This window comes from Cobetia sp. 4B (assembly GCF_018831605.1).
Lineage (GTDB): Bacteria > Pseudomonadota > Gammaproteobacteria > Pseudomonadales > Halomonadaceae > Cobetia > Cobetia amphilecti.
Genome location: NZ_CP059843.1, coordinates 630,488 through 688,158, shown reverse-complemented (window position 1 = coordinate 688,158; position 57,671 = coordinate 630,488). Strand labels below are relative to the sequence as shown.

Genomic DNA, 57,671 nt, shown 5'->3' with positions numbered 1-57,671 from the left:
CAGTCGGCATGATGTGGTCTATTTCTTCCAGCGCGCCATCGCCAATCAGATTCGCGAGCAGGATCCGGCGACGCTGGAGGCTCTCGCGCTGATGATGACCGGCGAGAGCGAGCAGGTCTGCGTCGAGGTCCATGACCGCGAAGCCTGAGGGCCAGTCATGGCCAGCGACTCAGAGGATGCGGATGGCGCTCAACTGATGCGGATGTAATACAGGAACTGTTCCGGCGTCTCGTGGCTCAGTTCCAGGGTGTGGCCGAGAAAGGCGCAGAACTTGGGCACATCACGGGTAGTGGCAGGGTCGGTCGCCACCACCCGCAACAGATCACCCGAGGCAAGCTCACGCACCTTGTTGTGCAGCATCATGATGGGTTCCGGGCAATACAGGCCACTGGTTTCCAGTTCGGCATCGGCCTCGGGCAATGTGATATCGGTCATCGAAGACTCCTGACAATCCTGCCGCCCTGGCTGGCGGCACGTACAAAAAAGGGGAGACAGGCATGATCAAGGTTCTGATCGAACGGCATATCATGCCGGGACTGGAACAGGATTACGAACAGGCCTCGCGTGAAGTCGTACGCGAGGCCACGCATGTCCCGGGCTTCATCTCGGGCGAGAATCTGATGGAAACCGGCCGCGCGGGTCACCGCATCCTGATCACCTCATGGCGCGATGCACGAGCATGGCAGGAATGGTCGGTCAGTCCGGCCAGAGATCGCATGATGGCGCGCCTGGCGCCCATGCTATCCCAACCGGAGCGGATAATCCTGCTGGAGCATACCTGAGCGCATCTCTCCGGCGAGCGAAGGCATCAGGCGCCCCATACAAGAACCCCACGACCTGGGCAGGCCGTGGGGTTCTTGTATGGGGCGTGTGCCACTCGCGCATGCTGATTGAGCAACAGCCAATCAGTGCGTGATGCGCACGTGCACAGTGACCTCTTCACGGTCGTGATACAGATGACGACAGCGAATCTCGGCACCGACGTTGGAGCGCTCGAGACTGGCGGCCAGATAGTCGAGGCAGCGAGAGACTTCCTTCCAGCGCTGCTTCATCGGCAGCTTGAGGTTGAAGACGGCCTCGTTGCACCAGCGCTTCTTCAGCCAGCGCTCGACCATCTCGGTCACGCGAATCGGCTTGTCGACGATATCGCAGACCAGCCAATCCAGGCGCAGCGGCGGCTCCCAGGTGAAGCCATCTTCCTTGAGATGCTCGACCTGCCCTGTCGCCATCAGGTCCTTGTTCATCGGGCCATTGTCGATCGCGAACACGAACATGCCCTTCTCGACAAGCTGGAAGGTCCAGCCACCCGGGGCGGCACCGAGGTCCGCTGCCTGCATGCCAGTGGCGATGCGACGCTCCCACTGATCGCGCGGCACGAATTCGTGCCACGCCTCTTCCAGCTTGAGCGTGGAGCGGCTGGGCGCACGACTCGGCGAACGCAGATGACGAATGCCATTGGCATACTCGCTGCGGTTGCCCGGGAAGCTCATGCCCAGCTGGACTTCATCGCCATCCGTCCAGAAGACATGCAACGCTCGGCCACCGGCCTTGCGACGCAGGGCGCCCCGCTTCTTGAGCGCGGACTCCAGCGGGCGACCGACGGCCTTGCCCAGCCCCGACAGCGCCTTGCCATCATTGGTATCCGGCATCTCGTGGCGGATCTCCTCGAAGCTCCAGCCGGCGTCGACCACCTGCTGCAGAATCGGCGAGACACGATTCTCCCGCGACATGCCGACCAGCGGCTCCAGTGCCACCAGTGTCTGACGAGCGAAGACCAACGCCTGTAGCGGCATGTCACGATGCAGGGCGTTGGCGGGCTCCTCACCCGTCACCACATAACGCACGAAGCCACTGTCGCGTGCCGCAATCGGATAACCCGGCGTGCCGATATACGCCGCTTTCTCGCTGACTTCTGCGGCCAGGTCGGCCTCGAAGCCAGGGCGGCAATACAGCAACAGTTCTTGAGGTTGCATCATCATCTCCAATACAGAAGGCTGGGGAGTCTAGCTTCTCGCCGCTGCCTTCTACAAGCGTGCATGTACGTGATGGGGCTGTGACAACGCTCAGGCCGTCGTCATGGGCGCAACAGACGCCTCACGAAGCGCGTACGTCTCTTGCTTTGCGCAACTTTTCTCACCACAAAGAGAACCGCCCCTGCAGCAAGGCTACAGGGGCGGTTCGGTATAAGTGCCTGACGATGACCTACTCTCACATGGAGAAACTCCACACTACCATCGGCGCTAAGCGGTTTCACTTCCGAGTTCGGCATGGGATCGGGTGGTTCACGCTCGCTATGGTCGTCAGGCGAAACGGTGGCATCTTGCGATGCCTGAGTCTCGAGGCTTTTGGCCTCGCGACTCGCAATATGAATCATGCTGACCGATATGTCTCGATCCTGTCGCAATCCCGGCGTTTGCCGAAGCAAACCCCTTGGGTGTTATATGGTCAAGCCTCACGGGCAATTAGTACTGGTTAGCTCAACACATTGCTGTGCTTCCACACCCAGCCTATCAACCTTGTAGTCTTCAAGGGCCCTTCAGGAGGCGCAAGGCCTCAGGGAAGTCTCATCTTGAAGGGGGCTTCCCGCTTAGATGCTTTCAGCGGTTATCCCGTCCGAACGTAGCTACCGGGCAATGCCATTGGCATGACAACCCGAACACCAGAGGTTCGTCCACTCCGGTCCTCTCGTACTAGGAGCAGCTCTTCTCAAACTTCCGACGCCCACGGCAGATAGGGACCGAACTGTCTCACGACGTTCTAAACCCAGCTCGCGTACCACTTTAAATGGCGAACAGCCATACCCTTGGGACCGACTTCAGCCCCAGGATGTGATGAGCCGACATCGAGGTGCCAAACACCGCCGTCGATGTGAACTCTTGGGCGGTATCAGCCTGTTATCCCCGGAGTACCTTTTATCCGTTGAGCGATGGCCCTTCCATACAGAACCACCGGATCACTAGAACCTACTTTCGTACCTGCTCGACGTGTCTGTCTCGCAGTCAAGCACCCTTATGCTCTTGCACTCAATGCACGATTTCCAACCGTGCTGAGGGTACCTTCGTGCTCCTCCGTTACTCTTTAGGAGGAGACCGCCCCAGTCAAACTACCCACCATACACTGTCCTCGATCCGGATAACGGACCTGAGTTAGAACGCCAATGATGTCAGGCTGGTATTTCAAGGTTGGCTCCACCGCATCTGGCGACGTGGTTTCAAAGCCTCCCAGCTATCCTACACAGACAACATCAGCATCCAGTGTAAAGCTATAGTAAAGGTTCACGGGGTCTTTCCGTCTAGCCGCGGGTACACAGCATCTTCACTGCGATTTCAATTTCACTGAGTCTCGGGTGGAGACAGCGTGGCCATCATTACGCCATTCGTGCAGGTCGGAACTTACCCGACAAGGAATTTCGCTACCTTAGGACCGTTATAGTTACGGCCGCCGTTTACCGGGGCTTCGATCAAGAGCTTCGCGTGAGCTAACCCCATCAATTAACCTTCCGGCACCGGGCAGGCGTCACACCCTATACGTCCGCTTGCGCGTTTGCAGAGTGCTGTGTTTTTAATAAACAGTTGCAGCCACCTGGTATCTTCGACCGGTAAGAGCTTACGGAGCAAGTCCTTCACTCGAACCGGTGCACCTTCTCCCGAAGTTACGGTGCCATTTTGCCTAGTTCCTTCACCCGAGTTCTCTCAAGCGCCTTGGTATTCTCTACCTGACCACCTGTGTCGGTTTGGGGTACGGTCGCATGTGATCTGAAGCTTAGAGGCTTTTCCTGGAAGCGTGGCATCGATGACTTCCTGACCGTGGTCAGTTCGTCTCGCATCTCGACCTCAGAGGAACCGGATTTGCCTGATTCCTCGGCCTACATGCTTTCACCAGGACAACCAACGCCTGGCTCACCTAGCCTTCTTCGTCCCCCCATCGCAACCACATCCGGTACGGGAATATTAACCCGTTTCCCATCGACTACGCGTTTCCGCCTCGCCTTAGGGGCCGACTCACTCTGCTCCGATTAACGTAGAACAGAAAACCTTGGTCTTCCGGCGGGGGAGTTTTTCACTCCCCTTATCGTTACTCATGTCAGCATTCGCACTCGTGATACCTCCAGCAGACTTCTCAATCCACCTTCATTGGCTTACACGACGCTCCTCTACCGCTCATCCATAAGGATGAACCCGTAGCTTCGGTACCTGATTTAGCCCCGTTATATCTTCCGCGCAGGCCGACTCGACTAGTGAGCTATTACGCTTTCTTTAAAGGATGGCTGCTTCTAAGCCAACCTCCTAGCTGTCTGAGCCTTCCCACATCGTTTCCCACTTAATCAGGATTTTGGGACCTTAGCTGACGGTCTGGGTTGTTTCCCTTTTCACAACGGACGTTAGCACCCGCTGTGTGTCTCCCACGCTGCACTCACTGGTATTCGGAGTTTGCCTCGGGTTGGTAAGTCGGGATGACCCCCTAGCCGAAACAGTGCTCTACCCCCAGCGGTGATACGTGAGGCGCTACCTAAATAGCTTTCGAGGAGAACCAGCTATCTCCGGGCTTGATTAGCCTTTCACTCCGATCCACAGCTCATCCCAGCATTTTTCAACATACTTGGGTTCGGGCCTCCAATTGATGTTACTCAATCTTCACCCTGGCCATGGATAGATCGCCCGGTTTCGGGTCTATACCCTGCGACTGGTCGCCCAGTTAAGACTCGGTTTCCCTACGCCTCCCCTATACGGTTAAGCTCGCCACAGAATATAAGTCGCTGACCCATTATACAAAAGGTACGCGGTCACACCACGAAGGTGCTCCCACTGCTTGTACGCATACGGTTTCAGGATCTATTTCACTCCCCTCGCCGGGGTTCTTTTCGCCTTTCCCTCACGGTACTGGTTCACTATCGGTCAGCCAGGAGTATTTAGCCTTGGAGGATGGTCCCCCCATGTTCAGTCAAGGTTTCTCGTGCCCCGACCTACTCGATTTCACGTGACTCAGACTTCGACTACGGGACTATCACCCTGTATCGTCAAGCTTCCCAGCTTGTTCGTCTGTCAGTTGTCACGCTTAAGGGCTGGTCCCCGTTCGCTCGCCGCTACTTGGGGAATCTCGGTTGATTTCTTTTCCTCCGGGTACTTAGATGTTTCAGTTCCCCGGGTTTGCCTCTATAGGTTATGTATTGGCCTATAGATACTCACCTGATGGTGAGTGGGTTTCCCCATTCGGAAATCGTTGGGTCGCAGGGTATTTGCCACCTCGCCAACGCTTATCGCAGGCTATCACGTCCTTCATCGCCTCTGGCTGCCAAGGCATCCACCGTATGCGCTTAATCGCTTGACCATATAACCCCAAGGGGTCTGTCAAGGATTACGAATCTGTCGGACCTCTCCGACATATCGTTTTGATAGACATGCGCTTGGCGCACACATCTATCGTCAGCATGATTCACATTGTTAAAGAGCGGCTGTTCAGAGAACAGTGAGAAGTCACACAACCTTCACGAGGAAGGCGATATGCTTGTCACTGTGGACTGTGCAGCGTTATCAGGCAGTAGAAGCTGAACCGGACTTTCATGGTGGAGCCAAGCGGGATCGAACCGCTGACCTCCTGCGTGCAAGGCAGGCGCTCTCCCAGCTGAGCTATGGCCCCAAAGTCGGCAAAACCGTGTCGACAAAAGCATGAAGCTTTTGGTGGGTCTGGGCAGATTTGAACTGCCGACCTCACCCTTATCAGGGGTGCGCTCTAACCAACTGAGCTACAGACCCGACACTACTACTCGATAAACTAACTTGATCAGGTAATTCGTTGTGAGCACTTGCCGCGAGCGATAGACAGTGTCGATAAGGAGGTGATCCAGCCCCAGGTTCCCCTAGGGCTACCTTGTTACGACTTCACCCCAGTCATGAACCACACCGTGGTGATCGCCCTCCCGAAGGTTAGGCTAACCACTTCTGGTGCAGTCCACTCCCATGGTGTGACGGGCGGTGTGTACAAGGCCCGGGAACGTATTCACCGTGGCATTCTGATCCACGATTACTAGCGATTCCGACTTCATGGAGTCGAGTTGCAGACTCCAATCCGGACTGAGGCAAGCTTTATGGGATTGGCTCCACTTCGCAGTATTGCAACCCTTTGTACTTGCCATTGTAGCACGTGTGTAGCCCTACCCGTAAGGGCCATGATGACTTGACGTCGTCCCCACCTTCCTCCGGTTTGTCACCGGCAGTCTCCTTAGAGTTCCCGACATTACTCGCTGGCAAATAAGGATAGGGGTTGCGCTCGTTACGGGACTTAACCCAACATTTCACAACACGAGCTGACGACAGCCATGCAGCACCTGTCTCAGAGTTCCCGAAGGCACCAATCCATCTCTGGAAAGTCCTCTGGATGTCAAGGGTAGGTAAGGTTCTTCGCGTTGCATCGAATTAAACCACATGCTCCACCGCTTGTGCGGGCCCCCGTCAATTCATTTGAGTTTTAACCTTGCGGCCGTACTCCCCAGGCGGTCAACTTATTGCGTTAGCTGCGCCACTAAGTCCTCAAGGGACCCAACGGCTAGTTGACATCGTTTACGGCGTGGACTACCAGGGTATCTAATCCTGTTTGCTACCCACGCTTTCGCACCTCAGTGTCAGTGTCAGTCCAGAAGGCCGCCTTCGCCACTGGTATTCCTCCCGATCTCTACGCATTTCACCGCTACACCGGGAATTCTACCTTCCTCTCCTGCACTCTAGCCAAGCAGTTCCAGATGCCGTTCCCAGGTTGAGCCCGGGGCTTTCACACCTGGCTGACTTAGCCACCTACGCGCGCTTTACGCCCAGTAATTCCGATTAACGCTTGCACCCTCCGTATTACCGCGGCTGCTGGCACGGAGTTAGCCGGTGCTTCTTCTGCGAGTGATGTCTTTCCTCGGGAGTATTAGTCCCAAGGCGTTCTTCCTCGCTGAAAGTGCTTTACAACCCGAAGGCCTTCTTCACACACGCGGCATGGCTGGATCAGGCTTTCGCCCATTGTCCAATATTCCCCACTGCTGCCTCCCGTAGGAGTCTGGGCCGTGTCTCAGTCCCAGTGTGGCTGATCATCCTCTCAGACCAGCTACGGATCGTCGCCTTGGTGAGCCATTACCTCACCAACAAGCTAATCCGACATGGGCTCATCCGATAGCGCAAGGTCCGAAGATCCCCTGCTTTCTCCCGTAGGACGTATGCGGTATTAGCCTGAGTTTCCCCAGGTTGTCCCCCACTATCGGGCAGATTCCCATGCATTACTCACCCGTCCGCCGCTCGACGCCTCCTAGCAAGCTAGGATCGTTTCCGCTCGACTTGCATGTGTTAAGCCTGCCGCCAGCGTTCAATCTGAGCCATGATCAAACTCTTCAGTTGAAAGCTTGATAGTCTGTTAAGCAGACCAAACTTGGTTCAGAGTCAAACTTCTCGTGAGAGGCTTGCTCCGATATTTGGTGACCTTGTCACCACTCATCGGCAAGCGCTCACACGAATTACCTGATCAAATTTTTAAAGAGCGTCGCTGTGAAGCGAGGAGGCATATTCTACCCGGAACGCTTGATAAGTCAAGCACTTGATGATGAGTCAGTCGACTGCCTCTAAGCATCATCAAGCGATGAGGAGCATTGCTCGATCACCTGTTCCGTAAGGAGTGCGGCGTATTCTAGCGAATCGCCCGGGATTGTCAATCGATGGTTTAGAAGCGGACTTCAAAAACACCAAGCAAAACAATCACCTGCAAACCTCTTTCACCGCTGGTAACGCCATGCGTCCCCGGCAGCGGATGCGTACTTTACGCACGAATCGGCTTGATGGCAAGGGCTTTGACGCAGAAAACAGCCACTCGCCTGGTCGATACTCAGACCGCCTTGCCGTCCGCGGGCCGAGATACCGGGCGCGCCTGCCAGCCACCACGCGAATGCGACTGTGTCTCAAGCGCCGCTTCCAGGCGCGCCTCCGGCAGCTGCATGACGCGCGCCAGCAGTGTCAGCAGGGCCACCTCTTCATCGGCCAGCGTCTGGTCGGCATGCACCACCTGGGCAAGCGCCGTGAACCAGCGCTGCTTGTCCATCGGGCGCAGATGAGCCAGCTGCGTGAGATGACGGCAGCGCAGCGCAGGGTTATCCCCATCCGGCTGCGACTGTGGATACGCAAGCGCCAGACCAAGTTCTGCACTGGCGTCCAGGAAGATGTCCTCGCGCAGCGTTTCATCGTCGATGAGTCCGACCATCAGCAAGAGCCAATGCTGACAGGCCGGCTGGCATTGCTGCAGGGCCAGCGAGTCACTCTTGCGATCGATCCGCGGGTCCAGTGACTCCAGCAGCAACTGCCACAGACACCAGATGAACATGTCCTGCGGAGGTGTCTGCGCCTTGAGCATGCGATGCGCGCGCTCATCCGCTTCCCGCCAGCGCGGTATCAACCGGTTGAGCAAGGAGATCCACTCGACCCGCGGCAAGGACTCGAGCTTGCGCCGCGCCTCGCGCACGCGCTTGCCATCCAGCCAGTCATGCTGACGCTCAAGCTCGGTGAGCCAGACCCCACGCCGGGTGAGCTCCGAAGGCGCGATCATCGCCACCACCAGCTGCGGGCAGAGAAAGCGCGACAGCGTCAGGTTCTCGAGCTCACCCCGGGAACGCGACAGCTCGCCCATGACGGCCGCGCCGGCAATACCCGCCATGACCCCGCCAAGCACTTCTGCCCCGATGGGCCCCTGCTGCTCGAAGGTATGCACCGGTTGCTGGCGCGCGCTCAGATATTGCCTGTTCCAACGGGGTTCTAGGCGCTTGATGCGTTCATCCAGCGGCGGATGCGAGTCGAACCAGCCCGTCAGCCATGGCGGACGCGCTTCGACGAAGAAGAGATGGTTGTAGGTCATGGCGCGCGGATGCTGGATACGCCCCTGCCAGCCCATGCCACCGATACGCTTGAGGGCCGAGGCGATGCCATCCGGGAAACGCGTCAGGCGCACTGCACTGGCATCGGCGAGATATTCGCGTGAGCGCGCGACCCCACGCTGCAACAGCCTGCCGCCCAGCCCGCCGAGACTGCCGAGCAACCACAGCGCCACACCGACCAGCATCAGCTGTGGCATGCCGCCTTTCCTGTCGGAACCGGAGGAGCGCGCCCTGCCCAACACGAAGCCGATGCGCCCCGCGCCCATCAGGAAGCGCCCCGCCTCGGAGAGAAACACCAGGCCGTGGACCGCACTCGCCAGACGCAGGTTGAGGCGAATATCGCCATTGGCGATATGGGCGAACTCGTGAGCGACCACACCCTGCAGCTCGTTGCGATCCAGCTGCTCCAACGCCCCGCGACTCAGCGCGATCACCGCATCATGTGGCCGATAGCCCGCCGCGAAGGCATTGATCATCGCCTCATGCGGCAGCAGGAACAGCTGCGGCGTGGGCAGATTGGCGGCGATCGCCATCTCTTCCACGACATTCAGTGCCCGCCGCTCATTCGAGTCCTGGGTCTCGACATCCACCAGCTTGCCACCCAGGCGTGCGGCCACGACCGCACCGCCCTGCTGCAGACGCCGCAGCTCACGCGCCGCGACCAGGGCATTGCACAGGAAGATGATGCTCGCCACTGGCCAGACATATTCAAACGTCGTGGTGGCCGGACGCCCCAGGAAACTGCTGATCGCGACATGCACCACGGCGCCGGCGGCAAGAGACACCACCAGCGACATGGCCGTGAAGGCCAGCAGCAATAGCCGCGTACGACGCCGCGCACTGTCCTGCTCGTGATAGAAATTCATTCGCGCTCGCCATCTACCCAGTCAGGATCACAGCGCAAGGCCGCTGCAAGAGAAGCATCAGCCGGTCGACTCACGAGAAGCTGACATCCGGGGCCTGGCGGATCTTCACGCTGTCATCGAAGGCCAGCAGGCCTGCATCACTGCGATGACCGAAGGTCGGCGCGAACACCACCTGCGGGAAGCTCTGGCGATAGACGTTGTAGTCGGTGACGGCATCGTTGTAGGCCTGACGCGCGAAGGCGACGCGGTTCTCGGTGGCGGTGAGCTCTTCCATCAGGTCGCTCATGGTCTGGTCCGCCTTGAGCTCCGGATAGGCCTCGACCACCACATCCAGCTTGCCCAGACTCGCTGCCAGCCCCTGCTCGGCACCGGCCAGGCTAGCCAGCTTGTCCATGCTGCCGGGATGCGCCGCTGCGGCATTCAAGGCGGCCATCGCCTTGTTGCGGGCATTGATCACTTCTTCCAGGGTGCCACGCTCATGACTCAGATAGCCCTTGGCCGTCTCGACCAGATTGGGAATCAGGTCATAGCGCCGCTTGAGCTGCACCTCTATCTGCGCGAAGGCATTCTCGAAGCGCGCCTTGAGACTGACCAGCTTGTTGTAGATCGAGATCACGTAGATGACGATCAGCGCGATGGCGCCCAGCAGCAGAAATGTTTTCATGATGAGTCCCTTGTGATGATGCCTTTGCAATGAAGGCCCGGCAGGCGTTGTCCCGCTCTCCGGCGAGTCTTTGCAAGCGCCCCTGTCGATCTTCCTGTGCAATCCGCTTCCAGTTTACCCATACCGGATGACGGCACCAGTCAATTGGATGACTGATTGCCAACGGGGCATCATGCGGCCGGCGACCTCACGGCACCCAATGCGCCATGAACTCGTGCACCGGCAGTGCTTCGAGTCGCTCGCGATCGCCCAGCAACGCCATCAAGGTGTCGCAACGCGAGGGCGGGAAGCAGGTGGCCAGATTGGCCCGACACTTGTCCTCGAGCGGAACGAGCGACTCTTCACGCCGCCGACGATGTCCCAGCGGGTATTCCACCGTCACCTGCTCAGTGGCACTGCCATCGCAAAAGACCACCCGCAGGGCATTGGCGATCGAGCGCTTGTCGGCTTCCAGATACTCGCGGGTGAAGCGCGCCTCTTCCGTGACGACCATCCTGTCACGCAGCTGGTCGATCTCCGGATGAGCGGCATGGAAGCCATCTTCATAGTGGTCCGCGTTCAACTCGCCGAAGATCAGCGGCACCGCGACCATGTATTGCAGGCAGTGATCGCGGTCCGCCGCATTGGCGAGCGCGCCCTGCTTGGAGATGATGCGGATCGCCGATTCGTGGGTGGTGATCTCGATGCGCTCGATCTCCTCGAGCCGGTCGCGCACCTCGAAGTGGAGCTGGACGGCGGCCTCGGCGGCGGTCTGGGCATGGAATTCAGCCGGGAAGGAGACCTTGAAGAGCACGTTCTCCATCACATAGCTGCCCAGAGGGCGCGCCAGCGTCAGGTGCCGTTCGTCTTCAGGCTTGAGCGCGAGGTCGCTATTGCCGTGACTGAAGGAAACATCATTGAAGCCCCACTGCGGCGCGCTGAGAACACTTGGGACGCCCATCTCGCCACGCAGGGCGATGTCCGCCAGCCGCACGCCGCGTGAAGTGGCGTCCCCCGCCGCCCAGCTCTTGCGCGAGCCCGCATTGGGCGCATGGCGATAGGTGCGCAGACTCTGGCCATCGACGAAGGCGTGCGACAGCGCCGACAGCAACTGCTCGCGATTCGCTCCCATCAAGCGCGCCGTCACGGCGGTGGTCGCCACCTTGACCAGCATGACATGGTCGAGCCCGACGCGATTGAAGCTGTTGTCCAACGCCAGCACGCCCTGGATCTCATGCGCCATCACCATGCTCTCCAGCACATCACGCATCACCAGGGGCGGCTTGCCCTGTGCGACACGCTGGCGCGAGAGGTGATCCGCCACCGCCAGAATGCCGCCGAGATTGTCCGAGGGATGCCCCCACTCCGCCGCCAGCCAGGTGTCGTTGTAATCCAGCCAGCGGATGGTGCAGCCGATATCCCACGCCGCCTTGACGGGATCGAGACTGAAGGCAGTGCCGGGCACCCGCGCACCATGCGGCACCACGGTCTCGGCCACCAGCGGGCCGAGATGCTTGGTGCATTCAGGGAAGCGCAGCGCCAGGATGCCGCAGCCGAGGGTATCCATCAGACACAGGCGAGCGGTGTCCATCGCCTCTGCCGAGGGACCTGAGCGCACGCTCTTGCCGGCCAGGCCATCCACATCCGTATCCGTATCCGCATCCGCATCCGCATCCGTATCCGTATTCGCGATAGAGATATCGTCGCAATACCCCAGCACATAGTCGGCGATCTGCTGCAGCTCCGGGTCATAGTCCGGGCGCTGGTTGGCGCTGGCCTGATTGGTGCTGGCCTGACTTGTACTGGCCTGGTTGGTACTGACCTTGTTGGCGCTGAGACGGCTGTCGCCCGTCTGATCAGAGGATGGCGTGCTCATGTGTGATCTCCTGTCGTGGATCCTCTTTGCTCGCATGCATCTCCCGCGATACCGGCACATCCCCCGAAATACCCGAGTCCGCACCACAGACACGCGAAAGCCGGCCCTCTGCACATGCATGCCAGGCCGGCTTTCATCGGGATGCCGCAGGTGAGGGCCTTGGCTGTCGAACATGACAATAGACCATCGCCTGCCAATACCGGCGCTAGCGCATCAAGGTCTCCGCCGGCACCCGCACCCAGCCTTCCATCAGGATACGCGCGCTGCGACTCATCACGGCCTCACTGACGGTCCATTCGCCCTCGCCTTGCTGGCCGTCACTGACCTGACCCGAGGGTGACTGACGATGGGCACTCGCGCCGACCCTGAGCGTGCCGGAGGGATGTCCGAAGCACACCGAGTCACGCGCGGTGCCAGTCTGTCCGGCCCCAGACTCAGCATCGGCCCCGCCAGCGGCGGCAAGATTGACCAGCGTGCCGGGTACCGCGGCCGCCGCGGCGATGGCGACGGCCGCGGTGCCCATCATGGCGTGATGCAGCTTGCCCATCGACACGGCGCGAATCAGCACGTCGATCTCGTCGGCCTTGATCTCGCGACCACTGGAGACGACGTGATTCACCGGCGGTGCCACGAAGGCGACCTTGGGGGTGTGCTGACGTCTGGCGGCCTCGCCCAGCTCCTGGATCAGCCCCATGCGCAGTGCGCCGTGGGCGCGCAATGTCTCGAGGCGCGCGAGGGCCTCGCCATCTGCATTGATCGCTTCCTGCAGTTCGGTGCCCTGATAGCCCAGATCGCGGGCAGCGACGAAGATGGTCGGGATGCCGGCATTGATCAGGGTCGCCTGGATTCGCCCGCCCGCGACCACCGATGCCGGCACTTCCAGCGTATCGACCACATTTCCGGTGGGGAACATGCTGCCCTCGCCAGCGGCGGGGTCGCGGAAGGCGACCGCCACTTCGGCGGCCGGGAAGGTCACGCCATCGAGGGCGAAGTCACCGCTTTCCTGGACGCGCCCTTCGCACATCGGCACCCGCGCGATGATGGTCTTGGCGATGTTGGCCTGCCAGATACGCACCTCGGCGATGCCATCACGCGGCAGGCGCTCGGCCGGCACCAGGCCCTTCTCGATGGCGAAGGGCCCGACCGCCGCCGAGAGATTGCCGCAGTTGCCGCTCCAATCGACGAAGGGCGAGTCGATGGAGACCTGACCGAACAGATAGTCGACGTCGTGGTCCGGCTGTTCGCTGCGACTGATGATCACCGTCTTGCTGGTGCTGGAGGTCGCGCCCCCCATGCCATCGATCTGCTTGGCGTAGGGGTCGGGGCTGCCGATCACGCGCAACAGCAAGGCATCACGCGCCGGGCCCGGCATCTGCGCCGCTTCCGGCAGCTCATCACGCAGGAAGAACACGCCCTTGCTGGTGCCGCCACGCAGATAGGTGGCGGGAATCCTGAGCTGTGCCTGCTGGCTCATGCCGTCACCTCCGCCGCCGGCTCGCCCGGTGCCTGGGAGCTCAAGAAATCTTCGGCGAAGCGCTGCAGCACGCCGCCCGCCGAGTAGATGGAGACTTCCTCACGGGTATCGAGACGGCAGGTGACCGGCACGCGCTCGAGCTGGCCAGCCTTGTCACCGGCGGTACGCTCGATCACCAGCGTGAGCTCTGCCCCCGGCGCCGGCTCGCCTTCGACGGCGTAGATCTCGCTGCCATCCAGCGCCAGCGTCTTGCGCGTGGTACCGGCGGCGAACTGCAGCGGCATCACGCCCATGCCGACCAGATTGGTGCGGTGGATACGCTCGAAACCTTCCGCGACGATGGCCTCGACGCCCGCCAGCCGCACACCCTTGGCCGCCCAGTCACGCGACGAGCCCTGGCCGTAATCCGCGCCCGCGATGATGATCAACGGCTGCTTGCGCTGCATGTAGGCCTCGATGGCCTCCCACATGCGTACCACCTTGCCTTCCGGCTCCAGGCGCGTGAGCGAGCCCTGCTTTATCTCGCGCTTGCCGTCCGCCCCTTCCACCACGGCCATCTCGTTGATCAGCTTGGGATTGGCGAAGGTGGCCCGCTGCGCGGTGAGGTGATCACCACGGTGAGTGGCGTAGGAATTGAAGTCCTCCTCCGGCAGGCCCATCGCGGCCAGATACTCGCCCGCCGCACTGCTGGCCATGATGGCATTGGAGGGCGACAGGTGATCGGTGGTGATGTTGTCCCCCAGCACCGCCAGTGCCCGCATGCCCTTGAGCGTCGGTGCGCTGGCCAGGCCGCCTTCCCAGTACGGCGGACGACGGATGTAGGTGCTCATCTCGCGCCAGTCGTAGAGCGGACTGGTCGTGTCGTCGCGATCCTGACGGGCCTCGAACATCGGGATGTAGACCTGACGGAAGTGGTCCGGCTTGACGCTGGAGCCGACGATGGCGTCGATTTCCTCGTCGCTCGGCCACAGGTCCTTGAGCATGATCGGCGAGCCATCCGGCGCATGCCCGAGAACATCCTTCTCGATGTCGAAGCGGATGGTGCCGGCGATGGCATAGGCGACCACCAGCGGCGGCGAGGCCAAGAAGGCCTGCTTGGCATAGGGGTGGATACGGCCATCGAAGTTGCGGTTGCCGGACAGCACCGCGGTGGAATAGAGATCACGCTCGACGATTTCCTGCTGGATCGCCGGGTCCAGCGCACCGCTCATGCCATTGCAGGTGGTGCAGGCGAAGCCGACGATGCCGAAGCCGAGCTGTTCGAGTTCCGGCAGCAGTTCCGCCTCTTCCAGATACAGCTGCACGGCCTTGGAGCCCGGCGCCAGCGAGGTCTTGACCCACGGCTTGCGCGTCAGCCCCAGCGCATTGGCGCGTCTGGCCAGCAGGCCGGCGGCGATGACATTGCGCGGATTCGAGGTGTTGGTGCAGCTGGTGATGGCGGCGATGATCACCGCGCCATCCGGCATCAGGTCGCGCCCGTCCTCGTCCTGCTCATGCTCGATCACCCCGGAGATGCCGCGTGCGGCCAGTTCACTGGTCGGCACGCGACTATGCGGATTGGAGGGGCCCGCCAGGGTGCGCACCACCGAGGACAGGTCGAAGGTCAGCTCGCGCTCATATTCCACCGCGCCTTCGATATGGCCGCTCTCGTCGGCCCAAAGCCCGGTCTCACGCGCGTAGCGCTCGACCAGCGCGATGTTCTCCGGCTCACGCCCGGTCAGCGTCAGGTAGTCCAGCGTCTGCTGGTCGATGTAGAACATCGCCGCCGTGGCGCCGTACTCCGGCGTCATGTTGGAGATGGTGGCGCGATCGCCCAGGGTCAGGCTGGCCGCGCCTTCGCCGAAGAATTCCAGATAGGAGGAGACGACCTTCTCGGCGCGCAGGAATTCGGTCAGCGCCAGCACGATGTCGGTGGCGGTGATGCCCGGCTGCGGACGCCCGGTGAGGCGCACGCCGATGATGTCCGGCAGGCGCATGTAGGAGGCACGCCCCAGCATCACGCTCTCGGCCTCGAGCCCGCCGACGCCGACGGCGATCACGCCCAGCGCATCGACATGCGGCGTGTGACTGTCGGTGCCCACCAGGGTATCCGGGAAGGCGACCTGATGGCCCTTCTCATCGGCGCGCGACTCGATCACCGGCGACATCCGCTCCAGATTGATCTGGTGCATGATGCCGTTGCCCGGCGGAATCACGTCGATGTTCTCGAAGGCCTGACGCGTCCAGTCGATGAAGTGGAAGCGGTCTTCGTTGCGCCGCTCCTCGATGGCGCGATTCTTGGCGAAGGCGTCCTTGTCGAAGCCGGCGTGCTCCACCGCCAGCGAGTGGTCGACGATCAACTGGGTCGGCACCACCGGATTGACCTTGGCCGGGTCTCCGCCGCGCTCGGCGATGGCATCGCGCAGACCGGCCAGGTCGACCAGCGCGGTCTGACCGAGGATGTCATGGCACACGACGCGCGCGGGGTACCAGGGGAAATCGAGATCACGCCGACGTTCGATCAATTGCACGAGGCTGTCACGCAGCTGATCCGGCGGGCAGCGACGCACCAGGTTCTCGGCCAGTACGCGTGAGGTATAGGGCAGACCGGCGTAGGCGCCGGGGGCGATGTCTTCCACGGCGGCACGCGCATCGAAGTAGTCGACCGGGGTACCCGGTGACGCCGTGCCAGGCAGGGGTTTGCGATACTCGGTATTCATGGGCATCCGGACTCATCAGGCGGTCAAGAAAACGATCGGCCAGCACGCTGACTGGCCGAGGAAAGGGTCAGTCGCGCTGCTCGATGGGCAGCCAGTCGCAATGCTCCGGGCCGGTGTAATCGGCGCTCGGGCGGATGATGCGATTGTTGGCGCGTTGCTCGAAGACATGCGCCGCCCAGCCGGTCAGGCGTGAACAGACGAAGATCGGCGTGAACAACTTGGTGGGAATGCCCATGAAGTGATAGGCGCTGGCGTGGAAGAAGTCGGCATTGCAGAACAGCTTCTTCTCGCGCCACATCACGGCTTCGACGCGCTCGGAAACGGCGTAGAGCTGAGTGTCGCCCACATCCTCGGACAGCTTGCGTGACCACTCCTTGATGATGGCGTTGCGCGGGTCACGTTCACGGTAGATGGCGTGGCCGAAGCCCATGATCTTCTCGCGACGTTCCAGCATGCCGAGAATCTCGCGCTCGGCTTCCTCCGGTGAGCGCCAGTGCTCGATCATCGCCATCGCCGCCTCGTTGGCACCGCCATGCAGCGGTCCGCGCAGCGAGCCGATGGCCCCGGTCACGCAGGAATGCAGATCGGAGAGCGTCGAGGCGCAGACACGCGCGGTGAAGGTCGAGGCATTGAACTCGTGCTCGGTATAGAGGATCAGCGAGGTATTCATCACCGCGGCATGCAGATCGCTGGGGGCCTCGCCGTGCAACAGGTGCAGGAAGTGCGCGCCGATGGAGTCGTCATCGGTCTCGGTGTCGATGCGCACGCCATCATGGCTGAAGCGATACCAGTAATTGATGATCGACGGGAACACCGCCAGCATGCGGTCGGCCTGGTCGGACTGCTCATCGAAGCTCTCTTCGGTCTCCAGATTGCCGAGCATCGAGCAACCGGTGCGCATCACGTCCATCGGGTGAGCGCTGGCCGGAATCTGCTCCAGTACCGCCTTCAGGGCATCCGGCAGACCACGCAACCCCTTGAGGCGCGTGATGTAGGCGTCCAGCTCAGAGCGATTGGGCAGCTTGCCCTTGAGCAGCAGATAGGCGACTTCTTCAAAGCTTGCGTGGGCGGCGAGATCCTCCAGATCGTAGCCGCGATAGCGCAGGCCGGAGCCGGTCTGGCCGACGGTGCACAGGGCGGTCTCGCCGGCACTCTGGCCGCGCAGGCCGCTGGAGGCACTAGGGCTCGGGGTAGCGGTGGTATCTGACATGGCGCGATCTCCTTGGCAGTGACGTCATTGAGTTGTTCTTTTTCTTGTAGGGCATAAAGCGTCAAGCCCCTCGCCGGCCAGGCGTTTGCCAGCGAGGGAGAAACGGTCGGGCCGGAAGTGCCGGCCCGTGAAGCCAGTGGCCTCCTGATGCGAGACATGGCGTCCGTCTCGAGCGTCTGGCATCAATCCTTGCGGCTTTCGGCCTCGAACAGGGTGTCCAGCTTCTGCTCGAAGGTGTGGTAATCGAGGAAGTCGTAGAGCTCCATGCGGGTCTGCATGTCGTCGACCACATCCTTCTGGTCACCCTTGTCGTGGATGTTCTGGTAGACCTTGAGGGCGGCGGCGTTCATGGCGCGGAAGGCGGACAGCGGATAGAGCACCATCCGACAGCCGACGTCGCCCAGCTCGCGCTGATTGAACAGCGGCGTGGCGCCGAATTCGGTGATGTTGGCCAGAATCGGCGCGTCGACGCCCTCGCAGAAGGCGCGGTAGTCCTCGAGGGTATGCACCGCCTCGGCAAAGATAGCGTCCGCCCCGGCCTCGACACAGGCATTGGCACGCGCCACGGCGGCCTCGAGCCCTTCCTTCTGGAAGGCATCGGTACGCGCGATCAGATAGAAGTCGTCATCACGGCGGGCATCGGCGGCCGCCTTGATGCGGTCGACCATTTCCTGACTGGAGACGATGGCCTTGTTGGGGCGATGTCCGCAGCGCTTCTGGGCGACCTGGTCTTCCAGATGCACGGCCGCCACGCCGGCGCGCTCCATCTCCTGAATGGTGCGTGCGATGTTGAAGGCGCCGCCCCAACCGGTATCGATGTCCACCAGCAACGGCAGCTCGCTGGCGGCGGTGATGCGGCGCGCATCTTCCAGCACGTCATTCATGCTGGTCATGCCCAGGTCCGGCAGGCCGTAGGAGGCGTTGGCCACGCCGCCACCGGACAGATAGATCGCCTGATGCCCGACGCGCTCGGCCATGATGGCGGTATAGGCATTGATGGTGCCGACGATGGGCAGCGGACGATTGGCTTCCAGCGCCGCGCGGAAGCGGGCGCCGGGGCTTGGCAAGGCGGTGGAACTCAGATGGCGTGACATGACATCTCCCGGGCTGGGCCCATGACGGGGTTGGAATTGTTGGTGGTGATCCGGTCGCAAGCGGTGTGGCAGCTCACTCCTCTCCCTGCTCTTCCTTGAGCGTGGCGGCATAGCGGCGGGCGACGTTCTCCCGTGAGGCGCTGACGTGGCGGCGCATCAGCAGCTCCGCCAGCTCCTCGTCGCCGGCCTCGATGGCATCGACGATACGATGGTGCTCGACGAAGGCCTTCTGCGGACGTGAGCCACTGGCGCTGAACTGGGTGCGATACATGCGCACCAGGTAATAGAGGTCGTCGCATAGAATCGTCATCAGCATGTGGTTATGGCTGCCGAGGACGATCTGATAGTGGAAGTCGAGATCGCCTTCCTTCTGGAAGTAGGCGGTGCCGGTCTTGAGGTCCGACTGCTGCTCGTGGGTCTTGAGCACGCTGCGCAGCCGCGTGACCTCCTCCTGCGTCATGTGCCGCGCCGCCAGACGCGCGGCCATGCTCTCCAGCGCCTCACGTACGTCGAACAGCTCCAGCAGCTCGGTCATCGAGAGCTTGACCACCCGCGCGCCGACGTGGGGCACGCGCTCGATCAGGCGATGGACCTCGAGACGACGCATCGCCTCACGCAGCGGGCCGCGCGAGATGCCATAGGCCTGCGCCAGCCCCGGCTCGGTGATCTTGCTGCCCGGTGCCAGCTCGCCGCGCACGATGGCGTCCTGCAGCTGGTGGAAGACGCGCTCGGCCAGGGTGCGCACCTCAGGCGTCGGAGCACTCGCGGAGGCGGTGTGGCCTGCCTGCTCGGCAGTGGCGCCGCGCGCGAGGCTTCGAGCGGTGGTGGCATTGTGAAAGGCATCGGTGGTCATGGCGGTCAGGCAATCCGGCTGGACAAGGGGCTGAGACAGGACAATGGCGATGAGGGACTTTCAGCACCATTGTCGACAATTATTCAATGACTGCCAGACTAGCCAGCGAGCCTGAGTGGGTCAAGATGCAATCCGCCAAATCCTCTACACCTTTGGCGTAAGAGAGCTGGCATGCGCTGGACAAAAGGCTGCCAGAACAAGGACGAACCGCCTGAGACGCCGCCATGCCAGTCTTCCCACGCCGCCAGGCCAGAGGCACTCCAGCCGCTAGCGGCCGAGACGAAAGACGCCCCGCCAGCACAGGCTGACGGGGCGTCTTGAGTCTCAATGCCAGACCGTTCATCGGTCGGCTTGTCGACAATCACGCGTTTTATACGAAGCTGAGCTCCGCGCCGATGCGGCGGGGTTTCTGGAAAGGCAGCGAGTGATCGGTGCCGGGGATTTCCAGCGACTGCCAACCCGCATGACGCTCGGCCAGCAGGCTGTGATAGTCGCGCAGGGTCTGTGGACTCTTGCCGCCGACCAGACTGCGCACCTCGCTGCCGGAGGCCAGCACGTCGGCCAGCAGTGCCTCACGGTCGATCTCGCGCACGGCATGCGTGACACAGTCCAGCGCATTGGCGAAGCCTAGGTGGCGATGCGCCAGTCGCGCCACCATCATGCGCTCGGCGCGCGGGTTGCGCGTACGATGCGGCGAGATGAGGTCGAGGAAGGCGGTGATGCCCGCCTCGGGGCTTGAGGCTTCACGCATGGCGCGCGCCGCTTCGGCATAGCCGTCACGCACCTTGAGCATGGTGGCGTGGCATTCGCGCTCCAGCAGTGCCGGCTCCAGCAGACTGATGTCGCCGACCTTCACCTCCGGGCGCTCGGCGCGCAGACGCTGGACGAGGCGCATGGCGACCAGCCCGCCGAAGCTGTAGCCGATCAGGTCGAAATGCGTGATGCGCTGGGTCTCGATCAGCGCCATCACGTCCTCGACCACCTGCTCGAGAGTGAAAGGAGGCTCGACACCCTGCGGCGCCAGCGTCTGCCCCATGCCACGCAGGTCCGGGATGATCAGCTCATCATGGGCCGTGAGATGCCCGACCAGCGGTGCCCAGGTCAGCGTGCCGGCCACGCCCGCGCCGTGCAGCATCAGCAGTCGACGTCCGCCCTGTGCGTCATGCCGCTTGAGACGCTGCCAGAAGATGTTCTGATCGGGACGTGACAGCAGATGTTGGCCATGTTCGAACTCGGGATGCATGCAGGGGCTCCGGTGGGGTGCCAGGGGCTGGGCAAGAGACTGGGCAAGAGGGCTGGGCGAACGTCAGCACGTGCGTCAGGGCAGTCATCGATGACGGCGCAGGGCGTTCAGAGGCAGGCACCTTAATCAGCGCACGGGAGAACGGCAAGCCGACAAGCCAGCCCCTCACCGGAATCCGCACGCATGGGCGGACAAAACGCCTTCGGATGCCTAGAATGCCCTGTCCGCCAACGGAAGCTGTCATGACCATCTCGCTCGAAATCAACGCCCTGCCCTACGCCCTCGCCGCCGAGGATGAAGCCTCCACGCTGTCGCGCTTCGCACGCCTGCGCTCACGTCCCGACGCCGTGCTGCTCGACAGCGGCCAGCCGTCGCTGGCCGGTGGCCGCTTCGACATCATCAGCAGCGACCCGCTGGCCGTACTGGAGCAAGGTCCACACGGCGGCACGCTCACTGGCCCGCTGCCGGAGTCGATGCGTGACCTGAGCCAGTTCAGTGAAGCGCTGGAGCGCCTCGCCCGCCTGCCGGTGATCGAGGCCCAGCGCCAGCTGCTGACCCTGCTGCCGCAGACGCTGGCAGGCGAAGAGCTCGCCCGGCACGACCTGACAGCCGAAGACCTGCCATTCATCGCCGGCCTGCTGGGCTACTGGAGCTACGACTTCGGGCGCGCGCTGGAAGACCTGCCCGCCACGACCGAGGACGATATCGCGCTGCCCTGGGCGCGTCTGGGTCTCTATGACTGGGCATTGATCAGTGACCATCAGCGCCAGCAGAGCTGGCTGATCGCCTCGCCCCAACGGCGCCGGCAGGTGCTTGAGTGGCTGGAGCAACCGGCACCGCGCAGCGCCGACTTCGCCCTCGACACCCCCTTCGCGCCACTGCTGGACCGCGCGGGCTACGGCGCACGCTTCCGTCAGGTGATGGAGTATCTGCACGCCGGTGACTGCTATCAGATCAACCTGACCCAGCGCTTCTCCGCCGACTGCAGTGGCGACAGCTGGGATGCCTACCAGCGCCTGCGTCAGGCCACGCCGACACCTTACGCCGGCTATCTGAGCTGGCAGGACGCCAAGGGCGAGGAGATGGCGATCGTCTCCGTCTCGCCGGAGCGCTTCGTCGAGGTCAATCACCGCGCGGTCGAGACCAAGCCGATCAAGGGCACCCGCGCACGCGGTGCGACGCCGGAAGAGGACGCGCGGCTGGCCGCCGAGCTGCTGGAAAGCTCCAAGGACCGCGCCGAGAACGTGATGATCGTCGACCTGCTGCGCAATGACCTGGGCCGCGTCTCCGCGCCCGGCAGCGTCAAGGTGCCCTCACTGTGCGCGCTGGAGAGCTACGCCAACGTGCACCATTCCGTCAGTACCATCACCAGCACCCTGGATGAAGGGCGCGATGCGCTGGACCTGCTCGGCGCCGCCTTCCCCGGCGGCTCCATCACCGGCGCGCCCAAGATCCGCGCCATGCAGATCATCGAGGAGCTGGAGCCGGTGCGCCGCAGCGCCTATTGCGGCAGCCTCGGCTATCTGGATATCCGCGGCCACATGGATACCTCCATCGCGATCCGCACGGCGGTGATCGCTGAGGGCCAGGTGCATCTGTGGGGCGGCGGCGGTCTGGTCGCCGACTCCGAGGAAGAGGCCGAATACCGCGAGAGCCTGGCCAAGATCCAGCGCCTGATGGAAGCGCTTGGCTGACAGGCGGCGTTATAAGGCGTCATGAGCGCCATAACTCGATGGCATATAACGTTCGAACGAATTCGTATTGGGGAAGCAGTGCCTGCCTTTGATAGGGTAGGCGCATTCCTGCACGTCTCCTTGAGCGCTACCCGCCTCTGCTGATGACCTTTCCTGGCCATTGATCAGCCCTGCGCCCCGCTCCATCGGACGTGCCCTCGTTCTGGAGACTCCTCATGTCCGATACCTTCGATCTCGCCCGCATCAATGCCGAATTCGGCAACGACCCGGAAGCCCTGACCCGCTGGGCTCTGTCGCTGGACAAGCACGCCATCTGCACCACCAACTTCCGTCCCTTCGAGGCGGTGATTCTGCATATGGTGACGCGCTTCCGTCCTGAGATCCCGATCGTGTGGATGGACAACGGCTACAACACCGATGCCACCTATCGCTTCGCCGATGAAGTGACGCGCAAGCTGAACCTGAACCGCATCATCTATCTGCCGCAGCGCACGCGCGCCCACCGTGAAGCCGTCGATGGCCTCACGCCGCATATCGATGACCCGCGCCACGAAGCCTTCACCCGTGAAGTGAAGCTCGAACCCTTCGAGCGTGCGCTGCGCGAACTGAACCCCGAGATGTGGTTCACCGCCGTGCGCGCCAGTGACACCGCCTTCCGTGCCGGCATGCAGCCGGTCTCGCTGAACGGCGATGGCCTGATCAAGGTCGCCCCGGTGCTCAACTGGTCATCCAAGCAGATGCACGAGTATCTGGTCGCCCACGACCTGCCCAACGAGTTCGACTACGTCGACCCGACCAAGGCGGAAGACAACCGCGAGTGTGGCCTGCACCTGGCACACTGAGCCCTGTGGTTGACGCTGTGCGCTCGAGCCGCCCAGCCAGCAAAAAGCCCGCCTCTCAGGAGGCGGGCTTTTTCATCTGCGCTGTGACAGATCTGGCGAGCGGCACTCAGTCCACCGACACTGTCCACCGACACTCAGTCCACCGACACTCAGTCCACCGACACTCAGCCCACCGGGACTCAGCGCACCGGCAGCTCGATGTCGTGGAAGATCTCGTGCTCGTGGCGCGGGCCGGCGGCCAGTGCCGCTTCAACACGCTCGCGCGTCAGGTGCGGTGCGAAGCGCTCGACGAATTCGAACATGTAGCTGCGCATGAAGGTGCCGCGACGGATGCCGATCTTGGTCGTGGAGCTCTCGAACAGATGCGTGGCGTCCAGCGCGACCAGGTCCTCGTCGGCCACCTCGTCCACCGCCATGTGCGCGACGATGCCGATGCCCATGCCGAGACGCACATAGGTCTTGATGACATCGGCGTCCGAGGCGGTCAGCACCACGTTGGGCGCCAGGCCATGGGACTTGAAGGCATCATCCAGCTGGCTGCGCCCGGTGAAGCCATAGGTGTAGGTGACCAGCGCATAACTGGCCAGCGACTCGAGGGTCAGTTCCTCGCCATTGGCCAGCGGATGATCCTTGGGCACCAGCACGCAGCGGTTCCAGCGATAGCACGGCAGCAGGATGAGGTCGTTGAACAGCTCCAGCGACTCGGTGCAGATGGCGAAATCGGCCTGACCTTCACTGACCATGTTGGCGATCTGCTTCGGCGTGCCCTGCTGCATGTGCAGCGCGACATCCGGGTACTTGCGCGTGAAATCGGCGATCACCGGCGGCAAGGCATAACGCGCCTGGGTGTGCGTGGTGGCGATCGACAGGCTGCCGCGACGGTCGTCACTATGCTCCTGGGCGACGTGCTTGATGTTCTCCACCGTGCGCAGCACCTGACTTGCCAGCTCGACGATGGACTCGCCGGCCGGGGTCACCCGCGTCAGGTGCTTGCCACTGCGTGCGAAAATTTCGACGCCAAGCTCATCTTCCAGCAGACGAATCTGCTTGGAAATGCCCGGCTGGGAGGTATACAGACTTTGCGCGGTGGCGGACACGTTCAGGTTGTGGCGGGTGACTTCCCAGATATAACGCAACTGCTGGAGTTTCATGCGGCTTCACTCTCCTGAGAAGCACCATCGACGCGACGCGGCGTGACAGTGGCCCGGACATGGCCGGTCACCTTGCTAAGATGATCGGGCGATAAAATCATGAATAATGATTCCTTTCGGGAATATACGCTCAAGAGTAGATTGGCGACAGTAACCTGACAAGGGGGTAGGTAGGGATGGAAGTCACACAACTGCTGCTATACGTGCTGGCAGGCGCCGGAGTGGGTTTCGCGGTCGGTGTCACTGGCGTGGGCGGCGGCTCGCTGATGACGCCCCTATTGTTGATGTTCGGCTTCCCGCCGCACATCGCCGTGGGCACCGACCTGCTCTATGCCTCCATTACCAAGGCGGGCGGCGCCTTCGCGCACCATCGTCAGGGCCATGTGGACTGGACCATCGCCCGGCGCCTGGCCATCGGCTCGCTGCCGGCGGCGCTGTTGACGATTGCGGTCCTGCATACCTTCTTCACTGACCCCACCGCCTACGCGGGCCTGATAAAGGGCATGCTGGGCGTGATGTTGATCCTCACCGCCGGCGTGCTGCTGTTCAAGAAGCGCCTGCTGGGGCTGATCAGCCCGGAAAGCTTCATCGTACGCCACGCGGCACCGCTGACCGTGCTGTCAGGCATCGTGCTCGGCGTGTGCGTCACCCTGTCCTCCGTGGGTGCCGGCGCCTTCGGTGCTGCCGTGTTGATCATGCTGTTCCCGCTGTTGAGCACCGCGCGCATCGTCGGCACCGATATCGCTCACGCGGTCCCGCTGACACTGGTCGCGGGGCTGGGTCACCTGTGGTTGGGCAATGTCGACTTCCTGTTGCTCGGCGCGTTGCTGGTCGGCTCACTGCCCGCCATCAGCCTGGGCGCACGCCTGACACGCCACATGCCCAGCGGCCTGCTGCAGGGCCTGCTGACGACACTGCTGCTGGGGCTGGGCATCCGTTACGCCTTCTTCTGAGCTCTCCTTGCTGCGGGATCCTTCGCACAGGCAATACCAAAGTCGGGGCAGGCAATCCACATTGCCTGCCCCGTTGCTATTCCCTCAAACCAATAAAACAGCTATAAAAACACTAGCGATCATAACCCCGTGCTATTGAGCCGATGGACAATGCCCATTTGTCAGTGATGCAAAGTGGCGCTACCATCGGACGCAGCCTGCATGTCCGGCAATGCCGCAGACAGCGAAACGAATCCCCTGGAGAAACAAGATGTCCAATCACGTCGATGTCACCGGCGCCAACTTCGAACAGGAAGTTCTCAACGCTGAAGCCCCGGTCCTGCTGAAGTTCTGGGCCCCGTGGTGCGGTCCGTGCAAGATGATGGCGCCGGTCGTCGAAGAAGTCGCCAACGAGAAAGGCGAAGGCCTGAAGATCGTCAACGTCAATGTCGATGACGCGCCGGAAATCGCTGCCGAGCAAGGCGTGCGTGGCGTGCCGACCGTGATCCTGTTCAAGTCCGGCGCCAAGGTCGCCTCTCTGGTCGGTGCCCAGTCCAAGGGTCAGCTGAGCCAGTTCATCGAGCAGAACCTCTGAGTCGACTTGCTGACAGGTGACTGCCCCGCCAGTCACCGCGCACTGATTCGATAACCAAAGGCCCCGTCACGCACAGCGTGACGGGGCCTTTGGCATTCTGACAGCGGGTCATCCACGCAGAGCTGGCCCGTAGGTCACTCCTCCGCCAAGCGTCGGCGACGGCGTATCCTGCGCACGGAGGGGCCCAGCAGGCGCGCCGCCCAGCGCGTGCCCGGGTGCGAGTCGAAGGCGATCTTGAGCGTCATGGTGATCGGCACCGACAACAGCATGCCCACCGGCCCGAACACCCAGCCCCACACCACCAGCGACAGGAAGGCGGCCAGCGTCGACAGCCCCAGGGTGCGCCCCATCACGCGCGGCTCGATCAAGTTGCCGAGAATGAAGTTGATCGCCAGATAACAGCCGCCCAGCATCAGCGCCTTGACCGCGCCGCCTTCCGGCATCACCAGCGTCAGCAACACCGCAGGCACCGCGGCCAGCGCCGAGCCGATGTTGGGGATGTAGTTGAGGCAGAAGGCCAGCGTGGCCCACAGGAAGGCGAACTCCACATCGAGCACCAGACAGCTGATCGCGACCAGTCCCCCGGTCACGAGGCTGATCAAGGTCTTGACCGCCAGATAGCGGCGCAGCGTCAGCGAGAACAGCGTGAAGCGGCGCAGACTGACATGCGGGCTGCGCAGCGTGCTGATCAGTTTGTCGCGCAGTGACAATGCCTCATAGAGCAGGAAGGTGGCCGTCAGCACGATGATGACGCTCGAGGACAGAAGCCCCCCCAGCCCGGTCAGCAGGTTCGGCACCCACTGGGTCAACGAGGCCGGATCGACCAGCTCGCTGAAACGGGCCGGCGCGATGGATACGCCACTGTCCGCCAGCCATTCCAGCATGCTCTGATACTGTTCGCGCAGGCTCTCCTCAAGCTTGGGCATCTCATCGCTGAACAGGGTGAAGCGCGAGACCAGCAGCGCCGTCAGCGACGAGAACAGCACGCAGACCGTCAGGATGACGATCGGCACCCCGAAGCGTTGCCCGATGCCGTGACGGGCCAGCCAGCGCACCGGCGCATCGCAGACCGCAGCGACGAACACCGCCAGCAGCAGCGGCACCACCAGGTCCGCCGCCAGCTTGAGGCCGCCGATGATGATGACCACTGCGGCCATGCCGACCAGCAAGGGGTGAATCTCCAGCGCGCGGCGCACATTGGGCGCATGGCGAGAACGTCCGGAGCGTTCGAGCGCCTCCTGCTGACGCTCGTCGCGTGGCACCTGCATGCGTGTCACGGCCTCCTCGATGGAAGTGCCCTCACTGACGCTGCGTGGCTCGCCAACGCTATCGTCGGGCGCTTGCGCATCGGCCATCTGCGCCTCGGGCGGCACTTCCTCGTGTCGCGATCTTTCGTCAGGCGTATCGTTCGCGTGCATCTTGCGCCACCTATCCTGTCAGTGCTTGCCATCAGTACTTGCCATCAGTACATGCGCGTCGCTGCCCCGCGGGTTGCTCGGGACAGCCTTCGATGCGCCTATCTTGGGCGCATGCCTGTCACAAGCCAAGACTGAAACGAGATTGATTGCTCGTGTCGGGGAAAACCCGCGCCTCCCTCAAGACGCACAAAAAAATGGGGAGACCGAAGTCTCCCCAAGGGTACCGAGTCAGAGCGCACTGACTGGAGGCATAAGACACGACTGTTGCCGATACATCGAACTGCTGAGCCTTGAAGCTGCTGTAAGGCTTGAAACTGCTGTCAGGCTTGAAACCGTCATCAGATCTCGAAGCCGCTGCCGAAGCCTTCCACCGTCGGCGCCATCAGCGTCTCGCCACCGGCACGAATCATCGCGGCATGGCCTTGCGTGCGCGGCAGGATGCGCTGGAAGTAGAAGCGCGCGGTATCCAGCTTGGCCTGATAGAAGGCAGCGTCCCCTTCGCCGGCCGCCAGCGCGGCCCTGGCCGTCTCGCCGGCCCGCGCCCACAGGTAGCCCAGCGTGACGTAGCCGGCATACATCAGGTAATCGACACTGGCCGCGCCGACCGCCTCGCGGTCCTGCATCGCGCCCATGCCCACCGCCATGGTCAGCTCGCCCCATTCGCGGTTGAGCTCGGCGAGCGGATTGGCAAACTCGCTGCCTTCGCTGGCCTGACAGAACTTGTGGATCTCCTTGGTGAAGACCTTGAGCGATTCGCCCTGGCTCATCAGGATCTTGCGGCCCAGCAGGTCCAGCGCCTGGATACCGGTGGTGCCTTCATAGAGCAGAGTGATGCGCGCATCGCGCACGAACTGCTCCATGCCCCACTCCTGAATGAAGCCGTGGCCGCCATAGACCTGCACGCCGTGATTGGTCGCCTCGAAGCCGGTCTCGGTCAGGAAGGCCTTGACGATGGGCGTCAGCAGGCCGAGCAAGGTATCGGCACGCGCCTTGTCTTCGCTGTCCGGGGCGTTCTCGACGATGTCATTGAACTGGGCGGCGTACATCACCAGCATGCGCCCACCCTCGGCGATGGCTTTCTGGGTCAGCAGCATGCGGCGCACGTCCGGATGCACGATGATCGGGTCGGCTGCCTTCTCCGGCGCCTTGGCGCCAGACAGGGCACGCATCTGCAGACGGTCACGCGCATAGCTCAGCGCATTCTGGAAGCTGGCCTCGGCCAGCGCCACGCCCTGGATCCCCACGCCGAGACGCGCGGCATTCATCATGGTGAACATGCAGGCCAGTCCCTTGTGAGGCGGACCGACCAGATAGCCTGTGGCGGAGTCAAAGTTCATCACGCAGGTCGCGTTGCCGTGAATGCCCATCTTGTGCTCGATGGAGCCACAGCTGACGCCGTTGCGCTCACCGGCCTCGCCATTGGCGTCGGGCAGGAACTTGGGCACCACGAACAGCGAGATGCCACGCGAGCCTTCCGGAGCATCCGGCAGCTTGGCCAGCACCAGATGCACGATGTTCTCGGAAAGGTCGTGCTCACCGGCCGAGATGAAGATCTTGGTGCCGCTGATGCGGTAGCCCTTGCTGCCATCGCTGTCATCCAGCGGCACGGCGCGGGTCTTGATCAGCCCCAGGTCCGTGCCGCAATGCGGCTCGGTCAGGCACATGGTGCCGGTCCAGCTGCCTTCGACCAGCTTGGTCAGATAGGTCTGCTTGAGCACCTCGCTGCCGTGATGCTCGAGTGCATTCATCGCGCCATGCGAGAGGCCCGGATACATGCCCCACGACAGGTTGGCGGAGGCGACCATTTCCGAGAGCACCATCGCCAGTGACGGCGGCAGACCCTGACCGCCATGCTCCGGTGAGGCAGCCAGACTCGGCCAGCCGCCCTCGACATACTGCTGGTAGGCAGCCTTGAAGCCGCTCGGCGCCTTGACCTCGCCGCCCTCGAAGGTACAGCCCTCGCGATCGCCCGACTGGTTCAGCGGCGTCAGCACCTCGTGCGCGAAGCGTGCGCCCTCCTCCAGGATGGCGGTCACGATATCGTCGCTGGCCTCATCGCCACCCGGCAGGCTGGCATAGTGCGCGGGATAGTCGAGCAGCTCATTCATCACGAAGCGGATGTCGCGCAACGGCGCCTGATAGTCCGGCATGCTTTACTCCTTGAGCCGTCGCGACGCGGCGGCGCTGACCTGAACAACGACAGGTGGCGGCAGGACGCTTGTCAGGCGGCGCAGCACTCACTCGAGCAATGAAGAAGCGAGTCGCTGGCGGCGAACAGGTCTGACGCAACACTATCAAACATGTGTTTGAAATTAACGCCTCCTTCGCCATACCGTCAAGCGGTCGTTTGATTTCTGACCTGCGACATTGGTGGCAAGCCCTGTCTCATCAGTGGCAAGCCCTGCCTCCAGGCCGCGCCGCGCGCACGGCAGGCACAAAAAGACACACACTAAAAAACAGACACAAAAAAGCCCGACCGCAGCCGCGATCGAGCAATATCTCCCCCAGAGATAACCTGTCCTGCAAGATTCCTTGTGTACCGTGCTCTCTCCCCATAGCCGTTCCAGAGAGCCCGATCCAGACGATAAAGGCCTGACCCACCAGCCTCAGGCCATGCGAATGCTGCCATCGAGGCGGATCACCTCCCCGTTGAGCATGCTGTTGGTGATGATGTGCTCGGCCAGACGCGCGAACTCATCGGGCTTGCCCAGACGCTTGGGAAACGGCACCGCCTCGCACAGCGCTTCACGGGCCGGCTCCGGAATGCCGGCCATCATCGGTGTCTCGAACACGCCGGGCGCAATCGCCATCACGCGAATGCCATGGCGTGCCAGCTCGCGCGCCATCGGCAGCGTCATGCCGGCGACCCCGGCCTTGGAGGCGCTATAGGCACACTGCCCCACCTGGCCATCGAAGGCCGCGACCGAGGCGGTATTGAGAATGATCCCCCGCTCGCCGTCCTCGCCTTCGGCGGCATTGCGCGCCATGCGTGCCGCCGTCAGGCGCGCCACGTTGAAGGTGCCGCTCAGATTGATCGCCAGCGTCTTCTCGAAGCCCTCAAGCGGAGCAGGCTCGCCGTCACGGTCCACCAGCTTGGCGACGCTCACCACGCCGGCACAGTGGATCACCCCATGAATGGCACCGAAGGTCTGCTCCGCGACATCCAGCGCAGCCTCGACACTGGCGCTGTCGGTGATATCGCAATGACAGAATCGAGCCGCCTCCCCCAGCGCATCGGCCTGTTCACGTGCGGCCTCGGCAAGGTCCGCCAGCACCACCTGGCCGCCGGCCGCGACGATACGTGAGGCCGTGGCGGCCCCGAGGCCGGATGCTGCGCCGGTGATCAGAAAGCAGTGGTCGGCGATCTTCATGAAACGAGTCTCCCGAAAGGTGATGGCAGGAAAGGTGATGAGAGCCAGGTGATGACAGACCTGTGGTGACAGGCGCGTGGTAACAGGCGCGTGGTAACAGACAAGCCCCGTCGGATAGCCGGCCGTGCCTGAAAGCCAGGTATATGGCTCGGTGTTCAGCTCTCGCGCGCCTGTGCCCGCAGCAGGAAACGCTGGATCTTGCCCGACGGCGTCTTGGGCAGGCTGTCGACGAAGTCGATCTCGCGAGGATAGCTGTGCGCCGAGAGTCGCTGACGTACGCTGGCGCGAATTTCCTCCGCCAGCTCGTCACTGCCGACATGACCATCGCGCAGCACCACATAGGCCTTGATGATCTCGCCACGCAGCGCATCCGGCTTGCCGACCGCCGCCGATTCCGCCACCGCCGGATGTACCAGCACAGCGTTCTCGACATCCGCCGGGCCGACGCGATAGCCCGCAGTGGTGATGATGTCGTCATCACGCCCAGCGAAGGTGAAGCGGCCATCGGGCTCTGCCACCACCACGTCTCCGGTCAGGTAATAGCCCTCGACGCAGGGCTGTTTCTCCTGCCAGGTGTAGCCGGCGAAGAAGTGCGCGGGAGAGCGGGCGATATCCACCGCCAGCACACCCGGCTCGCCCGGCGGCAGCTCACGATACTCGGCGTCGAGCACGGCCAGCCGATAGCCGGGCAGCGGGAAGCCGACACTGCCGACCACGACCTCATGGGCCAGTGCGTGATGATTGCAGCAGGTCATGCCGGTCTCGGTCTGGCCGTAATGGTCCATCACCGCACAGCCCAGCTCCCGCGCGACCCAGCCCACCACCTCGGTGTTGAGGGGCTCGCCGGCGGAGCTTGCGACCCGCAGGTTCAGGCGCTCGAAGGCGCCTTCGCCAAGCCCGGAGGCCTTGAGCATGCGATAGGCCGTGGGCGCGGCCGCGAAATTGTCGATGCGGTGACGCTCCATGAAGGCCAGCCCGCCTTCTGCACTGAACGGCGCCTGCATGAAGTAGGTGGTGGCACCCAGCAACAGCGGGCCGGTGATGGCGTAGTAGAGGCCGTAGGCCCAGCCGGGGTCGGCCATGTTCCAGAAGCGCTCGCCGGGGCGCAGGTCCACCGCCAGGCGCTGATAGAGCCAGAAGGCGGGCAGCGCATTCAGCGCCACCGCCACGCCCTTGGGCTTGCCGACCGTGCCGGAGGTGAACATCTGCAGGAAGGGCGCCTCCGCCGGAAGCCACACCGGCGGCTCGGTCAGTGGCTCGCTCTGCATCAATGTCTGCCAGTCGAGATCGCCCGCCTCCAGCGCATCTCCCTCACCGCGCACGCAGATGATCACGGGATGGCGGGCAAGCTCAGTGAACTTGCTGCGCTGGCTCGTCTCGGTGATCACGATCTGCGTCTCGGCGCGCGACAGGCGATAGTCGAGCGCATCGGTGCCGAAGGCGGTGAACAGCGGCTGATAGACGGCGCCCAGCCGCCAGGTCGCGGCCAGCGCGATCATCAGCTCCGGCGTACGCGACAGCATGCAGGCGACCCGCTGCCCCGCCATCACGCCCTGTGCCTTCAAGGCAGCCGCCATCCGCGAACTCTGCTCATCGAGCTGTGCGTAACTCAGCTCACGCACCCGGCCCTGTTCGTCTTCGTGAACCAGCGCGATACGCTCGCCCTGCCCGGCGCGCAGATGACGCCCGACGCACGCCTCATAGGCATTGCCGAGCTCGCCTTCGCCGTCGGTGTCGAGCGGCGTGGTGAACAGTTCATCGCGCAGTGCCTGGATATCGAAGGCGGCCAGATAATCGCTCAGCGTCTGGCTGGCGGCGGGTTGCATGGCGGGTGAATTCGCAGATGCAGCAGAGGCGGCGCGTGACGTGCGGTTTGTTGTTGTATCGCTTGGCGTCATGGCGTGACTGGCTCCTGAGTGGTGCTCCGGGGCGAAGTGAGATGACTGGGCGCCAGCCATCTACAGTTAACGTAAACGTCAAGTTAGCGACAAGCCTGTCGGGCGGCAAGCATTGTGACGCTCGACTGGCCAAAAGTTGCAGAGGCTGCGTAGCAGACGCCGTGTAACCCACGCTCGTTCAGGGCAGACGACACAGGCTGTCGACCAGCGCCTCGGCCAGCTCATCGGGGGAGCGCTCTCCCTCGGGGCGATACCAGCGTACCGTCCAGTTGAGCGCGCCGAGCATGAACTGGCGCAGCAGCGCGGCGTCGCCCTTGAGCAGCCCTGCGGCCACGGCGGAGGCGATGGCGTCACGCCACAGGTCTTCGTAGTCATCGCGCAGCTGGACGAGATGCTCGCGCGCCGGGCCCTCCAGCCGCCGCCACTCATAGAGCGCGACCACATGGGCATTGCGATCGGTGAGCAGCGTGTCCAGATGTGCACGCGCCAGGGCCAGCAGTCGCTCACGCGCCTGCTGCTGCGATGCCGCCGAGGCGGTCACTTCGCTTGCCTGGTACGGCTCGCAGCGCGCCAGATGCTCACGGGCGATGGCCAGCGCACTGAACATGCCCTCTTCGATCACGGCGCACAGAATTTCCTGCTTGTCGGCGAAGTGATGGAAGAGACTGCCGGACTTGATGCCCATTTCCTGGGCCAGCATGCGGACGGTGGTGCGATCGAAACCCTCCTCGACGAACAGGCGGGCAGCGATACGGACCAGCTCCTTGCGACGGGGTGAGGCGGTGGCTACATTCATCGTATAACTAGCGCTTGCTTGGTTTATGGGATTGAATGGATCAAAGCATAGCCACGCAGTGATCACAACGCCGACTGCACGACTCGATCTTCCAATAACAAGACACAGGAGACCGTCATGACCACCGCTTCCCGCTCTACGCCAAGCCCCGCCGCCAGCGCCGATGACATCGTGATTCTCGCCGGTGCCCGCACGCCGATGGGTGGCCTCAAGGGCTCACTCTCGACGCTGAGCGCACCACAGCTCGCCGCCGTGGCCATCAAGGCGGCCATCGAACGCGCTGGCCTCACGCCTGCCGATGTCGACGAGGGCATCTTCGGCTGCGTGCTGCCCGCCGGCGTCAAGCAGGGCCCGGCGCGGCAGGCCATGCGTCAGGCCGGCGTGCCGGACAGCATCGGCGCCACCACCATCAACAAGCTGTGCGGTTCCGGCATGAAGGCCACCATGCTGGCGCATGACCTGATTCGCGCGGGCACCAACCGCATCATGCTGGCCGGCGGGATGGAATCGATGTCCAACGCCCCGCACCTGCTCACCCAGGCGCGTGGCGGCTATCGCCTCGGCCATGGCGAGCTGAAGGACCACATGTTCTTCGATGGACTGGAAGACGCCGAGACCGGCAAGCTGATGGGCGTGTTCGCCCAGGAAGTGGCCGATGCCCGCGGCTACGATCGCCAGCGCATGGACGACTTCGCCATCGAATCGCTCAGGCGCGCCATGACGGCCACCGAATCGGGTGACATCGCACCGGAAATCGCCGTCGTCACGGTCAAGAGCCGCAAGGGCGAGAGCGTGGTCGAGCAGGACGAGCAGCCCTTCCAGGCCAATCTCGACAAGATTCCCACCCTGCGTCCGGCCTTCGCCAAGGACGGCACCATTACCGCCGCCAACGCCAGCTCCATCTCCGACGGCGCCTCGGCGCTGGTGCTGACGCGCCGTGATGAAGCCGAACGACGCGGGCTGGCCGTCAAGGCGCGTATCCTCGGTCACAGCACCCACTCCCAGCACCCCAGCGAATTCACGCTGGCGCCCATCGGCGCCATCGACTCGCTGATGAAGCGCCTGGAGTGGACCACGGAAGACGTCGACCTGTTCGAGATCAACGAGGCCTTCGCGGTGGTCACCCTGCTGGCGATGGATGCCCATGACATCCCGCATGAGAAGGTCAATGTCTTCGGCGGCGCCTGCGCCCAGGGGCATCCGGTGGGCTCTACTGGCTCGCGCATCATCGTCACGCTGATCAACGCGCTGGAACGCCGCGGCAAGAAGCGCGGCATCGCGGCGCTGTGCATCGGCGGCGGTGAGGCCACCGCGATCGCCGTCGAACTGGAAGGCTGATCCGCCAGCAGACACTGAACCAACCTGATGCTTGAAACGACACGAGGCCCGGATCATTGATCCGTGCCTCGTGTCGTCGTGTGGCCTGCGATGCTCTCAGGCAGCGATCAGGGGCTCAGCCTTCCGAGCCCTGACGCTGGAGCCGCTTAGCCATAGCGACCGGTGATGTAGTCCTCGGCCTTCTTGGTATTCGGGTTGGAGAACATGGTCTTGGTGTCGTTGTACTCCACCAGCTCACCCATGTGGAAGAAGGCGGTGTAATCGGCGACACGTGCCGCCTGCTGCATGTTGTGCGTCACGGTGACGATGGAGAACTGGGTCTTCAGCTTGTCCATCAGGTCTTCGATGGTCGCGGTGGAGATCGGGTCGAGTGCCGAGGTCGGCTCATCCATCAGGATGACGTCCGGCTTGACCGCGATGGCACGCGCGATGCACAGACGCTGCTGCTGACCACCGGACAGCGAAGTGCCCGGCTGATCGAGAATGTCCTTCACCTCTTCCCACAGGCCCGCATCACGCAGCGCGCTCTCGACCAGATCATCCTTGTCGGCGCGACGGCTGACCAGGTCGTGCATGGTCGGCGCGTAGGCGATGTTGTCGTAGATGGACTTGGGGAACGGGTTCGGCTTCTGGAACACCATGCCGACGCGACGACGCAATGCCACTTCATCCATGTTGCGCGCGTTGACGTCACGGCCATCCATCTCGACCAGACCTTCGATGCGCACGCTGCGGATCAGGTCATTCATGCGGTTCAGGCAGCGCAGGAAGGTCGACTTGCCGCACCCGGACGGGCCGATCAGGGCGGTGACGTTCTTCTGGAAGACATCGATGTTGATGTTCTTCAACGCCTGCTTCTCGCCGTACCACAGGTTGAGGTCTTCCACGCGAATGGCCAGCTCGTGGTTGGCATCTTCGTTGATGACGACCGGGCTACCGGGACGAGTGGCGGCGGCAGGCTTGGCGGGAGTGGCGACGGTGCTGTTCATGTCTCGTATTCCTTGATGAGTCGTGGGCCAGGGCTAAGGGTGGAAGGCGACCGGCCAATCGGCGGGCCGCCTCGCAGCTGCCTACCAGCGACGCTCGAATTTCTTGCGCAGCATCACGGCTGCGGCATTGAGTAGGATCAGCACTGACAGCAGCACCAGGATGCCCGCCGCAGTACGTTCAACATAGGCCTGCTCCGGCTCGCCCGCCCAGGTGAATATCTGGGCCGGCAGCACGGTGGCAGCCTGGGTGATGGCGGTCGGCGCATCCGGAATGAAGGCCACCATGCCGACGATGATCAGCGGCGCGGTCTCGCCCATCGCCTGTGCCAGGCCGATGATGGAACCGGTCAGGATCCCCGGCAGCGACAGCGGCAATACATGGTCACGCACCACCTGCCAGCGGGAGCAGCCGACGCCGAAGGCGGCCTGACGAATGGTGTCCGGTACGCTGCGCAGCGCCGAGCGCGTGGTGATGATGATCACCGGCAAGGTCATCAGACCCAGCGTCAGACCACCGACCAGCGGGGAGGAACGCGGCATGCCGAAGAAGTTGATGAAGATCGCCAGACCCAGCAGACCGAACAGGATCGACGGCACCGCCGCCAGGTTGTTGATGTTGATCTCGATGGCCTGGGTGAAGCGGTTGTCCGGAGCGAACTCCTCCAGATAGACCGCCGTCAGCACGCCGACCGGAAAGGCGAAGGCCAGCGTGACCAGCAGTGTCAGGATCGTACCCATCGCGGCCGACCAGATACCGGCGTATTCCGGCAGTTTCGAGTCACCGGTGGTGAAGAAGTTGATGTTGAACTTGAGCTCGGCCGTGCCGTTCTCGATCATGCGGTCCAGCACGGCGGTCTGCTTGGGCTTCAGGTGTGACTTGTGGCCCTTGAGGTACTGGTCGACCTGATCATCGGCGATCACCCAGCGGTCGATCGTCTGACCCATCAGGCTGGCGTCAGCGGCCATGTCGCGCGGCAGCTGGCGCAGCCAGCCGCGGCTGACCAGGTCACGCACGTCTTCTTCCACCGCTGCCAGCGGGATTTCCTGCGACTGCTCGCTGTAGGTGACCGGCACGTGCAGTTCTGCCTGCTGGAAGGCCGGATAGCCGCGCATGACCATGTCGCCGATGAAGACCACCAGGAAGGTGGCGGCCAGGGCGAGTGCGCCCATGGACATGAATTTCAGGCGCTTGGTGCGGCGATGACGGCCCTTCAGCTGGGTCGAGATATCGTCGAATGAATGGCTCATGTCTAGTCTCGGCCTCAGAGGTTGTTGGCGCTGTACTTCTCACGGAAGCGGCGGATCAGGACCACCGAGACCATGTTCAGCAGCAGAGTGACAACGAACAGCACCAGACCCAGCGCGAAGGCCGACAATGTCTCGGCACTCGCGAATTCCTGGTCGCCGGTCAACGCGGCAACGATGCGCACCGTGACGGTGGTCATGTCTTCCAGCGGGTTGGCGGTCAGGTTCGGACGCATGCCCGCCGCCATCACCACGATCATCGTCTCGCCGAGGGCACGTGACATGGCCAGCAGAGACGCGGAGATGATGCCCGGCAACGCGGCCGGCAGGATGACGTTGCGGATGGTCTCGCCGTGGGTCATGCCCAGCGCCAGAGAGCCCTGACGCATGGTGTCCGGCACGGAGGTGATGACGTCATCGGACAGTGAGGAGATGAACGGAATGATCATGATGCCCATGACCAGCCCCGGCGCCAGCGCGTTGTTGTAGGATGCCTCGATGCCCAGCGGCGAGAAGATGTCGACGATCAGCGGCGCGACAGTGATGGCGGCGAAGAAGCCGTAGACCACGGTCGGGATACCGGCGAGCACTTCCAGCACCGGCTTGGCGACGGTACGCACGCTCTCGGGGGCGAACTCTGCCATGTAGACCGCGGCGAGCAGGCCGATGGGAATGGCCACCAGCATCGCGATCAGGGTGATCATGAAGGTACCGGCGAACAGCGGTACGGCACCGAAGTTGGCGGTGCTCTCGACACCTTCACCACGGCCGGCGGCCATCTGGAAGCTGTTGCCCGGATCCCAGGTGGTGCCGGTGATGAAGGTCCAGAAGCTTTCCATCTGGAAGAAGCGGATGGCCTCGAAGATGATCGAGACCAGAATGCCGAACGTCGTGACGATGGAGATCATCGCCGCGCCGATCAACACATAACGAATGAGGGTCTCGATGGCATTGCGCGCATGGAAATCAGGCTTCACCAGGGCGAGGCCGATGACCAGGCCGACGGCTGCGACGACCAGACTGGCGATCAGCAGCTGCATGCCTTCGATATCGATATCTGCGGTGGCAATCGCAACGACGGCTGCCAGACCGACCAGCAGAGCAGGCCCTGCGCTGGAGATTGCCGTGAACCAGCCGTACTGATCCGGCTGGGCGTACATTTCAGCACCGCTGGCACGCACACGCTGTGCCTTGCTGCGGCCGCTGAAGAAGGCCACCAGGCCAGCCAGCGCCACGATGCCTATGAAGAAAAGAAAGATCTGCTGAGTCTGCATCTTTCGGGTCCCGGAGTCGCGTTGTTCACAGGGGGAAGGCTTCATGCCTTGCGAAACCCTGCGACCAGTCAAGCAAACGGGCCGGCTGCCAAGGGCAACCGGCCGCGTCAGAGGGTCAGCTGCGTTGCTTACTTCTGGAGATCGGCCAGAGTCAGCTTGGTGCGCTCAGCGACCTGCTCGCGAAGCGTGGCGCGCTCTTCCTTCGGCAGCGGGATCAGACCGATGCCCTTCAGGTAGCCCAGCTCACCGATCATCTTCTCGCTCATGAACAGGTCGTTGTAGGCCTGCTGAGCCGGCACGTCATCCTTGTGCTGGTTCTTCACGTAGTAGAACAGGGAGCGGGAGACCGGGTACTCGCCAGAGGAGATGGCATCGGCTTCCGGCTGCACGCCATCGATGGAAGCACCGACGACCTTGTCAGCATTCTCTTCGAGGAAGGAGTAGCCGAAGATACCGAAGGCTTCGGTGTTCTCGACCAGCTTCTGGATGATCAGGTTGTCATTCTCGCCGGCAGCGATGTAGTGACCGTCCTGACGGATGTTGGTGTAACCCTCACCGCCGTAGCCTTCCATCTCTTCGGTGGAGACTTCCATCACCAGCTCTTCGAAGGCGTCACGGGTACCGGAAGTGGAAGGCGGCCCGTAGACGGTGATCTTGCGGTCCGGCAGGGAGGAGTCGATCTCGGACCACTTGGTGTAGGGGTTGTCGACCAGCTTGCCGTCGACCGGCACCTGAGCGGCGACCGCCAGGGTGATCTGCTCACGGGTCAGGTCGATGCTGCCATCGCGGACAGACTGGGCGAAGGCGATACCGTCGAAGCCGATCATGGCTTCGGTGATATCGGTCACACCGTTCTCTTCACAGCGCTCGAATTCAGACGTCTTCATGCGACGAGAGGCGTTGGTGATGTCCGGAGTGCTGTCACCGACACCTTCACAGAACAGCTTCATGCCGCCGCCGGAACCGGTGGATTCGATGACCGGAGTCGGGAAATCGCTGGTGGCACCCAGCTCTTCAGCGACGTAGCTGGAGAACGGATAGACCGTGGAAGAACCCACGATGCGCAGCTGTTCACGGGCTTCTGCAGCACCAACTGATGCAGCGATGACAGCCACTGCGAGACCGGACTTGAGGAACGCCTTCATGCCTGAAACTCCTTGCGATAGGAATGAGCCAGTGAGGTGGCTTCTTGTCTACAGGGAGTACCTTGCCAAGCATTCATGACAACTGTGTGACAGTCGCCGGCTCAAGCCTTTCTCAGTCGGACGGCGTCTCGTGGCGCGCCAGGGCGCGGCGCCCTGCCAGCACCCGCAGCAGAATATTGCTGACCAGCGCCGTGCCCAGCATGCCGAGAATCATCGGCCACAGGCTGTCCATCGCCAGACCTGCGATCAGCATGCCGATCACGGCGCCACTGGCAAACTGCATACTGCCGATCAGCGCATTGGCCGTGGCGCTGATGCGCGGAAAATACTCCAGCGCCGAGGAGATCGCGTTGGGCGCCACCATGCCGTTGGCCCCGACGAACACCATCAGCAGCGGCGCGATGACGTAGAGCAGGTCCAGCCCCAGCGCCAGCGCCGATACCAGCAGGATGGCGGCAGACAGCTGGATACCGATGCCGATGCGCAGCAGACGCGGCGGCGACAGGCGTGACAGCAGGCGCACGTTGAGACGGTTGGCGGTGAACATGAACAGGATGTTGGCGCCGAACAGCACCGGGTACCAGGCCGCCGTCACTCCGAAATGCTGCATATAGACGTAGGGCGACGCGGTGATGAAGGCGAACATGCCACCGAAGCCCATCGCCTGCGTCAGCGCATAGCCCATCGCCGGCCCGTGGCGCAGCACGCTGGCATAGTCACGCGCGACCTGCAGGAGACTGGCCGGCGGCTCGTCCGCCTCGCGCTTGCGTCGGGTCTCGGGCAAGCGCAGCGGCAGCACTATCAACAGGAAGGCGGCATAGGCGGCCAGGAAGGCGAAGATCAGCCACCAGCCCGCCATGCCCAGCAGCAGACTGCCGATGGCAGGCGCGATCAAGGGCGCCAGCATCATGATCACCGCGACGGTGGACAGCACCTTGGCCGCCTCGCGGCCACTGAAGCAATCGCGCACGATCGCCGAGGAATTGACCACCGAGGCGCCGCCGCCCAGCGCCTGCAGGAAGCGCAGCGCATAGAGCCCCTCGAGACTCTCGACCTGGGTGATGGCCAGACTCGCCAGCAGGAAGACGAAGATGCCTGACAACAGGACCGGCTTGCGCCCGATACGGTCTGACAGCGGGCCGAAGATCAGCTGCCCCAGCGAGAAGCCGAGCAGGAAGACCGACAGCGACAGCTCGGTATGGTGCACCGTGGTCGCCAGGTCTTCTGCCATGGCCGGCAATGCCGGCAGATAGGCATCGATGGCCAATGGAGCCAGGGCCGTATTGGCCGCGACCAGCAAGGCCAGCTGACGGGTTTGACGCTTGTCCACATCCCCTCCTGCAATCGTTTGTCGATGGTATGTCCACGTGCCGAAAACGCCACGTCCTTGCCGTCAGATGACGACAGTGGGCGCGCCGCCGCACAATTGATACAGTTGACCTACACAGGTGACGAATGTCACATCACGCTGATGAAATCCCCGCGGATCATCCACTTGGGGCGATCGGCCCGAGATGCCTTCACAGCCGGCAGGCGTGGGTGCACACTCGGTGGCAGCGCTCGCTCCGGCGGCCCCTGCCCTTCACCTCTTGCCTTATTCATGAGGGCCACTCACCCCTTCGGGTGGCTCACGCTCAGTACAGGAAACTCTTGCATGGCACAGGACAAGCTCTCCCAACTCAAGGAAATGACCACCGTCGTCGCCGACACCGGTGACCTCGAGGCCATTCGTCGCTTCGCGCCCACTGATGCTACCACCAACCCGTCACTGATCCTGCAGGCCGCTCAGGACCCGTCACGTCGCGAGCGCCTGACCGAAGTCGCGCGCAAGGCCACCGACATCGATGATGCCGTCGATGCCGTGGCCGTGGATATCGGTACCGAGATCGCCGGCCTGGTGCCGGGTTATGTCTCCACCGAGGTCAGCGCCCGTCTGTCCTTCGATGCCGACGAGACCATCCGTCGCGCGCATCGCATCATCGAGCGCTACGCCGCCAATGGCGTCGGTCAGGAACGCATCCTGATCAAGACCGCCTCCACCTGGGAAGGCATTCGCGCCGCCGAGAAGCTCGAGCGCGAAGGCATCCGCACCAACCTGACGCTGCTGTTCAGCTTCGCCCAGGCCCAGGCCTGTGCCGATGCCGGCGTGACGCTGATCTCGCCCTTCGTCGGGCGTATCCTCGACTGGCACAAGGCCAATCAGCCGGACGCCGACTTCAGCGGCGACAACGACCCGGGCGTGAAGTCCGTCAAGGCCATCTACGAGCACTACAAGGGTCACGGCTACAAGACCATCGTGATGGGCGCCAGCTTCCGCAACACCGGCGAGATCGAAGCGCTGGCCGGCTGTGACCGCCTGACCATCTCGCCGGCACTGCTGGGTGAGCTGGCCGAGAGCACCGGACCGCTGGAACGTCGCCTGCTGGCCGCCGATGCCGAGCAGAACGTGCCGGAAGTGCTGACCGAGTCCAACTTCCGCTGGGACATGAACGAAGATGCCATGGCCACCGAGAAGATGGGCGAAGGTATCCGCAAGTTCATGGCCGATCAGCGCAAGCTCGAGACCCTGCTGGCCGAACTGCGCAGTCACTGAGCCAACGGAGCATAGCGCCGATGATGAGCTCTTGTTAAGCAAGAGCTCATTGAATGGCCAAGGCAACAAAAAGCGCCTGCCGTATTTCACGGCAGGCGCTTTTTTGTGCTTTCAGCGGCGTGCTGTCTGAATCGCGCTGTCAGGTTCGTGCTGTCAGGCAAAAGCCCCAGCGCGCCTTCAGTGCGGCTGGCGATGCTCCTCGCTTTCCAGCAGCTCGATCAGCGGCTGGAATTCCAGGCGGTTGTGGCCGTTCAGGCACATCAATAGCCGGTGAGCCTCGAGAATGCGCCCGCGCAGCTCCTGTTCCTGCTGGGGCGAGGCATCGGCGTCATCCTGAGACTCGTTCAGCGCTGGCGCGTTGCAGCAGGAAGCCCCGTCCAGATCGGCCTGGTCCGCCTCCGGCAGGCTGCCGGCGTCCACGACACTGGCCACCTCGTCGAACCCCATCACCTTGAGCATGGTCAGCACGTCGGGATGGGCAGCCACCACCTGCGCCGGCATCACCAGCCGGTCGCGGACAGCCAGCGCCAGCTTGGCCAGAAAGCCCAGTGCGGTGGAATCGACATTGGTCGCTTCGCGCAGATCGATGATCACGCTTTCCAGTCCCTCAACCGCAGCCACGCGCTGTACCTGCTGATCCAGCGTGGCACACAGCGTCAGGCGTACATCACCGGATAGCTTGAGCACGAACAGGCCGTCTTCGAACACGGCCTGGATACGTCCTTCATCCATCATGGAATCCTGTCAGCGTCATCAAGGTAAGGTCATCCGGCAGCTCGCCATCCAGCGCCAGTCCACGACGCAATCCTTGCACATCCTCACTGCTCAGAATCCGTTGATGCAGTGCTCGAGTCCTGTCCTCCAGCGCCTCGCCCGGCAGGCATTCCAGTACACCATCACTGGCCAGCCACAGACGGAAGCGCTCAGGAAGCGCCACACGATACGCTGGATAGCGGGTGTCTGGGAAGAGCCCCACCGGCCGACCGCTGCCTTCCAGCTCACGCAGTTCGCCGTCGGGCGTGACCAGTACCGGCATCGGCAGCTGGGCGCCCAGGGTGTAATGCAACGTGCGCGTGTCACGGTCCATCACACCACACATCACCGTGGCATGCTTGCCGATACCACTGTCGATCAGTTCACGGTTGAGCAGTGCCAGCCACTCGGGGCCGAAGGTTTCCGGCGTATGTTCCTCCCAGTGGCGGATCGCGCGTGCGAACAGCAGCTTCAGCAGCACGGTCACGAAGGCCGACGAGGCACCATGACCGGAGACATCCGCAAAGTAGAACAGGCTGAAGCGTTCGTCGATCGCCTGATACTCGAGGAAGTCACCCGACAGATACAGCGACGGCGACAGGCAGTATTCATAACTGACGCCATTGATGTGCTGTCCGCTCAGGGGCAGCAGACGCTGCTGGATCTGGCCACCGGCCTGCTGGTCCTGACGCAGCAGCGCCAGATGCGTCTCCAGGTGCTCGTTGAGCTCCTCGAGGCGCGCGCGTGCCTTGGCGTGCTCATGGGCCAGCTGGTGATGCTCCGCCGCCCGCTTGAGCAGACTGCGCAATACCGAGCCATGCTCGCGCGGCGAGATGAGGTAATCGACCAGCCCGGCCTCCACCGCCGGCAGCAGGCATTCATCGCCACGGCTCTCGGCCACCACCACCGTCGGCAGGCGCTCGGCCAGACGCGCCCACTCATGACTGGAAACGGCCTCGACATGCGCGACCACCACCGCCACCCCGCTGGGCAGTGTCGCGATGCCATCACAGGCCGCCACCGCACAGCGTTCATCCGTCAACAGGTTCGCCAGCGCATCACGCCGCGAGCCGGGAAGATCAATCAGACCGATCAACAGACGCTTGCCTTGCTCATCCGCCATGCCAACCCCTCATTCCCGTCCTTACTGCCATCCACTCGCAGTCTTGATGCTGCTTGCCCTCGCGACCGGCACCACTGACCCTTCACGGTACCGGTCGCCTGCTGCGGGTGACGCGTTACTGGCTGTCGTCTTCCGGTGCGAAGGCACCGTCGAGATCGGCATCATCGAAGCTGTCGCTGGCAAAGGGATCATCGCCCAGCTTGCCATCGTTGATCTCGAAGTTGCGGCGCTGCAGGTAGGCATCACGAATGAAGCTGTAGCGATCGCCCTGGATCAGCTTCTCCTGCTCGAGCAGCCCGGCACGGGTATCGACCAGATCCAGCGCCTTCAGGCCGTAACGCACCTTGTCGTCTTCGACGTAGTTGACGGGATCAGCGAAGTAATCCACCGGCATGCCCGCGGTATCACGCACGGTACTCGGACCGAACAGCGGCAGCACCAGATACGGCCCCTGCCCTGCGCCCCAGACGGCGAGGGTCTGACCGAAGTCTTCCTCGTCCACTGTCCAGCCAAGCTCACTGGCCGGGTCGAACAGGCCGCCGATGCCGACGGTGGAGTTGAGCAGCAGACGGCCGGTGGAGACACCGGCATTGGCCCACTTCCACTGCAGCACCGAGTTGAACATGGTGCTGACCTCTCCCAGATTGGAGAAGAAGTTGCCCACGCCATCCTGTACCAGCTCCGGCGTCACATAGTCATAGCCCTGCGCGACCGGCTTGAGAGCATAGCGGTCCAGGGTGTCATTGAAGGTATAGACGTTACGGTTGAAGCCCTCCCAGGGGTCCTGAGGGTTCGGCTCGCTGTCTCCGGTGCTGGCGCAACCCGCCAGCAGGGACATGGCCAGCAGTGCCGGCAGGGAAGTCTTGATCGTGTGCATCTCGTCACCTGTAAGTCTATTGGATTCCTGCAGCGGTCCTTGCCACATCCCTGGCTGTCAGGTCCGGTCTTCTTTATACGTTCCGCGCCCGCCAAGAGCCAGCACAGGCCACGTGGATTCGCGCAATGTCCTGCTTCAACCGCAGCGTTTCAGCAGCACGCTGCCGGCACTGTAGCCTGCCCCGAAAGAACACAATACCCCGAGGCTCCCCGGCGCCAGATCAGCGTGATGGAGATGGAAGGCGATCACCGAGCCCGCGGAGCTGGTATTGGCGTAGCGATCGAGAATGATCGGCGCTTCCTCGCTCGACGGGTCACGCCCCAGCACACGCCGCGCGATCATGTCGTTCATGTGGCGGTTGGCCTGATGCAACCACATGCGATCAAGATCACCGCCGTCTGCCTCGATCTCGCCCAGATGGGTGGTGATCAGCTCGGCCACCATCGGGCAGACCTCGCGGAAGACGCGCCGCCCTTCCTGGATGAACAGCTTGTCATCGGCCTTTACACGATGGCTTGCGCTGTCGAGTGTCATCGCGGATGCCACGTCGTCCTCAAGCACCGCCGTGCGATTGAGGAAGCCGAAATTGTTGCGTATCGCATTGGAGAAGCGCGTCACCAGTCGCGTGCCGAGCACCTCGAAGCCATCGGTGCGCGTGGCGACATCCGCCGCTTCCAGCACCACGGCCGTGCAAGCATCCCCGAAGATGAAGTGGCTGTCACGGTCGCGGAAGTTGAGATGCGCACTGCAGATCTCCGGATTGACCATCAGCACACGCCTGGCACTGCCGCTGCGAATCGCGTTGGCGGCGGTCTCGATGCCGAAGGTGGCGGAGCTGCACGCCACGTTCATGTCGAAGGCATAGCCACCGGCCTCGAGCGCGGCCTGCAATTCCACCGCCACTGCCGGATAGGGGCGCTCGAGGTTGGAACAGGCCACGATGACCAGATCCAGGTCCGCGGCGTTGACGCCCGCCGCCGCCAGCGCTTCACGCGCGGCCGCCACACCCATCTCGCACTGCACCGAGGGCTGGTCATTGGCGCGCGCCGGCAGGCGTGGGCGCATGCGCTCCGGGTCGAGAATGCCCTCGGCATCCAGCACGTAGCGGCTGTGGATACCCGAGGCCTTGACGATGAATTCGGCGCTGGACTCGGTGCGCGCCTCACGCTCACCACGTGCGATAACGTCGGCATTGGCGGCATTGTCCGCCGCCACCCAGGCATTGAAGGACGCCACCAATGCCTCGTTGCTGATGGCATTGGGCGGCGTGTAGAGCCCGCTGCCGGTGATCAGTACGCGATGATTGCCGCTGGCGCTCATGGACTGACCGGCGTTGGCGTGTTGCGTATCGGCAGCGTGATCATTGTCATTGTTTGGCATGCATCCACTCCTGACAGTGCTATCCCGCGGGATATCACCAGAATTGAGCGGGGCACGACCCGGCGCCGCGTCGTCATGCCCCATGTTCAGTGTACGCTGTCTCGGCGATTCCAGACGCCCGAGTCAGCATTTGTCGGGCGATCACAGTGAATGCTTAAACAGCAATTCCTGTCTGCAGCTTGGGCCATCCCGCCGCGGCACGCCTCCACGTACCGGTCACGCAAGCCCCTGATGCCACGCACAGCGCCCTGGAATGGCCCAGACAAGGCAGAGCTTCAGCCAGGACAGAGCTTCAGCCAGGACAGAGCCCAGCCTCAGGACATCAGCGGCGCGCCATCAACTCCTGCCAGCGCTTCTCGAGGCGCTTGGCGGAGACGGTCTCCAGGGTGCCGAGCTGCTGGGCAAACAGCGAGACGCGCAGTTCCTGCAGCCACCAGCCGAACTCTTCCAGCTCCGCATCCGGCAGCCCCTGCTCGCGCGCCTTGCTCAGGCGGGCATCAAGGCGGGATTCGAAGCCCTTGACCCCTTCCATGTCACGCTGGTCGCGCATGCGCTCACGCGGCGCCTTGTCGAGACGGATCAGCATCGCCTCCACATAGCGCGGCAGTTGATGCAGCCAGTCACCGGAGGCCTGGATGAAGCCCGGCGTGATCAGGCGCGCCTGCTGGGCCTTGAGATCAGCCACCACCAGCGCCATCGAGAAGTCGATCTTGCCCTTGAGGCGCTTGGAAAGCTCCAGATGCTGCTTGAGCGCGGCTTCCAGCGGCTTGAGCAGCGCCTCGGCGTGCGGCACCAGCTCGGCCCGCTTGTCATCGAGACGCGCCTGCAGTTCGCTGCGCGAACGCGGCAGCGGCTCGACGGCCATCACCTGCTCGAAGACGCTGTAGATGAAGTCATCCGCCAGTTGGCGACGCGTGCCGACCTTGGCGAACAGCAGCGCACAGCGCTCCAGCGCCTTGAGGTCACGGTCCAGATAGCGCACCTGGTCCGGCAGGCGTGCCATCGCCAGACGCGTGATGCCATCACGGTGCGCGGCGGCGGCCTTGGCCGGGTGATCGAACAGCTCCACGCTCAGATTCTGCTCGACCTGAGCCGTCGCGCTGGCAGGCGCATGGCTTGACGGCGCGCTGTTCTTGCCGGTCTTGCGCGCCAGCTTGCGCTGCTTGGCGCTCATGCCGCTGTCGGCAGGCGCTGCCGCCTTCACCACCAGCGCCGGATAGGCCTCGACGCGGATGCCCGCCTGGGTGGTGCTGTGCGAGGTGGCGATCGGCGCCTCCGGCAGATCTTCCAGCACTTCGCTGTCGGCTTCACGGCTGCGACTGGCCATCGCCCGCGCGGCGGCCGCGGCCGAGTCCTTGAAGCGAGCCTCCAGCGCTTCGAGATAACGCCCTTCGCCCAGCACCTTGCCGTCCTGATCGACGATGCGCAGGTTCATCTTCAGGTGCGGTTCCAGCGTTTCGGGCGCCCAGGCATCCTGCGGCAGGCGCAGGCCGGTCTTGACGCGCATGAACTCGGCCAGCGCATCGGTCAGCGGCACGTCGTCCGGGGTCAGCGCCTCAAGTGCGGCATCGACCCAGTTGGGAATCGGCACTACCTGCTTGCGGTACTGCTTGGGCAGCGACTTCATCAGCGCGATGGCCTTGTCACGCAACAGCCCCGGCACCAGCCATTCGATGCGATAGCGCGGCAGCTGCGACAGCATCGCCGCCGGCACGATCATCGTCACGCCGTCATCCACCGCACCGGGCGCGAAGTGATAGCTCAGCGGGTAGGCGACGCTGTTGTGGTGCAGCTGTTCGGGGTAGCGCGCGACGGTGACTTCCTCGGCGTCGCGCGCCATCAGGTCGTCGAGATTCAGATGCAGGACATCCGGGTTGTCGCGCTCGGCTTCCTTGCGCCACTTGTCGAAGCTGCGCCCGTTGTAGATGCCTTCCGGAATGCGCTCGGCATAGAAGGCGAACAGCGTCTCTTCGTCGACGAGGATGTCCCGCTTGCGCGCGCGGTCCTCAAGCTCACCGACCTCATCCATCAGGCCGCGATTGTGGGCGAAGAACGGCGCACGGGTCTGGAATTCGCCCTCGACCAGCGCACGGCGAATGAACAGCTCGCGGGATTCTTCCGGCGCCAGCGGGCCGTAATGCACCTTGCGCGCGGTGACGATGGGCAGCCCGAACAGGGTCACCTGCTCACTGGCGACCACCTGGGCACGCTTCATCTCCCAGTGCGGCTCGCTGTAGCTGCGCTTGACCAGATGCTCGGCCAGCGGCTCGACCCACTCGGGCTTGATCGCCGCGACCTGACGCGCGTAGAGCTTGGTGGTCTCGACCATCTCGGCCGCCATCACCCATTTGGGCGACTTCTTGGCCACACCGGAGCCCGGGTGGACGAAGAAGCGTCGGTTGCGCGCGCCGAGATACTCGCGATTTTCCTGCTTGAGGCCAAGATTGGAGAGCAGCCCGGTCAACAGCGCGCGATGCAGTGATTCGTGATCGATGGCCACCGACGGGCGGCGGCCCTGCCCCGGTGAGGCCAGTACCCGCGCGGTGACCTCGGCCTGCGCCTCAGCGTCGCGCTCATGCTGGGCGCTGGTCATCTCCAGCCCCAGGTCGCGCGTCAGCTGCTTGAGCTGACGGAAGGTGTCATGCCACTCGCGCAGGCGCAGATAGTTGAGGAAACGCGCCTTGCACCAGCGGCGCAGCGGGTTGGCCCCCAGCGCATCCCGCGCCAGTTCGAAGCCTTCCCACAGATTCAGCCAGCTGACGAAGTCGGAGTTGTCGTCATCCCACTCGTGGTGGATCTGATCGGCCTGCTGGCGCTTGTCGGCGGGGCGCTCGCGCGGGTCCTGGATCGACAGCGCGCTGACGATGATCAGCACTTCACGCAGGCAGCCGCGCGAGGCGCCCTCAAGCACCATGCGCGCCAGACGCGGGTCGATGGGCAGACGCGCCAGGGTGCGGCCATCACGGCTCAGGCGGTTGTGTTCATCCACCGCGCCCAGTTCGCGCAGCAGGCGGAAGCCATCGGTGACGAAGCGCGAATCCGGCGCATCGACGAAGGGAAACTTCTCGATGTCGCCCAGCTTGAGCGACAGCATCGACAGGATCACCGAGGCCAGGTTGGTGCGCTGGATTTCCGGCTCGGTGTATTCCGGGCGCGCGAGGAAGTCCTCCTCGCTGTAGAGGCGGATGCACAGGCCTTCGGCGATACGCCCGCAGCGGCCCTTGCGCTGGTTGGCGCTGGCCTGGCTGATCGGTTCCACCGGCAGACGCTGGATCTTGGAGCGATAGCTGTAGCGGCTGATGCGCACCAGGCCCGGGTCGATCACGTAGCGGATGCCCGGCACGGTCAGCGAAGTCTCGGCGACATTGGTGGCCAGCACGATGCGGCGGCCACGATGCGGCTGGAAGACGCGGTTCTGCTCTTCGTTCGAGAGGCGCGCGTACAGCGGCAGTACCTCGGTATCACGCAGCTGGGCGCGACGCAGAGTGTCCGCGGTGGCGCGGATCTCACGCTCGCCGGGCAGGAAGATCAGCACGTCACGCGGGCCCTGCATCCAGCCCTTCTCGCGCTCGATCACCGACAGCTCTTCCACCGCGCGCAGGATACCTTCCTGCAGGCTGAGATCTTCCTCATCCTCGGCATCGCGCACCAGCGGCAGGTACTGGGTCTCGACCGGGAAGTTGCGCCCGCTGACCGAGACGATGGGCGCCGGCGTGCCATCCTGGGCCGCGAAGTGCTGACTGAAGCGCTCCACGTCGATGGTCGCCGAGGTGATGATGATCTTGAGGTCCGGACGGCGCGCGGTGAGACGCTTGAGATAACCGAGCAGGAAGTCGATGTTCAGACTGCGCTCGTGGGCCTCATCGATGATGATCGCCTCGTAGCGGCTCAGGTCCGGATCATGCTGGGTTTCCGCCAGGAGGATACCGTCGGTCATCAGCTTGATCAGCGTCGACGGGCCGGTGGTGTCGTTGAAGCGCACCTGATACCCGACCGTCTCGCCGAGTGTCGTCTCGAGCTCCTCGGCCAGACGCGCCGCCACCGAGCGCGCCGCCAGACGGCGTGGCTGGGTGTGGCCGATCAGGCCGTTGCGCCCCAGCCCCATCTCCAGACACAGCTTGGGCAACTGGGTGGTCTTGCCCGAGCCGGTCTCGCCGGCGACCACCACGATCTGATGCTCGGCAAGCGCGGCGAGGATGTCTTCGCGACGCTCCACCACCGGCAGTTCCGGCGGATAGTTGAGCGCGGCGGGTGTCTGCCAACGTGCCAGTGCCGTCTCGCGCGCGGCGCGCTGGGCGATGCTCGCCTCCAGGCGGCTCTCGATGTCGTTGATGGCACGATCGACCGGCTTGCCTTCCTTGAGACGCCGCCGCAGGCCAGCCAGGCGCTTGCCCAGCTCGCGCTGATCACGGCTCAGGGCGCGTTCAAGGCGAGCCGCGAGGGCTTCAAGACGCGCATGTTCGGACGGTGCGGTAGCGGTGTCGCTCAAGGACTGCCTCTTCTCAACCAGCGACCACACGCCAAGCGCGCAGCCGGAAACTCTCGGGAATTCAGCCTCACGCTCGCCTGCACGAGGCAGCAAGCCATGACACCTGAATGACAAAACGGCCCGTCAACAAGTGACGGGCCGTCCATTGTAGCCCTGCGCGTAGCCGCGCCCAACCTTGGCGGCGCTTGTTCCCTGCCACGCCGCCGGCTCAGCGCTGTCCTCAGTGCTGTCCTCAGTGCTGTCCTCAGTGCTCGCGTAGCGGCGTATTGCCACCGCTCTCTTCGCTGTCGCGCAGCTCACGGCGCAGCACCTTGCCGACGTTGGTCTTGGGCAGTTCATCACGGAATTCGACGAAGCGCGGCACCTTGTAGCCGGTCAGCTGCTCCTTGCACCAGCTGCGCAGGCTGTCGCGATCCAGATCCGGATTGCTTGAGACCACGAACAGCTTGATCGCCTCGCCGCTCTGCTCGTCCGGCACGCCCACTGCCGCCGCCTCGACGATATCCGGATGGCCGCTGACCACGTCCTCGATCTCGTTGGGGAACACATTGAAGCCGGAGACGATGATCATGTCCTTCTTGCGATCGACGATGCGCACGAAGTCATCTTGCTGGATGACCGCGATATCGCCGGTGCGGATGAAGCCCTCGTCATCCATCGCCTCACGCGTGGCATCGTCACGCTGCCAGTAGCCCTTCATCACCTGGGGGCCGCGCACGCACAGCTCGCCCGGCGCATCGCGCCCCAGCGTCACGCCATCGGCGTCCACCACCTTGAGCTCGGTGCCCGGCACCGGCTTGCCGATGGTACCCAGCTGCAGCTCGCGCGGCGGATTGAAGCTGACGATGGGCGAGGTCTCGGTCATGCCGTAGCCCTCGGCGACCGGGCAGCCGGTGACGGCTTCCCAGCGTTCGGCCGCGCTGCGCGTCAGCGCCATGCCGCCGGAGATGGTCAGCTTGAGACTCGAGAAGTCCAGCGCCTTGAAGTCATCACGCTGACACAGCGCCGAGAACAGCGTGTTGAGGCCGACGAAGGCGGTGAACGGTGTCCTGGCCAGTGTCTTGATGAAGCCATCGATATCGCGCGGATTGGTGATCAGCACGCTGTGGTTGCCGCTTTCCATGCTGTAGAGGCAATTCACCGTGAAGGTATAGATGTGATAGACCGGCAGCGGCGCGATCAGCACCTCCTGACCTTCATTGAGCACATCACTGATCACGCCGCGCGCCTGCAGCATGTTGGCGACCAGATTGCGGTGGGTCAGCATGGTGCCCTTGGCGACGCCGGTGGTGCCGCCGGTGTACTGCAGCGCGGCGATGTCCTCGGGCTGGCGCGTGACACGTGTGTGCGAGAGCCCCGCCCCGCGCTTGAGCACGTCACGCAGGCCGTGTGCGTCGGGCAGGTGGTACTTCGGCACCATCTTCTTGACGTAGCGCACCGCCAGATTGATCAGCGGACGCTTGGGGAAGTCATGCAGGTCACCGATCTCGGTGATGATGACCTCCTCGATGGACGTGCGTTTGAGCACCTTCTCGAGCTTGTCCGCCATGTTGGCCAGAATCACGATGGCGCGAGCGCCGGAGTCATGGAACTGGTGCTGCATCTCGCGCTCGGTGTAGAGCGGGTTGGTGTTGACCACCACCAGACCGGCGCGCAGCGCACCGAATACCGCCACCGGGAACTGCAGCAGGTTCGGCAGCTGGATGGCGATGCGGTCACCGGGTTCAAGGCCGGTCTCGTGTTCCAGCCAGGCGGCGAAATTGCGCGACAGCCGGTCCACATCGGCGTAGCTGAGCGTCTTGTCCATGCAGCTGAAGGCCGGACGCTCGGCATAGTTGGCGCAGCTGGCCTCGAAGACCTCGAGGATCGAGGGGTAATCCTCGAGACCGGACAACGGCTCACCACTGAGGATCAGGTTGGCGTCCCCGGTCACGGGGCCAGCGTGATCAGACGCCTTGTCGGCTTCCGGGTCTGCCGAGGCGTTGGCAGGATTGGCATCATGCATGGCTTGGGCTCCATGACTGCATTCGTCTGCTGGATCGTGGCCGGGCGCGGAGTCTTTCACTGGCAGCCACAGGCGAGAATTCAGCACTTGTTGTTATCAGGGCGTCACGCCCACATGTGAACAATGACATGAATGACGGCGCGATGGGGAAAAGGACGGCGCGACAGCGCGCGCGCAGGTGCCGACAACGCACCGGCGACACCCCGGCAAGAACCTCCAGGGCCGCCGCGCTTCACCTTAACCAGTCAGGCCAATGATGTAAAACGACCGATTGAAACCATCGTTCACATCCGAAAAAGTGTCGTTGAATCAAACCACTACTCTTGTACGACCTTGGTCAGAGACTAGCGGCGACTGCCAACCTTGCCATGTCGTTATGCGCTTCAGGCCTTTGAGTCGCGCTCGGCTAGCCCTTAACCTTATGCTCATGCAGTCGCGACAGCCGTTGCTGAGCATCATCACTTCACTCAAGCAGCGGGCATGCTCGCTGTCTAGCCGCCAGATACCCAGAGGACCTCGCATGGCCAAGATCTATCAGGACAACTCGCAAGCCATCGGCAATACGCCGCTGGTCAAGATCAACCGCCTCAGCAGCCACCCACGCCTGTACGCCAAGGTGGAAGCCCGCAACCCGGCGTTCTCGGTCAAGTGCCGTATCGGTGCCAGCATGGTATGGGACGCCGAAGAGCGCGGCGTGCTCAAGCCGGGCATGGAGATCATCGAGCCGACCTCCGGCAATACCGGCATCGCGCTGGCCTTCGTCGGCGCGGCGCGTGGCTACCCCGTCACCCTGACCATGCCCTCCTCCATGAGCATGGAGCGCCGCAAGGTGCTGAAGTCCCTCGGCGCCAACCTGGTGCTGACCGACCCGGCCAAGGGCATGCAGGGCGCCATCGACAAGGCCTGCGAGCTGCAGAAGGCCGAACCGGAACGCTATTTCCTGCCGCAGCAGTTCTCCAACCCGGCCAACCCGCGCATCCACGAAGAGACCACCGGCCCGGAGCTGTGGGACGCGCTGGATGGCGAGATGGACGTGCTGGTGGCGGGCGTCGGTACCGGCGGCACCATCAGCGGCATCGCCCGCTACTTCAAGACGGTGCGCGGCCAGTCACTCGAAGCCGTGGCGGTGGAGCCGGCGGAATCCGCCATCATCACCCAGCGCATGCAGGGCGAGTCGATCACGCCGGCCCCGCACAAGATCCAGGGCATCGGCGCCAACTTCATTCCCGACAACCTGGACCTGGCGCTGATCGATCGCGTAGAGCCGGTCGCCAGTGAAGACGCCATGGCCATGGCGCGTCGCATCATGCAGGAAGAAGGCATCATGTGCGGCATCTCCTGCGGTGCGGCGATGACCGCGGCGCTGCGTCTGGCGGAAGACCCCGCCTACGCCGACAAGTCCATCGTCGTCATCCTGCCGGACAGCGGCGAGCGCTACCTGTCCTCGCCGATGTTCGCCGGCATGTTCGACGACGTCGAAGGCTGAGCCTCACGCGTTGACCAGGCAAAAGCCGCAAACACGAAGGGCCGCGATTGCGGCCCTTCGTGTATCTGGCATTCACGCTCTTTCTGCGTCGCTCAGCGTCAGCGACTCAGCCAAACGTCAGCGACTCAGCCAAACGTCAGCAACTCAAGTCTGAAGCCAGCCAATCCGGCTTGCGGCGCGCGGTCGCGGTGCGATCGACCGCCCCGTTCTCGGCCTGCTCCTGCCCTGACTCTTCCTGGCTCAGCGGCAACTCGCCACCGAGGCTGGCGACCAGCTCGCCTTCGCGGAACACCACCAGCTGACCCGGCAGCAGGCGCTGCCACTGCTCGTTATCGGTCAGCGGATCGGTGGCGATCACCGAGACCACATCGGCATCGGTGGTGTGCTGCTGGAAGTCGACGCTCATCTCGAAGTCGGTGAGGCTCGCCTGCCCGAAGGGCGCGCGGCGCGTGATGCGCGCCAGCTTGGTGGAGCAGTAGGCGTAGAGATGCACGCCGTCGGAGAGCAGCAGATTGAAGACGCCAAGCCCGCGCAGACGCTCGCACTGGGCGTGCAGATGCCGCCACAGGTCTTCGCACCGCGCCGGCGGATTCGGGAAGGCGCGCCGGATCTCGCCGAGCAGGAAGCAGGCGGCGTGCTCGCTGTCCGTACTGCCCACCGGGCGGTAGTACGGCAGGGGCAGTGCCTGCCAGTCCGCCAGCTGACCATTGTGGGCATAGCACCACTGACGGCCCCACAGCTCGCGCGTGAACGGGTGGGTATTGGCCAGCGTCACCTGGCCGACATTGGCCTGACGGATATGGCTGATGACCATCTGCGACTTGATCGGATAGTCGAGAATCATGCGCGCGATGGGCGAATCCACCGACGGATGCGGGTCACGGAATTCGCGATAACCGCCCTCTTCGTAGAAGGCGATTCCCCAACCATCGCGGTGCGGACCAGTACCCCCGCCTCGCTGCAGAAAACCGGCGAAGCTGAAGCAGATATCGGTCGGCACATTGGCACTCATGCCGAGCAGTTCACACATGGGGTTCCTCCCGCTGAGTCGGCTTGCGCGTCATGCGACGCACCAACATGATCACTACCAGCAGGCCGATCACACCGGCCACGGCGTAAGCGATCATGCGGCTTTGCGGTGATTCTGCCTCACGCTGGGCAAAGTCCGAAGCTCCTTCGAACCACTGACTGATCAACGCAGGCACCTTGTCGATGGGCAGGCGGCCCTTCATCAGCAGATCATTGAGGTCTTCCTTCTCCTCTACCGCCTGATCCAGGCCCTGAATCTCACCGAAGGACTCACCCTCGATGGGCGAGCGGTCCAGATTGGCGGCACGCCGCGCCGCATTCTCGTTGAGGGTATAGGGCGCGAGATCGATCACCCGTGAGCTCCCGCCCAGTGCGATGCGCGCACTGATCTGCACATCGGCACTGACGTCACGTTCCAGCGGCGGCAGTTCGATACGCCAGCGACTCTCGCCCGCCTCCGCCACGCTCAACGGCTCGCCCTGCAGCGTCGCGTCCAGCTGGGTATTGGCGGTGTTGAGCAGCGGATGGCGCGCGCTGACCTCCAGCGCGCTCGGCGGCGTCGCATTCTGCGCATTGCCACCGATCGGCTCGACCAGCAGCGGGTCGACCACGCTGGTGCGCTGGCTCAACTGACGTGCAAAGGGCGCGCCATCGCGCTGGCCCTCGATGGTCAGCGTGAGGCGAGCGCCACCCGGTTGCTGCGGCGGCGGCATGTTGACGCTGAACTGCGCGCCGTCACGCTCAAGACCGCGCTGCTGGGCGCTGGTCACGGCTGCCGTTTCTGCTGACATGCCACCCTCGTCTTCCGGCACCAGACGCGCATTGCCGTCCAGCGTCGCCAGGAAGTCCTGCTCGTCGACATCACGTGCGCCGTCGACCAGCGAGGCTGAGAGGGAATAGCCAAAGCCGCGATACAGCGTGGCCGGTAGCGGGCGCGACACCAGCGCCAGGTCTGATACCACGGTGATGCGGCTATCGACGCCCACCTGCCCTTCGATACGCCACTGCCCGGCCTCGGGGTCGGTCACGGTGATCAGGTCATAGCGCGGCTGATGTTCCCAGCGCACGCCCTCGGGCAACGACGCCTTGTCGGCCAGCGAATAGCGCTGACCATCGGGTGCGATCAATACCGGCGCGCTGTCATCGGGACCATGGAAGACCAGCGCCGTGAATTCCTCGACACTGCCATCGATGGTGAAGCGCTTGTCCTCGAGCGGCACCAGCTCGCCGGGCACGATACGGTCGAGCGCCCCAAGGAAGGCACGCAGCAGGTCTTCCGGGGTCTCGGCGACCGTCGCCAGCCCGCCGGTGCCATCGGCGACCTGCTGCAGCAGATCGATATCGGCGTTGCGCGACAGCGCGACGGTATGCACCGTGATGTTGTGCGCTGCCAGCTGTGGCGTCAGCTCATCGGTGATGCGCTGGCGCGAGGCGCTGTCCGAGGCGGCCTTCTCGCTGCTTGGCTCACGCAGGTCGACCATGCCATCGGAGAGCAGAATGACCTGACGCGGCCCCTGGCCATCGATGCTCGCATCGGCGCCTTCGGCGGCGGCTCGCAGCCCTGCCTCGAGGTCGGTGTACTGCTCGTAATCGTCCAGCCGCCCTTCCAGCCCGCGGGCCGCCTGCTTCCAGCCCGCATCGACCGCGCCCAGCGCCAGCAAGGGCTGTACCTGCTCACCGAAGCCCCATAGCCCCGCACGCGAGCGCTCCGGCAGCAAGGTGACCAGCAGGTCCAGCGCACTGGCGCGCAGATTGGTCGGGTCGTTGTGCTTCATGCTGCCGGAGACATCGATCGCCATGCGCAGGTCAGGCGCAATGTCGCGCGCCGAGCCACTGGCTGCATTCACGTCACTCGCGACATCGCGGGCCACGAACGGCATCTGCTCAGCCTGTTCACTGGCCGAGGCGTTGGCCGCTGGCGATGCCTGCTCGGCGAAGGCCGAGGACGAGGCGAGGCTGATGCCCGCCAGCATCAGGGCAGCCAGCCAGCGCGCACCCGCACCCCTCGCTAGAGGGCCGGATGAAGAGCCGGACGCAAGCCCTGGTGAACGGACTGGCTCAAGAGACGAAGTGACAGCTACATCACGGGGCATGACAGATCCTTAGTCCACGCTCGGACAATGCACGGCTGGCGCTGATCGAACGACGCTCGATCAGAGCGACGGTTCCTGACGGTCACGGCCTGCGCGGGTACGCGCCGACGCACGAGCCGGGGTGCCACGTTTCTCGCTACGCAAGCTGGCGCCAGCGGCGTGGCCCTCGCGCACTTCCTCATCCTCCTGCTCGTGGCCATGAGGCTCGCGGCGCTGCTGGGCGGCGCGGCGACGCTGTTCACGCCCGCGTCCCAGCCACCAGATCACCAGGCCCAGCACCACGCCGGCCCCGATGCCCAGTACCAGC

At 63.4% G+C, this 57,671-nt stretch carries 40 protein-coding genes, 2 tRNA genes and 3 rRNA genes (2 of these 45 running past the window's edge); 9 read left to right on the top strand and 36 right to left on the bottom strand.

All coding sequences use genetic code 11. From position 1 onward, the window contains the following. Positions 1-148, top strand: the 3' end of a protein-coding gene (locus H2O77_RS02895) for a hypothetical protein (RefSeq protein WP_215823868.1). It extends 587 nt beyond the left edge of the window; the window shows 148 of its 735 coding nt (coding positions 588-735); its start codon lies off the left edge, out of view; the stop codon is at positions 146-148. A 41-nt stretch (positions 149-189) separates the two neighbouring features. Here H2O77_RS02895 and tusA read toward each other — a convergent pair whose 3' ends face one another. Then, positions 190-435 carry a sulfurtransferase TusA gene (tusA, locus tag H2O77_RS02890; protein WP_054555155.1) on the bottom strand — a complete coding sequence of 82 codons (246 nt, stop codon included), beginning with the start codon at positions 433-435 and terminating at the stop codon, positions 190-192. A 62-nt stretch (positions 436-497) separates the two neighbouring features. Between tusA and H2O77_RS02885 the strand changes: the two genes are divergently transcribed. Then, positions 498-782 carry an antibiotic biosynthesis monooxygenase gene (locus H2O77_RS02885; protein ID WP_043335322.1) on the top strand — a complete coding sequence of 95 codons (285 nt, stop codon included), beginning with the start codon at positions 498-500 and terminating at the stop codon, positions 780-782. Positions 783-905: 123 nt separating this feature from the next. On the opposite strand, the gene rlmM is transcribed toward H2O77_RS02885, so the two are convergent. From rlmM to H2O77_RS02810, 15 genes are all read right to left on the bottom strand, one after another. Next, positions 906-1,979, bottom strand: coding sequence for a 23S rRNA (cytidine(2498)-2'-O)-methyltransferase RlmM (rlmM, locus tag H2O77_RS02880; RefSeq protein WP_054555210.1), 1,074 nt, complete (start codon positions 1,977-1,979; stop codon positions 906-908). A gap of 210 nt (positions 1,980-2,189) precedes the next feature. Continuing rightward, a 5S ribosomal RNA gene (rrf, locus tag H2O77_RS02875) occupies positions 2,190-2,305 on the bottom strand. 136 nt (positions 2,306-2,441) lie between these two features. After that, positions 2,442-5,328 (bottom strand): 23S ribosomal RNA (locus tag H2O77_RS02870). A gap of 233 nt (positions 5,329-5,561) precedes the next feature. Beyond that, a tRNA-Ala gene (locus H2O77_RS02865) sits at positions 5,562-5,637 on the bottom strand. A gap of 39 nt (positions 5,638-5,676) precedes the next feature. Further along, positions 5,677-5,753 (bottom strand) — tRNA-Ile (locus H2O77_RS02860). A 76-nt stretch (positions 5,754-5,829) separates the two neighbouring features. Next, positions 5,830-7,370 (bottom strand): 16S ribosomal RNA (locus tag H2O77_RS02855). The 16S, 23S and 5S rRNA genes sit together here with 2 tRNA genes alongside, the layout of an rRNA operon. 481 nt (positions 7,371-7,851) lie before the next feature. Next, the gene (locus H2O77_RS02850; RefSeq protein WP_215823867.1) at positions 7,852-9,756 is read right to left on the bottom strand and encodes a M48 family metallopeptidase; all 1,905 of its coding nucleotides are present in this window, start codon (positions 9,754-9,756) and stop codon (positions 7,852-7,854) included. A gap of 70 nt (positions 9,757-9,826) precedes the next feature. Further along, positions 9,827-10,420 (bottom strand): LemA family protein, encoded by a 594-nt coding sequence (locus H2O77_RS02845; RefSeq protein WP_054555402.1) that lies wholly within the window; start codon positions 10,418-10,420, stop codon positions 9,827-9,829. Positions 10,421-10,607: 187 nt separating this feature from the next. Then, a complete protein-coding gene (locus H2O77_RS02840) occupies positions 10,608-12,275 on the bottom strand; it encodes a bifunctional 2-methylcitrate dehydratase/aconitate hydratase (RefSeq protein ID WP_215823866.1) in 1,668 nt (555 codons plus the stop codon). A gap of 205 nt (positions 12,276-12,480) precedes the next feature. Further along, the gene (gene prpF, locus H2O77_RS02835) at positions 12,481-13,749 is read right to left on the bottom strand and encodes a 2-methylaconitate cis-trans isomerase PrpF (protein ID WP_215823865.1); all 1,269 of its coding nucleotides are present in this window, start codon (positions 13,747-13,749) and stop codon (positions 12,481-12,483) included. Continuing rightward, positions 13,746-16,448 carry a Fe/S-dependent 2-methylisocitrate dehydratase AcnD gene (gene acnD, locus H2O77_RS02830; protein ID WP_215824468.1) on the bottom strand — a complete coding sequence of 901 codons (2,703 nt, stop codon included), beginning with the start codon at positions 16,446-16,448 and terminating at the stop codon, positions 13,746-13,748. Before acnD ends, prpF begins: the two co-directional genes overlap by 4 nt. Positions 16,449-16,515: 67 nt before the next feature. Beyond that, positions 16,516-17,658, bottom strand: a complete 1,143-nt coding sequence (prpC, locus tag H2O77_RS02825; RefSeq protein ID WP_215823864.1) for a 2-methylcitrate synthase — start codon at positions 17,656-17,658, stop codon at positions 16,516-16,518. A 182-nt stretch (positions 17,659-17,840) separates the two neighbouring features. Continuing rightward, positions 17,841-18,752 carry a methylisocitrate lyase gene (gene prpB / locus H2O77_RS02820; protein WP_043333964.1) on the bottom strand — a complete coding sequence of 304 codons (912 nt, stop codon included), beginning with the start codon at positions 18,750-18,752 and terminating at the stop codon, positions 17,841-17,843. A gap of 73 nt (positions 18,753-18,825) precedes the next feature. After that, positions 18,826-19,605 carry a GntR family transcriptional regulator gene (locus H2O77_RS02815; protein WP_043333965.1) on the bottom strand — a complete coding sequence of 260 codons (780 nt, stop codon included), beginning with the start codon at positions 19,603-19,605 and terminating at the stop codon, positions 18,826-18,828. Positions 19,606-19,975: 370 nt separating this feature from the next. Further along, on the bottom strand, positions 19,976-20,848 hold the full coding sequence (locus H2O77_RS02810) for an alpha/beta hydrolase (protein ID WP_215823863.1): 873 nt from the start codon (positions 20,846-20,848) through the stop codon (positions 19,976-19,978). 242 nt (positions 20,849-21,090) lie between these two features. Between H2O77_RS02810 and pabB the strand changes: the two genes are divergently transcribed. Both pabB and H2O77_RS02800 read left to right on the top strand, forming a co-directional pair. Then, the gene (pabB, locus tag H2O77_RS02805) at positions 21,091-22,542 is read left to right on the top strand and encodes an aminodeoxychorismate synthase component I (RefSeq protein WP_215823862.1); all 1,452 of its coding nucleotides are present in this window, start codon (positions 21,091-21,093) and stop codon (positions 22,540-22,542) included. A gap of 215 nt (positions 22,543-22,757) precedes the next feature. Further along, positions 22,758-23,384, top strand: coding sequence for a phosphoadenosine phosphosulfate reductase family protein (locus tag H2O77_RS02800; protein WP_215823861.1), 627 nt, complete (start codon positions 22,758-22,760; stop codon positions 23,382-23,384). A 179-nt stretch (positions 23,385-23,563) separates the two neighbouring features. Here H2O77_RS02800 and cysB read toward each other — a convergent pair whose 3' ends face one another. Continuing rightward, complete coding sequence (gene cysB / locus H2O77_RS02795) at positions 23,564-24,535, bottom strand: HTH-type transcriptional regulator CysB (protein WP_043333969.1); 972 nt, start codon at positions 24,533-24,535, stop codon at positions 23,564-23,566. Positions 24,536-24,711: 176 nt separating this feature from the next. Here cysB and H2O77_RS02790 point away from each other — a divergent pair, with 176 nt between their 5' ends. Together H2O77_RS02790 and trxA are read left to right on the top strand one after the other, a co-directional pair. Then, positions 24,712-25,488 carry a sulfite exporter TauE/SafE family protein gene (locus H2O77_RS02790; protein WP_043333970.1) on the top strand — a complete coding sequence of 259 codons (777 nt, stop codon included), beginning with the start codon at positions 24,712-24,714 and terminating at the stop codon, positions 25,486-25,488. A 250-nt stretch (positions 25,489-25,738) separates the two neighbouring features. Then, positions 25,739-26,062: a thioredoxin gene (gene trxA / locus H2O77_RS02785; protein WP_043333971.1), complete on the top strand. Its 324-nt coding sequence runs from the start codon at positions 25,739-25,741 to the stop codon at positions 26,060-26,062. A 134-nt stretch (positions 26,063-26,196) separates the two neighbouring features. Here trxA and H2O77_RS02780 read toward each other — a convergent pair whose 3' ends face one another. The 5 genes from H2O77_RS02780 to H2O77_RS02760 all read right to left on the bottom strand — a co-directional run bounded on the left by H2O77_RS02780 (position 26,197) and on the right by H2O77_RS02760 (position 33,545). Next, entirely contained in the window at positions 26,197-27,480 is a 1,284-nt protein-coding gene (locus H2O77_RS02780) for an AI-2E family transporter (RefSeq protein ID WP_240548691.1), read from the bottom strand. A 338-nt stretch (positions 27,481-27,818) separates the two neighbouring features. Continuing rightward, positions 27,819-29,630 carry an acyl-CoA dehydrogenase C-terminal domain-containing protein gene (locus H2O77_RS02775; RefSeq protein ID WP_192838534.1) on the bottom strand — a complete coding sequence of 604 codons (1,812 nt, stop codon included), beginning with the start codon at positions 29,628-29,630 and terminating at the stop codon, positions 27,819-27,821. Between the two features lie 456 nt (positions 29,631-30,086). Further along, on the bottom strand, positions 30,087-30,851 hold the full coding sequence (locus tag H2O77_RS02770; protein WP_215823860.1) for an SDR family NAD(P)-dependent oxidoreductase: 765 nt from the start codon (positions 30,849-30,851) through the stop codon (positions 30,087-30,089). 155 nt (positions 30,852-31,006) lie between these two features. After that, the gene (locus H2O77_RS02765; RefSeq protein WP_215823859.1) at positions 31,007-32,677 is read right to left on the bottom strand and encodes an AMP-binding protein; all 1,671 of its coding nucleotides are present in this window, start codon (positions 32,675-32,677) and stop codon (positions 31,007-31,009) included. A 250-nt stretch (positions 32,678-32,927) separates the two neighbouring features. Next, positions 32,928-33,545 (bottom strand): TetR/AcrR family transcriptional regulator, encoded by a 618-nt coding sequence (locus tag H2O77_RS02760; RefSeq protein ID WP_043333975.1) that lies wholly within the window; start codon positions 33,543-33,545, stop codon positions 32,928-32,930. 117 nt (positions 33,546-33,662) lie between these two features. Between H2O77_RS02760 and H2O77_RS02755 the strand changes: the two genes are divergently transcribed. Beyond that, positions 33,663-34,883 (top strand): acetyl-CoA C-acyltransferase, encoded by a 1,221-nt coding sequence (locus tag H2O77_RS02755; protein WP_215823858.1) that lies wholly within the window; start codon positions 33,663-33,665, stop codon positions 34,881-34,883. 146 nt (positions 34,884-35,029) lie between these two features. Here the strand turns inward: H2O77_RS02755 and pstB are convergent, their stop codons facing one another. The 5 genes from pstB to H2O77_RS02730 form a co-directional block, all read right to left on the bottom strand. Continuing rightward, positions 35,030-35,872: a phosphate ABC transporter ATP-binding protein PstB gene (gene pstB / locus H2O77_RS02750; protein ID WP_153635115.1), complete on the bottom strand. Its 843-nt coding sequence runs from the start codon at positions 35,870-35,872 to the stop codon at positions 35,030-35,032. An 81-nt stretch (positions 35,873-35,953) separates the two neighbouring features. Continuing rightward, positions 35,954-37,120: a phosphate ABC transporter permease PstA gene (pstA, locus tag H2O77_RS02745; protein ID WP_215823857.1), complete on the bottom strand. Its 1,167-nt coding sequence runs from the start codon at positions 37,118-37,120 to the stop codon at positions 35,954-35,956. 14 nt (positions 37,121-37,134) lie between these two features. Then, positions 37,135-38,391 carry a phosphate ABC transporter permease subunit PstC gene (gene pstC, locus H2O77_RS02740; RefSeq protein ID WP_043333977.1) on the bottom strand — a complete coding sequence of 419 codons (1,257 nt, stop codon included), beginning with the start codon at positions 38,389-38,391 and terminating at the stop codon, positions 37,135-37,137. Positions 38,392-38,519: 128 nt separating this feature from the next. After that, on the bottom strand, positions 38,520-39,536 hold the full coding sequence (locus H2O77_RS02735) for a substrate-binding domain-containing protein (protein ID WP_043333978.1): 1,017 nt from the start codon (positions 39,534-39,536) through the stop codon (positions 38,520-38,522). 112 nt (positions 39,537-39,648) lie between these two features. Continuing rightward, positions 39,649-40,866 (bottom strand): Bcr/CflA family multidrug efflux MFS transporter, encoded by a 1,218-nt coding sequence (locus tag H2O77_RS02730; RefSeq protein ID WP_215823856.1) that lies wholly within the window; start codon positions 40,864-40,866, stop codon positions 39,649-39,651. A 324-nt stretch (positions 40,867-41,190) separates the two neighbouring features. Between H2O77_RS02730 and tal the strand changes: the two genes are divergently transcribed. Beyond that, a complete protein-coding gene (tal, locus tag H2O77_RS02725; protein WP_043333980.1) occupies positions 41,191-42,129 on the top strand; it encodes a transaldolase in 939 nt (312 codons plus the stop codon). 177 nt (positions 42,130-42,306) lie between these two features. On the opposite strand, the gene H2O77_RS02720 is transcribed toward tal, so the two are convergent. The 6 genes from H2O77_RS02720 to H2O77_RS02695 all read right to left on the bottom strand — a co-directional run bounded on the left by H2O77_RS02720 (position 42,307) and on the right by H2O77_RS02695 (position 52,756). Then, positions 42,307-42,861, bottom strand: a complete 555-nt coding sequence (locus H2O77_RS02720; RefSeq protein ID WP_043333981.1) for an STAS domain-containing protein — start codon at positions 42,859-42,861, stop codon at positions 42,307-42,309. Next, positions 42,854-44,005 (bottom strand): PP2C family protein-serine/threonine phosphatase, encoded by a 1,152-nt coding sequence (locus H2O77_RS02715; protein ID WP_215823855.1) that lies wholly within the window; start codon positions 44,003-44,005, stop codon positions 42,854-42,856. Before H2O77_RS02715 ends, H2O77_RS02720 begins: the two co-directional genes overlap by 8 nt. A 115-nt stretch (positions 44,006-44,120) precedes the next feature. Then, the gene (locus H2O77_RS02710) at positions 44,121-44,882 is read right to left on the bottom strand and encodes a VacJ family lipoprotein (protein WP_043333983.1); all 762 of its coding nucleotides are present in this window, start codon (positions 44,880-44,882) and stop codon (positions 44,121-44,123) included. Positions 44,883-45,017: 135 nt separating this feature from the next. Further along, entirely contained in the window at positions 45,018-46,202 is a 1,185-nt protein-coding gene (locus tag H2O77_RS02705; RefSeq protein WP_215824466.1) for a beta-ketoacyl-ACP synthase III, read from the bottom strand. Positions 46,203-46,584: 382 nt separating this feature from the next. After that, a complete protein-coding gene (gene hrpA, locus H2O77_RS02700; protein WP_215823854.1) occupies positions 46,585-50,751 on the bottom strand; it encodes an ATP-dependent RNA helicase HrpA in 4,167 nt (1,388 codons plus the stop codon). A gap of 244 nt (positions 50,752-50,995) precedes the next feature. Then, entirely contained in the window at positions 50,996-52,756 is a 1,761-nt protein-coding gene (locus H2O77_RS02695) for an AMP-binding protein (protein ID WP_215823853.1), read from the bottom strand. 520 nt (positions 52,757-53,276) lie between these two features. Between H2O77_RS02695 and cysK the strand changes: the two genes are divergently transcribed. After that, positions 53,277-54,242, top strand: a complete 966-nt coding sequence (gene cysK, locus H2O77_RS02690; RefSeq protein WP_043333985.1) for a cysteine synthase A — start codon at positions 53,277-53,279, stop codon at positions 54,240-54,242. A 136-nt stretch (positions 54,243-54,378) separates the two neighbouring features. Here the strand turns inward: cysK and H2O77_RS02685 are convergent, their stop codons facing one another. The 3 genes in view from H2O77_RS02685 to H2O77_RS02675 are tightly spaced (at most 60 nt apart) and all read right to left on the bottom strand, a layout consistent with a single transcriptional unit that may run on beyond the window. Next, a complete protein-coding gene (locus H2O77_RS02685; RefSeq protein WP_215823852.1) occupies positions 54,379-55,272 on the bottom strand; it encodes a class II glutamine amidotransferase in 894 nt (297 codons plus the stop codon). After that, positions 55,265-57,364, bottom strand: a complete 2,100-nt coding sequence (locus H2O77_RS02680) for a vWA domain-containing protein (RefSeq protein WP_215823851.1) — start codon at positions 57,362-57,364, stop codon at positions 55,265-55,267. Before H2O77_RS02680 ends, H2O77_RS02685 begins: the two co-directional genes overlap by 8 nt. A gap of 60 nt (positions 57,365-57,424) precedes the next feature. Beyond that, positions 57,425-57,671, bottom strand: partial view of a hypothetical protein gene (locus H2O77_RS02675; RefSeq protein ID WP_052384613.1) — the 3' portion only. 278 nt of this gene lie beyond the right edge of the window; the window shows 247 of its 525 coding nt (coding positions 279-525); the start codon falls outside the window, past its right edge; its stop codon occupies positions 57,425-57,427.

Bases quoted from the DNA above. Each gene is read 5' to 3' on its own strand.
- H2O77_RS02885 (WP_043335322.1), top strand. From the start codon at position 498: ATGATCAAGGTTCTGATCGAACGGCATATCATGCCGGGACTGGAACAG.
- H2O77_RS02720 (WP_043333981.1), bottom strand. From the start codon at position 42,861: ATGGATGAAGGACGTATCCAGGCCGTGTTCGAAGACGGCCTGTTCGTG.
- H2O77_RS02775 (WP_192838534.1), bottom strand. From the start codon at position 29,630: ATGCCGGACTATCAGGCGCCGTTGCGCGACATCCGCTTCGTGATGAAT.
- trxA (WP_043333971.1), top strand. From the start codon at position 25,739: ATGTCCAATCACGTCGATGTCACCGGCGCCAACTTCGAACAGGAAGTT.
- H2O77_RS02715 (WP_215823855.1), bottom strand. From the start codon at position 44,005: ATGGCGGATGAGCAAGGCAAGCGTCTGTTGATCGGTCTGATTGATCTT.
- H2O77_RS02850 (WP_215823867.1), bottom strand. From the start codon at position 9,756: ATGAATTTCTATCACGAGCAGGACAGTGCGCGGCGTCGTACGCGGCTA.
- H2O77_RS02695 (WP_215823853.1), bottom strand. From the start codon at position 52,756: ATGCATGATGCCAATCCTGCCAACGCCTCGGCAGACCCGGAAGCCGAC.
- cysK (WP_043333985.1), top strand. From the start codon at position 53,277: ATGGCCAAGATCTATCAGGACAACTCGCAAGCCATCGGCAATACGCCG.
- H2O77_RS02680 (WP_215823851.1), bottom strand. From the start codon at position 57,364: ATGCCCCGTGATGTAGCTGTCACTTCGTCTCTTGAGCCAGTCCGTTCA.
- pabB (WP_215823862.1), top strand. From the start codon at position 21,091: ATGACCATCTCGCTCGAAATCAACGCCCTGCCCTACGCCCTCGCCGCC.
- H2O77_RS02770 (WP_215823860.1), bottom strand. From the start codon at position 30,851: ATGAAGATCGCCGACCACTGCTTTCTGATCACCGGCGCAGCATCCGGC.
- H2O77_RS02760 (WP_043333975.1), bottom strand. From the start codon at position 33,545: ATGAATGTAGCCACCGCCTCACCCCGTCGCAAGGAGCTGGTCCGTATC.
- pstB (WP_153635115.1), bottom strand. From the start codon at position 35,872: ATGAACAGCACCGTCGCCACTCCCGCCAAGCCTGCCGCCGCCACTCGT.
- H2O77_RS02710 (WP_043333983.1), bottom strand. From the start codon at position 44,882: ATGCACACGATCAAGACTTCCCTGCCGGCACTGCTGGCCATGTCCCTG.
- prpC (WP_215823864.1), bottom strand. From the start codon at position 17,658: ATGTCAGATACCACCGCTACCCCGAGCCCTAGTGCCTCCAGCGGCCTG.
- H2O77_RS02755 (WP_215823858.1), top strand. From the start codon at position 33,663: ATGACCACCGCTTCCCGCTCTACGCCAAGCCCCGCCGCCAGCGCCGAT.
- H2O77_RS02780 (WP_240548691.1), bottom strand. From the start codon at position 27,480: ATGCACGCGAACGATACGCCTGACGAAAGATCGCGACACGAGGAAGTG.
- H2O77_RS02790 (WP_043333970.1), top strand. From the start codon at position 24,712: ATGGAAGTCACACAACTGCTGCTATACGTGCTGGCAGGCGCCGGAGTG.
- prpF (WP_215823865.1), bottom strand. From the start codon at position 13,749: ATGAGCCAGCAGGCACAGCTCAGGATTCCCGCCACCTATCTGCGTGGC.
- H2O77_RS02735 (WP_043333978.1), bottom strand. From the start codon at position 39,536: ATGAAGGCGTTCCTCAAGTCCGGTCTCGCAGTGGCTGTCATCGCTGCA.
- H2O77_RS02705 (WP_215824466.1), bottom strand. From the start codon at position 46,202: ATGAGCGCCAGCGGCAATCATCGCGTACTGATCACCGGCAGCGGGCTC.
- rlmM (WP_054555210.1), bottom strand. From the start codon at position 1,979: ATGATGATGCAACCTCAAGAACTGTTGCTGTATTGCCGCCCTGGCTTC.
- acnD (WP_215824468.1), bottom strand. From the start codon at position 16,448: ATGAATACCGAGTATCGCAAACCCCTGCCTGGCACGGCGTCACCGGGT.
- H2O77_RS02800 (WP_215823861.1), top strand. From the start codon at position 22,758: ATGTCCGATACCTTCGATCTCGCCCGCATCAATGCCGAATTCGGCAAC.
- H2O77_RS02810 (WP_215823863.1), bottom strand. From the start codon at position 20,848: ATGCATCCCGAGTTCGAACATGGCCAACATCTGCTGTCACGTCCCGAT.
- tusA (WP_054555155.1), bottom strand. From the start codon at position 435: ATGACCGATATCACATTGCCCGAGGCCGATGCCGAACTGGAAACCAGT.
- tal (WP_043333980.1), top strand. From the start codon at position 41,191: ATGGCACAGGACAAGCTCTCCCAACTCAAGGAAATGACCACCGTCGTC.
- H2O77_RS02845 (WP_054555402.1), bottom strand. From the start codon at position 10,420: ATGAAAACATTTCTGCTGCTGGGCGCCATCGCGCTGATCGTCATCTAC.
- prpB (WP_043333964.1), bottom strand. From the start codon at position 18,752: ATGTCACGCCATCTGAGTTCCACCGCCTTGCCAAGCCCCGGCGCCCGC.
- pstC (WP_043333977.1), bottom strand. From the start codon at position 38,391: ATGCAGACTCAGCAGATCTTTCTTTTCTTCATAGGCATCGTGGCGCTG.
- H2O77_RS02815 (WP_043333965.1), bottom strand. From the start codon at position 19,605: ATGACCACCGATGCCTTTCACAATGCCACCACCGCTCGAAGCCTCGCG.
- H2O77_RS02840 (WP_215823866.1), bottom strand. From the start codon at position 12,275: ATGAGCACGCCATCCTCTGATCAGACGGGCGACAGCCGTCTCAGCGCC.
- H2O77_RS02685 (WP_215823852.1), bottom strand. From the start codon at position 55,272: ATGTGTGAACTGCTCGGCATGAGTGCCAATGTGCCGACCGATATCTGC.
- H2O77_RS02765 (WP_215823859.1), bottom strand. From the start codon at position 32,677: ATGCAACCCGCCGCCAGCCAGACGCTGAGCGATTATCTGGCCGCCTTC.
- cysB (WP_043333969.1), bottom strand. From the start codon at position 24,535: ATGAAACTCCAGCAGTTGCGTTATATCTGGGAAGTCACCCGCCACAAC.
- pstA (WP_215823857.1), bottom strand. From the start codon at position 37,120: ATGAGCCATTCATTCGACGATATCTCGACCCAGCTGAAGGGCCGTCAT.